Origin of the sequence: Spirillospora sp. NPDC048824 (genome assembly GCF_043198455.1) — a bacterium.
Lineage (GTDB): Bacteria > Actinomycetota > Actinomycetes > Streptosporangiales > Streptosporangiaceae > Spirillospora.
On the sequence record NZ_JBICUS010000003.1, the window covers coordinates 110658 to 167614 of the forward strand.

At 71.3% G+C, this 56957-nt stretch carries 55 protein-coding genes (1 of these 55 only partly in view); 27 read left to right on the top strand and 28 right to left on the bottom strand.

Going from position 1 to position 56957, the window contains the following annotated elements:
* Window positions 1–517: 517 nt before the first annotated feature.
* From ACGFIS_RS06945 to ACGFIS_RS06965, 5 genes are all read left to right on the top strand, one after another.
* Window positions 518–2362 (top strand): hypothetical protein, encoded by a 1845-nt coding sequence (locus ACGFIS_RS06945; RefSeq protein WP_392969915.1) that lies wholly within the window; start codon window positions 518–520, stop codon window positions 2360–2362.
* Window positions 2349–2804, top strand: a complete 456-nt coding sequence (locus ACGFIS_RS06950; protein WP_392969918.1) for a hypothetical protein — start codon at window positions 2349–2351, stop codon at window positions 2802–2804. The genes ACGFIS_RS06945 and ACGFIS_RS06950 overlap by 14 nt, the downstream gene beginning before the upstream one ends.
* The gene (locus tag ACGFIS_RS06955) at window positions 2801–3310 is read left to right on the top strand and encodes a hypothetical protein (protein WP_392969921.1); all 510 of its coding nucleotides are present in this window, start codon (window positions 2801–2803) and stop codon (window positions 3308–3310) included. Before ACGFIS_RS06950 ends, ACGFIS_RS06955 begins: the two co-directional genes overlap by 4 nt.
* A 449-nt stretch (window positions 3311–3759) precedes the next feature.
* Window positions 3760–4641 carry a helix-turn-helix domain-containing protein gene (locus ACGFIS_RS06960; protein WP_392969924.1) on the top strand — a complete coding sequence of 294 codons (882 nt, stop codon included), beginning with the start codon at window positions 3760–3762 and terminating at the stop codon, window positions 4639–4641.
* Window positions 4638–4832 carry a DUF397 domain-containing protein gene (locus tag ACGFIS_RS06965; protein WP_392969927.1) on the top strand — a complete coding sequence of 65 codons (195 nt, stop codon included), beginning with the start codon at window positions 4638–4640 and terminating at the stop codon, window positions 4830–4832. The genes ACGFIS_RS06960 and ACGFIS_RS06965 overlap by 4 nt, the downstream gene beginning before the upstream one ends.
* Window positions 4833–4942: 110 nt before the next feature.
* On the opposite strand, the gene gndA is transcribed toward ACGFIS_RS06965, so the two are convergent.
* Entirely contained in the window at window positions 4943–6367 is a 1425-nt protein-coding gene (gene gndA, locus ACGFIS_RS06970; protein WP_392908934.1) for an NADP-dependent phosphogluconate dehydrogenase, read from the bottom strand.
* A gap of 152 nt (window positions 6368–6519) precedes the next feature.
* Here gndA and ACGFIS_RS06975 point away from each other — a divergent pair, with 152 nt between their 5' ends.
* Window positions 6520–7269: an HAD family hydrolase gene (locus ACGFIS_RS06975; protein ID WP_392908937.1), complete on the top strand. Its 750-nt coding sequence runs from the start codon at window positions 6520–6522 to the stop codon at window positions 7267–7269.
* Window positions 7266–9665 (top strand): glycoside hydrolase family 65 protein, encoded by a 2400-nt coding sequence (locus ACGFIS_RS06980; RefSeq protein ID WP_392908939.1) that lies wholly within the window; start codon window positions 7266–7268, stop codon window positions 9663–9665. Before ACGFIS_RS06975 ends, ACGFIS_RS06980 begins: the two co-directional genes overlap by 4 nt.
* A gap of 3 nt (window positions 9666–9668) precedes the next feature.
* Here ACGFIS_RS06980 and soxR read toward each other — a convergent pair whose 3' ends face one another.
* The 7 genes from soxR to ACGFIS_RS07015 all read right to left on the bottom strand — a co-directional run bounded on the left by soxR (window position 9669) and on the right by ACGFIS_RS07015 (window position 16802).
* The gene (gene soxR, locus ACGFIS_RS06985; protein WP_392908941.1) at window positions 9669–10241 is read right to left on the bottom strand and encodes a redox-sensitive transcriptional activator SoxR; all 573 of its coding nucleotides are present in this window, start codon (window positions 10239–10241) and stop codon (window positions 9669–9671) included.
* Between the two features lie 133 nt (window positions 10242–10374).
* Window positions 10375–12192: a phosphoenolpyruvate carboxykinase (GTP) gene (locus tag ACGFIS_RS06990; protein ID WP_392908944.1), complete on the bottom strand. Its 1818-nt coding sequence runs from the start codon at window positions 12190–12192 to the stop codon at window positions 10375–10377.
* 178 nt (window positions 12193–12370) lie between these two features.
* Complete coding sequence (locus ACGFIS_RS06995; protein WP_392908946.1) at window positions 12371–13483, bottom strand: ABC transporter ATP-binding protein; 1113 nt, start codon at window positions 13481–13483, stop codon at window positions 12371–12373.
* Window positions 13480–14283, bottom strand: coding sequence for an ABC transporter permease (locus ACGFIS_RS07000; RefSeq protein WP_392908948.1), 804 nt, complete (start codon window positions 14281–14283; stop codon window positions 13480–13482). The genes ACGFIS_RS06995 and ACGFIS_RS07000 overlap by 4 nt, the downstream gene beginning before the upstream one ends.
* Before the next feature lie 68 nt (window positions 14284–14351).
* A complete protein-coding gene (gene modA / locus ACGFIS_RS07005) occupies window positions 14352–15122 on the bottom strand; it encodes a molybdate ABC transporter substrate-binding protein (protein ID WP_392969930.1) in 771 nt (256 codons plus the stop codon).
* Window positions 15123–15140: 18 nt separating this feature from the next.
* Window positions 15141–15548, bottom strand: a complete 408-nt coding sequence (locus ACGFIS_RS07010; RefSeq protein ID WP_392908950.1) for a molybdopterin-binding protein — start codon at window positions 15546–15548, stop codon at window positions 15141–15143.
* A 102-nt stretch (window positions 15549–15650) separates the two neighbouring features.
* A complete protein-coding gene (locus tag ACGFIS_RS07015; RefSeq protein WP_392969933.1) occupies window positions 15651–16802 on the bottom strand; it encodes a nucleoside 2-deoxyribosyltransferase domain-containing protein in 1152 nt (383 codons plus the stop codon).
* A 90-nt stretch (window positions 16803–16892) separates the two neighbouring features.
* Between ACGFIS_RS07015 and ACGFIS_RS07020 the strand changes: the two genes are divergently transcribed.
* Complete coding sequence (locus ACGFIS_RS07020; RefSeq protein WP_392908954.1) at window positions 16893–17516, top strand: hypothetical protein; 624 nt, start codon at window positions 16893–16895, stop codon at window positions 17514–17516.
* Window positions 17517–17595: 79 nt separating this feature from the next.
* Here ACGFIS_RS07020 and ACGFIS_RS07025 read toward each other — a convergent pair whose 3' ends face one another.
* The 14 genes from ACGFIS_RS07025 to ACGFIS_RS07090 form a co-directional block, all read right to left on the bottom strand.
* Window positions 17596–17799: a hypothetical protein gene (locus ACGFIS_RS07025; RefSeq protein ID WP_392908956.1), complete on the bottom strand. Its 204-nt coding sequence runs from the start codon at window positions 17797–17799 to the stop codon at window positions 17596–17598.
* Window positions 17800–17980: 181 nt separating this feature from the next.
* Window positions 17981–19366, bottom strand: a complete 1386-nt coding sequence (der, locus tag ACGFIS_RS07030) for a ribosome biogenesis GTPase Der (RefSeq protein WP_392908958.1) — start codon at window positions 19364–19366, stop codon at window positions 17981–17983.
* A gap of 35 nt (window positions 19367–19401) precedes the next feature.
* Entirely contained in the window at window positions 19402–20064 is a 663-nt protein-coding gene (gene cmk, locus ACGFIS_RS07035) for a (d)CMP kinase (RefSeq protein WP_392908960.1), read from the bottom strand.
* 178 nt (window positions 20065–20242) lie between these two features.
* Window positions 20243–21334: a prephenate dehydrogenase gene (locus ACGFIS_RS07040; RefSeq protein WP_392908962.1), complete on the bottom strand. Its 1092-nt coding sequence runs from the start codon at window positions 21332–21334 to the stop codon at window positions 20243–20245.
* A 10-nt stretch (window positions 21335–21344) separates the two neighbouring features.
* Window positions 21345–21707, bottom strand: coding sequence for a chorismate mutase (gene aroH, locus ACGFIS_RS07045; RefSeq protein WP_392908964.1), 363 nt, complete (start codon window positions 21705–21707; stop codon window positions 21345–21347).
* 27 nt (window positions 21708–21734) lie between these two features.
* Window positions 21735–22466, bottom strand: coding sequence for a pseudouridine synthase (locus ACGFIS_RS07050; RefSeq protein WP_392908966.1), 732 nt, complete (start codon window positions 22464–22466; stop codon window positions 21735–21737).
* 97 nt (window positions 22467–22563) lie between these two features.
* Entirely contained in the window at window positions 22564–23139 is a 576-nt protein-coding gene (gene scpB, locus ACGFIS_RS07055; protein WP_392908968.1) for an SMC-Scp complex subunit ScpB, read from the bottom strand.
* Window positions 23132–24025, bottom strand: a complete 894-nt coding sequence (locus ACGFIS_RS07060) for a segregation and condensation protein A (protein WP_392909260.1) — start codon at window positions 24023–24025, stop codon at window positions 23132–23134. The genes scpB and ACGFIS_RS07060 overlap by 8 nt, the downstream gene beginning before the upstream one ends.
* A gap of 114 nt (window positions 24026–24139) precedes the next feature.
* Window positions 24140–24802, bottom strand: coding sequence for a hypothetical protein (locus ACGFIS_RS07065; RefSeq protein WP_392908970.1), 663 nt, complete (start codon window positions 24800–24802; stop codon window positions 24140–24142).
* A 73-nt stretch (window positions 24803–24875) separates the two neighbouring features.
* A complete protein-coding gene (locus ACGFIS_RS07070; RefSeq protein ID WP_392909263.1) occupies window positions 24876–25742 on the bottom strand; it encodes a ParA family protein in 867 nt (288 codons plus the stop codon).
* Between the two features lie 200 nt (window positions 25743–25942).
* Window positions 25943–26911, bottom strand: a complete 969-nt coding sequence (locus ACGFIS_RS07075; RefSeq protein ID WP_392908972.1) for a site-specific tyrosine recombinase XerD — start codon at window positions 26909–26911, stop codon at window positions 25943–25945.
* Window positions 26912–27034: 123 nt separating this feature from the next.
* Window positions 27035–27682, bottom strand: a complete 648-nt coding sequence (locus tag ACGFIS_RS07080) for an NUDIX domain-containing protein (RefSeq protein WP_392908974.1) — start codon at window positions 27680–27682, stop codon at window positions 27035–27037.
* A complete protein-coding gene (locus ACGFIS_RS07085) occupies window positions 27679–29373 on the bottom strand; it encodes a CTP synthase (protein WP_392908976.1) in 1695 nt (564 codons plus the stop codon). The genes ACGFIS_RS07080 and ACGFIS_RS07085 overlap by 4 nt, the downstream gene beginning before the upstream one ends.
* Before the next feature lie 143 nt (window positions 29374–29516).
* Window positions 29517–31280, bottom strand: a complete 1764-nt coding sequence (locus tag ACGFIS_RS07090) for a hypothetical protein (protein WP_392908978.1) — start codon at window positions 31278–31280, stop codon at window positions 29517–29519.
* A gap of 386 nt (window positions 31281–31666) precedes the next feature.
* Between ACGFIS_RS07090 and pip the strand changes: the two genes are divergently transcribed.
* The 14 genes from pip (at window position 31667) to ACGFIS_RS07160 (ending at window position 44028) form a co-directional block, all read left to right on the top strand.
* Window positions 31667–32632, top strand: a complete 966-nt coding sequence (pip, locus tag ACGFIS_RS07095; protein ID WP_392908982.1) for a prolyl aminopeptidase — start codon at window positions 31667–31669, stop codon at window positions 32630–32632.
* Window positions 32633–33249: 617 nt separating this feature from the next.
* On the top strand, window positions 33250–33798 hold the full coding sequence (ectA, locus tag ACGFIS_RS07100) for a diaminobutyrate acetyltransferase (RefSeq protein WP_392908984.1): 549 nt from the start codon (window positions 33250–33252) through the stop codon (window positions 33796–33798).
* Window positions 33799–33849: 51 nt separating this feature from the next.
* The gene (gene ectB / locus ACGFIS_RS07105; protein WP_392908986.1) at window positions 33850–35112 is read left to right on the top strand and encodes a diaminobutyrate--2-oxoglutarate transaminase; all 1263 of its coding nucleotides are present in this window, start codon (window positions 33850–33852) and stop codon (window positions 35110–35112) included.
* Between the two features lie 98 nt (window positions 35113–35210).
* Complete coding sequence (locus ACGFIS_RS07110) at window positions 35211–35606, top strand: ectoine synthase (protein ID WP_392908988.1); 396 nt, start codon at window positions 35211–35213, stop codon at window positions 35604–35606.
* Window positions 35603–36511 (top strand): ectoine hydroxylase, encoded by a 909-nt coding sequence (gene thpD, locus ACGFIS_RS07115; protein ID WP_392908990.1) that lies wholly within the window; start codon window positions 35603–35605, stop codon window positions 36509–36511. The genes ACGFIS_RS07110 and thpD overlap by 4 nt, the downstream gene beginning before the upstream one ends.
* Window positions 36512–36614: 103 nt before the next feature.
* Window positions 36615–37511, top strand: coding sequence for an ectoine/hydroxyectoine ABC transporter substrate-binding protein EhuB (gene ehuB / locus ACGFIS_RS07120; protein WP_392969937.1), 897 nt, complete (start codon window positions 36615–36617; stop codon window positions 37509–37511).
* 6 nt (window positions 37512–37517) lie between these two features.
* A complete protein-coding gene (ehuC, locus tag ACGFIS_RS07125) occupies window positions 37518–38234 on the top strand; it encodes an ectoine/hydroxyectoine ABC transporter permease subunit EhuC (protein WP_392908994.1) in 717 nt (238 codons plus the stop codon).
* The gene (gene ehuD, locus ACGFIS_RS07130; protein WP_392908996.1) at window positions 38234–38887 is read left to right on the top strand and encodes an ectoine/hydroxyectoine ABC transporter permease subunit EhuD; all 654 of its coding nucleotides are present in this window, start codon (window positions 38234–38236) and stop codon (window positions 38885–38887) included. Before ehuC ends, ehuD begins: the two co-directional genes overlap by 1 nt.
* Window positions 38874–39812, top strand: a complete 939-nt coding sequence (ehuA, locus tag ACGFIS_RS07135) for an ectoine/hydroxyectoine ABC transporter ATP-binding protein EhuA (protein WP_392908998.1) — start codon at window positions 38874–38876, stop codon at window positions 39810–39812. Before ehuD ends, ehuA begins: the two co-directional genes overlap by 14 nt.
* 192 nt (window positions 39813–40004) lie before the next feature.
* Window positions 40005–41171, top strand: a complete 1167-nt coding sequence (locus ACGFIS_RS07140) for a thiolase family protein (RefSeq protein ID WP_392909001.1) — start codon at window positions 40005–40007, stop codon at window positions 41169–41171.
* Window positions 41168–41551 (top strand): Zn-ribbon domain-containing OB-fold protein, encoded by a 384-nt coding sequence (locus ACGFIS_RS07145; protein WP_392909003.1) that lies wholly within the window; start codon window positions 41168–41170, stop codon window positions 41549–41551. The genes ACGFIS_RS07140 and ACGFIS_RS07145 overlap by 4 nt, the downstream gene beginning before the upstream one ends.
* Before the next feature lie 35 nt (window positions 41552–41586).
* Entirely contained in the window at window positions 41587–42723 is a 1137-nt protein-coding gene (locus ACGFIS_RS07150; protein ID WP_392909005.1) for an NAD(P)H-dependent flavin oxidoreductase, read from the top strand.
* 170 nt (window positions 42724–42893) lie between these two features.
* A complete protein-coding gene (locus tag ACGFIS_RS07155; RefSeq protein WP_392909007.1) occupies window positions 42894–43142 on the top strand; it encodes an alpha/beta fold hydrolase in 249 nt (82 codons plus the stop codon).
* A 55-nt stretch (window positions 43143–43197) separates the two neighbouring features.
* Window positions 43198–44028, top strand: coding sequence for a class I SAM-dependent methyltransferase (locus ACGFIS_RS07160; RefSeq protein ID WP_392909009.1), 831 nt, complete (start codon window positions 43198–43200; stop codon window positions 44026–44028).
* A gap of 264 nt (window positions 44029–44292) precedes the next feature.
* Here the strand turns inward: ACGFIS_RS07160 and ACGFIS_RS07165 are convergent, their stop codons facing one another.
* The 3 genes from ACGFIS_RS07165 to ACGFIS_RS07175 all read right to left on the bottom strand — a co-directional run bounded on the left by ACGFIS_RS07165 (window position 44293) and on the right by ACGFIS_RS07175 (window position 47016).
* Window positions 44293–45276, bottom strand: coding sequence for a CapA family protein (locus ACGFIS_RS07165; RefSeq protein WP_392909013.1), 984 nt, complete (start codon window positions 45274–45276; stop codon window positions 44293–44295).
* 109 nt (window positions 45277–45385) lie between these two features.
* Window positions 45386–46420: an SGNH/GDSL hydrolase family protein gene (locus ACGFIS_RS07170; protein ID WP_392909015.1), complete on the bottom strand. Its 1035-nt coding sequence runs from the start codon at window positions 46418–46420 to the stop codon at window positions 45386–45388.
* Window positions 46421–46500: 80 nt separating this feature from the next.
* Window positions 46501–47016 (bottom strand): GNAT family N-acetyltransferase, encoded by a 516-nt coding sequence (locus ACGFIS_RS07175; protein ID WP_392909017.1) that lies wholly within the window; start codon window positions 47014–47016, stop codon window positions 46501–46503.
* Between the two features lie 97 nt (window positions 47017–47113).
* On the opposite strand from ACGFIS_RS07175, the gene ACGFIS_RS07180 reads away from it, so the two are divergent.
* Window positions 47114–47296 (top strand): hypothetical protein, encoded by a 183-nt coding sequence (locus ACGFIS_RS07180; protein WP_392909019.1) that lies wholly within the window; start codon window positions 47114–47116, stop codon window positions 47294–47296.
* Window positions 47297–47312: 16 nt separating this feature from the next.
* Here the strand turns inward: ACGFIS_RS07180 and uvrB are convergent, their stop codons facing one another.
* A complete protein-coding gene (gene uvrB, locus ACGFIS_RS07185; RefSeq protein ID WP_392909021.1) occupies window positions 47313–49430 on the bottom strand; it encodes an excinuclease ABC subunit UvrB in 2118 nt (705 codons plus the stop codon).
* 92 nt (window positions 49431–49522) lie between these two features.
* Window positions 49523–50674, bottom strand: a complete 1152-nt coding sequence (locus ACGFIS_RS07190) for a sensor histidine kinase (RefSeq protein ID WP_392909023.1) — start codon at window positions 50672–50674, stop codon at window positions 49523–49525.
* 222 nt (window positions 50675–50896) lie between these two features.
* On the opposite strand from ACGFIS_RS07190, the gene ACGFIS_RS07195 reads away from it, so the two are divergent.
* From ACGFIS_RS07195 to ACGFIS_RS07205, 3 genes are read left to right on the top strand one after another with little or no spacing between them, the layout of a single operon-like run.
* Window positions 50897–51910 carry a hypothetical protein gene (locus tag ACGFIS_RS07195; protein ID WP_392909025.1) on the top strand — a complete coding sequence of 338 codons (1014 nt, stop codon included), beginning with the start codon at window positions 50897–50899 and terminating at the stop codon, window positions 51908–51910.
* 22 nt (window positions 51911–51932) lie between these two features.
* Window positions 51933–52706 carry a hypothetical protein gene (locus ACGFIS_RS07200; RefSeq protein WP_392909027.1) on the top strand — a complete coding sequence of 258 codons (774 nt, stop codon included), beginning with the start codon at window positions 51933–51935 and terminating at the stop codon, window positions 52704–52706.
* A gap of 31 nt (window positions 52707–52737) precedes the next feature.
* Window positions 52738–53622 (top strand): inositol monophosphatase family protein, encoded by an 885-nt coding sequence (locus tag ACGFIS_RS07205; protein ID WP_392909029.1) that lies wholly within the window; start codon window positions 52738–52740, stop codon window positions 53620–53622.
* Window positions 53623–53677: 55 nt separating this feature from the next.
* Here the strand turns inward: ACGFIS_RS07205 and ACGFIS_RS07210 are convergent, their stop codons facing one another.
* On the bottom strand, window positions 53678–54901 hold the full coding sequence (locus ACGFIS_RS07210; protein ID WP_392909031.1) for an SLC13 family permease: 1224 nt from the start codon (window positions 54899–54901) through the stop codon (window positions 53678–53680).
* A 67-nt stretch (window positions 54902–54968) separates the two neighbouring features.
* On the opposite strand from ACGFIS_RS07210, the gene ACGFIS_RS07215 reads away from it, so the two are divergent.
* Window positions 54969–56957: the beginning of a TIR domain-containing protein gene (locus ACGFIS_RS07215; RefSeq protein WP_392909033.1), read on the top strand. The gene runs 3915 nt beyond the window's last position; only the first 1989 of its 5904 coding nucleotides appear in the window; it begins with the start codon at window positions 54969–54971; its stop codon lies beyond the right edge, outside the window.

The window sequence follows — 56957 nt, forward strand, 5'->3', positions numbered from 1 at the left end:
GCGTCCACCCGCCCGGTCAGATACGCCGCCATCCCCAGCAGATCAAGGTCGTCCGGCCGTTGCTGTCCCGCCCACATCCGGTCAACGACATGCGGCTCATCGGCGTCGGCGCCTGAAAGTTGAGCCTGCGAGCCCCGAAGAACCCGACGCCACCGCTCAGTCAGGACGACCGTTGCCGACGGGTCCCGCATGGCATTCGATCAGCCCATCCGACATGAATTCAAACAAACAGGGTGTCGTCACTTCGCTTATTATCGGGCAACTCAACCACCGACCGTCCTGCATTCAATGCCCATGGAAGGCGAAAGCACGCTGTATAGGACACCATGCCGCGTGAAACGCATGTACGGCGCTGAGTGCTCGATATCGGCACGTGCAAAGTTCGGACGTGCACGATTACATGGGGGCCGGTGTGGTCTTGGCGTCAGCCCCGCGCGTCAAGGCACACCCACGGCGAGCCGTCCGCCCCCACTGCCCTGATGGACGGTCCGCCTCCCCCGAGGAAAGGGACGCGGGCGTGGGCGTTGAAGACACCACCAAGACCGACACACGCACGGAGACGTCCGACAAGCCCACCTCGCAGGAGCGCCCCTCCGCCCCGCCGCCCGACAACCCCGGCTCCCCCGGCCAGCCGTCCCGCCTGGAAAGCCTCCGCCGTGCCCGCGAGCAGCAAGAAGCCAGAGCGCAGCAGGCCCAGGAAAAGGACACCGGCAGCTCACCGCGCGAACAACGCGACGACGAAACCACTCCCTCGGAACAGCCCGGCCGCGCCGCCGAGAATGCAGAGGCATCCGGTAGGCCCGGAGCCAAGGACAAGCAGCAGCGCCAGGACGAAGACCAGCGCGAGGACGACCCACGCATCCAAGACCAGGGCACCAGCGGCAGCCGCGAGACCGACACCGGCACACCCGGCGACCGCAACCACGACCGCCCCCAAGCCCAACCCGCCGAACCGCGAGCAGACACCCGCACCGAACCCGCCGAACGGCCAACCTCACCCGAACGACAGTGGACACCGCCACCCGACAACCCCGGCTCCCCCGGCCAACCCTCCCGCCTGGAAAGCCTCGCCCGCGCACGCGAACAACAACAAGCCGCCGCCGCACAGCGGAATGAGAGCAGCGACACCGGAAGCCATCCCACTGAGCAGAGCGACCACGAATCCGCCACGCCGCAACTCGAGAACGACGGTGTGAAAGCGGAGCCAGCAGGCAATGCCGAAGGCGCCGGCGAGAACCAGGACGCGGACACACCGACAGACGACGCCAAGACCGAGGCCGAACCCAAGCCCGACACCTCCGAGGCGCCACCCACTCCCGAGCACAACCTCCGCGACGCCGACAAGCCCACCGACCACGCCCGCCAGCCGACAGGGGAAACCACCGACCAGCCCACCGGCCCGCAAGAACCCCGCCCAGGCACCACAACCGGCGAGCTGGATTCCCAGGACCGCACCACCGACCCGCCGCGAACCGCCGAACAGGGCATACAGATCACGGACGGGCCAACCGACAACGCTGATCAACCCCGGCCCGAATCAGCCGAGCAACCCACCCCTCTCGCCGACGGCACCGACCAGCCGCACCCCACCGACACCATCGAAGCTGATGACCCGGCCACCGCCGAGCGGCCCGACGCCAGCGCTCTCGCTGAACCGGATCGGGAGGCCGCTGGCCAGCCCGCCGAGCGACCACAGGCTGTCGCTGACGATGATGACGACAGCGCTCCCGGAGGGGCGGCGGCTCCCGACCTCGGCCGGGAACGTGACGATGCCGAACCTGCCGGTGAGGATGAGGAACCCGAGCCTTCCCCGGTGGATGAAGATGACGCGAACGAAATCCCGGACGGTTCCGGCGACGACAACGACGACCATGATAGGAATGCCGAGGAGCAACCCGAATCCCCGGCATCACAGGAGGACAATCCGGTCACCTATCGGATCCGCACGCCGGACGGCGAACAATTCGGCCCTCCCGGCACCGACCGATGGGTGTACCACCGCGGCAGACTCGATCCGGTGGACGAAAACCAGGATCTTTTCGAGCCTGATCCCGAAAACGGCGATCGAATGAGACGTATTCTTCGAGCTTCTCGGGATAACCCCGACGACGCGGAGAAGAATCTCGATGAGACGACTTCGAACATGATTAAGGCCCTTGAAAAGCCACCGCCGGGCCAAGTATCGAGCTCTCAAGAGACTCGCCCACAGATGGATCAAGTTCAAGGTGGACAACAACAGGACGTAAAGGCGGCAAGTGCAGTGGTCGGCGCGGCAGTCGCCGCCATGGTGATAATGAAGGCTGTAGATGCAAGCAGAGAAAAGCTGAGGAACTCGAGGAGTCGGGACGATGACAGCGATTGATAAGCAGGTGGCGGCACTGCACGCTCTTCTCGCTAGGCGCTATGAAGAGAATCAGCGACTGTTGGGACAACTGAGTGCCAAAGAGGTCAATGTCGGCTATGCGGCGGTGATATCCGCAGCCTTTTTCGAACTGGCACAGCGACGCTTTATCAGAAATGGTAAGCCCGCAAGTGACGCCGAGGTGATCGAGTTCGTTGCCGAAGCCCGCGGCAGGACACAGGAAGCCGTTGAAATCATTGACCCACAGGTCGCGGAGATCGCGACCAACTTTGTACTCGGCAAACTTCCGCTCGACGCGTACGACGGCGTGGATGATAACGTCGCATTCAGAACAAAGAGCCTTCTGGTAGCCATAATGGCAGCGGACGAGGACTTCGGTGATTCTGAGCTGAACTCCTTTATGGCAAGGGTGCGAGATCTGACGGAGGAGTCACTTCGGTGATCGACTGGGCGGCCGTGAAGATCGAGGATGATCATGTTACGGCCCTGCGCCTGCTTCTACAGGACGGCCCGCACGCCTGGGAGCGGATGCAGAAGCAGGAGATGTCTACAGACCAGGGCGCGGCCGCCTACATGCAGATGTTCCATGCCGCATTCGCAGTTGCGGTACGACGAAAGTTCACGCCAACGTATACGATCCACGAGATCGTGCGATATACAGCCAAGCTGCGGATCGAACTCAAAGAGCATGGCGACGATGACTTCGATCCCCGCATAGCCGAGAACGCCATCCGTGGCGCCCTTGGGGATCCGACTCTTCGGAGTGATGACAGGGGCGAGGCCATCGAGGATGTCCAGGATCTGGAACACCTGATATCTGCTCAGATAACCGTATTATTCGACGTACTGCTCACTGAAGAGGAATCCAACGAAGGTGTGACAGAGGAGTACGTCCGAGAGGCCCTTGATCTTGCGCAGCAATGGGTGCGAGTGCGACAGGCCGTTTAGGCTAAGCGCATTCGGCGAAGCGAGATTGCCTTGCTGCCGGTCATATGTAGGCATCCTCTCGGGTGATTCAAGCGAGTGACCCGTGGACCAACGATGGGACTGGGGGGCTGGCAGCACTCGTCGTGTGCCGAAGATCGTAGAGTCCCTACCTCTCGCGCCCTGCGGATGACCACAAGCGTCTTGTTGGTGCAGCGGTAGCCGGGGACGACTGCGGGCGCCTCTTGCGAGTCCGACACATCCGGATATAGCGGTTTGCTTCTTGATATCCCAGCGAGGGTTGGGCGGGCGAGTCTGGCGCGTGCGAAGTGTGGACGTGCGGATATTGCCTGGGGCGGCTGTCGTGTCGAATGTTTGACCGAGCGTGACCTTATGATTGCTCACGAGTGGTCGAACACAGAGGGTCAGCGATCCGAACGGATCGTGATTGAAGCGATATCGGGAGGACGGCCATGCCCAGCCCCTACGTCCGCCGCCGGCGACTGGCGGCCGAGATTCGCAAACTCCGTGAGAGCCGTGGCCTCACCACCGATGGCCTCGCCCAGCTCATGTACTACTCCCGTACGAAGGTATCCCGACTGGAGAACGCTCAGGGCCGGCCGGACCTGGCGGAGATCATGAACATGCTGGAGATCCTCGAAGTCACCGGCAGCCAGTACGACAAACTCCTCAAGCTCGCCCGCGAGGCCGCGCACAAGGGCTGGTGGGACAAGTACGGCGTCTCCATGGGTCCCCGCCAGAAGCTCGCAGCCGACCTCGAATACAATGCCGACACTGTCCGCAGCTACGACCAGAGCGCGATGCCGGGCGCCCTACAGTGCCGCTCGTTCATCGATGCCCTCGTCAAGCTCGACGAATGCCAACAGACGCTCGACTATCAACCGGAGCGGATGTCCGAAGCACGCGAGAGGCGGCAGCGAGAGCTGCTCCGTCCAAACGGACCGTCCTACGAGACCGTCCTGGACGAGTCCGTGATCCACAGGTTGGGCGTGCCGCCGAAAGTCATGGCGGCCCAGCTCAGGCACATGATCACGATAGTCTCGGAAAAAGACCGGATTACGGTTCGCGTGCTGATGCACAACGCCCGCATCCCTGGAGGCTTCCTCCCGAAGTCGTCTTTTTACCTCTACACCTTCGCCGAGTCAGGCGATCCACCTATGGCAATCGTTGACACCGTCACCACTGACCTCGTCCTGACACAGCGGGGCGAGGTGGCGCGGTATACCGGGAGATATGACCGCCTCCGGGAGGCTGCGCTGTCCACAGAAGACAGCATTGCCTTCCTGGATCAGGTGGCCAACCGGCTGTCCAACCGGACAGGATCGGGTACATGACCATGGAATTCAACGGATGGCGCAAGTCACGCCACAGTGAACCCAACGGCCACTGCATCGAAGTCGGCCAAGCGGCCGACGGCACGATCGGGGTCCGCGACACCAAGCTTCGTGGCAACGGTCCAACCCTGGAGTTCACCAGGGAGGACTGGAGGATCTTCCTCCAAGAGATCCGTGCCGACGCCCCCTGACCCCTCCCAAATCCCTCGCAGCCTTGAGACGAACTCTTCTCGTCCAAGGCCGTTGGCGTGTCCGGGGTGCTTCATTCGCGGGGCCGAGGATGAGGCAGCGGGCGGCCGGGTCAGCCGGGTACCTCTGTGCGGTCGGCGCCCCAGAGGGTGTGGAAGGAGCCTTCGCGGTCCACGCGGCGGTAGGTGTGGGCGCCGAAGTAGTCGCGCTGGCTCTGGGTGAGCGCGGCCGGGAGGCGGTCGGCGCGCAGGGAGTCGTAGTAGGCCAGGGCGGTGGAGAAGCCGGGCGCGGGGATGCCGAGGCGCGCGGAGGCGGCGACGACGTCGCGCCAGGCGGACTGGGCGTCGCCGACGGCCTCGGTGAAGTGGTCGTCGGTGAGCAGGGTCGGAGTGTTCGGGTCCGCCTCGTAGGCGGCGCGGATGCGGTCCAGGAAGCGGGCGCGGATGATGCAGCCGCCGCGCCAGATGGTGGCCATCGCGCCGAGGTCGACGTTCCAGCCGTACTCGGCGCTGCCCGCCTGGATCTCGTGGAAGCCCTGCGCGTACGCGACGATCTTCGAGGCGTACAGGGCCTTCTCGACGGCGTCGGCGAAGCCGGGGCCGGCGTCGCCGGTGCGGGACGGGCCCGGCAGGTTCCGGGCGGCCTCGCGGAGGGCGGCGTGGCCGGAGACGGAGCGGGCGAAGACGGCCTCGGCGATGCCGCCGACGGGGACGCCGAGGTCGAGGGCGGTCTGGACCGTCCAGCGGCCGGTGCCCTTCTGCTCGGCCTGGTCGAGGACGACGTCGACGAACGGTTTCCCGGTGGACGCGTCGGTGTGCGCGAGGACCTCGGCGGTGATCTCGATGAGGTAGGACTCCAGGCGGCCGCCGTTCCAGGTGCGGAAGACCTCGGCGATCTCGGCGGGGGCGAGGCCCGCGGCGTGCCGGAGCAGGTCGTAGGACTCGGCGATCAGCTGCATGTCGGCGTACTCGATGCCGTTGTGCACCATCTTCACGAAGTGGCCGGCGCCGTCGGGGCCGACGTGGGTGCAGCAGGGCGTCCCGTCCACCTTGGCGGAGATGTCCTCCAGCAGCGGGCCGAGGGCCGCGTAGGACTCGGCGGAGCCGCCCGGCATGATGCTCGGGCCGTGCAGCGCGCCCTCCTCGCCGCCGGAGATGCCGGTGCCGACGAAGTGGACGCCGCGGTCGCGGAGCGCGGCCTCACGGCGGCGGGTGTCGGTGAAGTTCGCATTGCCGCCGTCGACGATCATGTCGCCGGGCTCCAGCAGCGGGGCGAACTCGTCGATGACGGCGTCGGTCGGGCCGCCCGCCTTCACCATGATCACGAGGCGGCGGGGGCGTTCGAGGGAGGCGACGAACTGCTCGGCGGTCTCGGCCGGCAGGAACGTGCCCTCGTCGCCGAACTCCTCGACCAGGGCCTTGGTGCGCGCGTGGGTGCGGTTGTGCACGGCGACGGGATGCCCGTGCCGGGCGAGGTTGCGGGCGAGGTTCCGGCCCATCACCGCCAGCCCCGTGACGCCTATGCGCGCCTTTTGCATTGGCTCTCTCCTCCTCGTGTGCGACCCTGACCAAGGGGTTGTACGTGGATCATGATCCTCTCGTTCGAGCGCGCGTCCCGCGTGGCGGTGTCCGGCCGGGAACGGGGCGCGTTCAGGATCTCTTCGATGGTGTCATTCTCCAGGGGGTATGGATGCTGGGACTGCCGGACGAGTCGGCGGCGTGTCTCTTCGATCTCGACGGGGTGCTGACCCGGACGGCGGCCGTCCACGCCGCCGCCTGGAAGGAGATGTTCGACGGCTACCTGCGCGAACACGCGGAGCGGACCGGTGAGCCGTTCACCGAGTTCGACGCCGTGAAGGACTACGGCCGGTACGTCGACGGCAAGAAGCGCGAGGACGGGACGCGCTCGTTCCTGGAGTCGCGCGGCATCGAACTACCGGAGGGTGTCCCCGGCGATCCGCCGGAGACCGAGACCATCCGGGGGCTCGGCAGCCGCAAGAACGCGCTGGTGCTCAGGTTCATCGAGGAGAAGGGCGTCGAGACGTTCGACGGCTCGATCGACTACGTCCGCGCGGCGCGGGCGGCGGGCCTGAAGACGGCGGTGGTGTCGTCCAGCGCGAACACCGTGCAGGTCCTGCGGACGGTCGGCATCACCGGCCTGTTCGACGCGCGGGTCGACGGGGTGACGGCGGCGGAGCGGAACCTGCCCGGCAAGCCCGCCCCCGACATGTTCCTGGAGGGGGCGCGGGAGCTCGGCGTCCCCGCCGCGCGGGCGGTGGTGTTCGAGGACGCGCTCGCCGGCGTCCAGGCGGGGCGTGCGGGCGGGTTCGCATACGTGGTGGGCGTCAACCGGGTGGACGGTGCGCACGCCGAGGCGCTGGCCGGGCACGGCGCCGACATCGTCGTCTCCGACCTGTCGGAACTGCTGGAGGTGCCGTGACGGAGCGGGATGGCCAGGCCGCGGTCGACCGGCCTGTGTTCATGGTGGAGCCGTGGTGCCTGCGGGAGCCGGAGCTGCGGCTGGACCGGCTGGCGCAGACCGAGTCGGTGTTCACGTTGTCCAACGGGCACGTCGGCATGCGCGGCAACCTGGACGAGGGGGAGCCGCACGGGCTGCCCGGCACGTACCTGAACTCCTTCTACGAGCAGCGTCCGCTTCCGCACGCCGAGACCGCCTACGGCTACCCCGAGATGGGCCAGACGGTCATCAACGTCACCAACGGCAAGGTGATCCGGCTGCTGGTGGACGATGAGCCGTTCGATGTGCGCTACGGCCGCGTCCACCATCACGAGCGGGTGCTGGACATGCGGGCGGGCACGCTAACCCGGCATGTGGAGTGGACGTCCCCGGCGGACAAGACGGTCAGGGTGACCTCGGTCCGGATGGTGTCGCTGACGCAGCGGGCCATCGCGGCGATCTGCTACGACGTCGAGCCGGTCGACGAGTCGGTCCGGGTGGTCGCGCAGTCGGAGCTGGTGGCCAACGAGGCGCTGCCCGGCGGCGGCAAGGACCCGCGGGCGTCCGCGATCCTGGAGAGCCCGCTGGTCGGCGAGGAGCACGTCGCCAACGGCACGAAGGTCCTGCTGCTGCACCGGACGCGGCAGAGCGGGCTGCGGATGGCGGCGGGCATGTCGCACGACATCCAGGGCCCGGAGTCGATGACGATCGACACCGAGAGCTCGAAGGACGTGGGGCGGCTGACGGTCGCGACGCGGCTGGAGCCCGGGCAGCGGCTGCGCATCGTCAAGTTCATCGCGTACGGGTGGTCGAGCCGGCGGTCCCGCCCGGCGCTGCACGACCAGGTGGTCGGGGCGCTGGCGGGTGCCCGGCGGACCGGCTGGGACGGCCTGCTGACCGAGCAGCGCGACTACCTGGACGAGTTCTGGGAGGGCGCGGACGTCGAGGTCGACGGCGACGCCGAGATCCAGCAGGCCGTGCGTTTCGGGATGTTCCATGTCCTCCAGGCGGGCGCGCGCGCGGAACGCCGCATGATCCCGGCCAAGGGCCTGACGGGGCCCGGCTACGACGGCCACACGTTCTGGGACACCGAGACGTTCGTCATGCCGGTGCTGACGTACACCTCACCGGGCGCCGCGGCGGACGCGCTCGCCTGGCGGCACATGACGCTGCCGCTGGCGTGCGAGCGTGCCGCCCAGCTCGGCCTGGACGGCGCGGCGTTCCCCTGGCGGACGATCCGCGGCCACGAATGCTCGGGGTACTGGCCCGCCGGGACGGCCGCGTTCCACATCAACGCCGACATCTCCGACGCCGTCGTCCGGTACGTGGACGCCACGGAGGACGTGCAGTTCGAGCGGGAGATCGGGCTGGACATCCTGGTGCAGACCGCGAGGCTGTGGCGCAGCCTCGGCCACCACGACGTCGGCGGCGTGTTCCGCATCGACGGGATCACCGGCCCCGACGAGTACAGCGCGGTCGTGGACAACAACGTCTACACCAACCTCATGGCGCGCCGTAATCTGGAGGAGGCCGCGGAGATGGCGATGCGCCACCCGGACGTGGCCGACCGGCTCGGGGTGGACGCCGAGGAGGCCGCGTCGTGGCGGGACGCGGCGGCGGCGATGCTGATCCCCTACGACGAGCGGCTGGGCGTCCACCCGCAGAGTGAGAGCTTCACCAACCACGCCCGCTGGGACTTCGCGGCCACCAAGCCCGACCACTATCCCCTGCTGCTGAACTATCCGTACTTCGACCTGTACCGCAAGCAGGTCGTCAAGCAGGCGGATCTGGTGCTCGCGATGCACCTGTGCGGGGACGCGTTCACCGAGGAGCAGAAGGCCCGCAACTTCACCTACTACGAGGGGCTGACCGTCCGGGACTCCTCGCTGTCGGCGCAGACGCAGGCGGTGGTGGCGGCCGAGGTCGGCCAGCTGGAGCTGGCGCACGACTATCTCGGCGAGACCGCGCTGATGGACCTGCACGACCTGAACCGCAACACCCGCGACGGCCTGCACATCGCCTCGATGGCGGGGGCGTGGAGCGGGCTCGTCGCCGGGTTCGGCGGGATGCGGGCGGGCGGCGGGCGGCTGCGGTTCGCGCCGCGGCTGCCGGGCGGCATCAGCCGGCTGGCGTTCCGGATGCGGTACCGGGGCAGCCGGATCAAGGTCACCGTGGCCTCGGAGGCGGCCTGCTACGAGCTGCTGGACGGCCCGGCCATCAAGCTGTGGCATCACGGGGAGCCGTTCTCCCTCGGCGCCGAGCCGGTCGAGCTGCCGATCGAGCAGATACCGGCGCGTCCGGCGCCGACGCAGCCGGCGGGACGGGAGCCGGCCCCGCGCCGCATCGACCCGCACGGCCGCGATCCCCGCGGCCGCTAGCAGCTAGCCCGCCGGCGCGGCCCCGGCCCGCCCCTGCGGCCGCTGGTCCGCGGGGGCGCAGGGGGCGGCGCAGTCCGCGTCCGGCCCGGCCGCCGGGCCGGACGGGGTGTCGCCGGCGCCGTGTCCGACGAGGAGCCTGCGCGGCCCCGGCCCTTCGTCGCCGAGCCGGTCGTAGGGGTTGGCGAGGGCGCACTTGCTGATCGACAGGCAGCCGCAGCCGATGCAGTCGGTGAGGTCGTCGCGGAGCCGTTCGAGCTGGCGGATGCGGTCGTCGAGGTCGCTGCGCCACGTCTCCGACAGCCTCGCCCAGTCCGCGACGGTGGGGGTGCGCTCCTCGGGGAGCGTGGCGAGGGCGTCGCGGATGTCGCTGAGCGGGATGCCGACCCGCTGCGAGACCTTGATGAACGAGACCCGGCGGAGCGTGTCGCGGCTGAAGCGCCGCTGGTTGCCCGCCGTCCGGCGGCTGCTGATCAGACCCTTGGACTCGTAGAAGTGCAGCGCCGAGACGGCCACGCCGCTCCGCTCGGCGACCTGCCCGACGGTCAGTTCGTGTACCCGGTGCTCAAGCCGCGTCATACCCGGATCCTATGCGACCTCAACCGCGGTCGAGGTTCCCCGGGGGGGGCGCCCGCCCGCCGCGTTCCCCCGGGAAGGCGGCGCGCCCGCCCGCCGAGCGGATCGGCGGACGGGCGCGCGGGAGACGGGCAGGTCAGTGGTCCAGGCGGCGGACCAGGCCGTGGTACTCGTCCCACAGCGCCTTCGGCATGTGGTCGCCGAACTTCTCGAAGTGCTCGGGGACCAGGGCGGCCTCCTGCTTCCACACCTCGGTGTCGACCGACAGCAGGATGTCGAGGTCGTCGCCGGCGATGTTCAGGCCCTCGGTGTCGAGCGCCTGCCTGGTCGGCAGGTGCCCGATCGGGGACTTGACCGCGTCGGCCTGCCCGTTCAGGCGCTCGACGATCCACTTCAGGACGCGGCTGTTCTCGCCGAAGCCGGGCCAGATGAACTTTCCGGCGGCGTTCTTGCGGAACCAGTTGACGTAGTAGATCCGGGGGAGCTTCTCGGCGTCGGTGGCCTTGCCGATCTCCAGCCAGTGGCCGAAGTAGTCGCCCATGTTGTAGCCGCAGAACGGCAGCATGGCGAACGGGTCGCGGCGCAGCTCGCCGACGGCGCCCTCGGCGGCGGCGGTCTTCTCGGACGCGACGTTGGCGCCGAGGAACACGCCCTGCTGCCAGTCGAACGACTCGGTGACCAGCGGGACGGCGGACGCGCGCCGGCCGCCGAACAGGATCGCCGAGATCGGGACGCCCTTCGGGTCCTCCCACTCGTCGGCGATGATGGGGCACTGCCCGGCCGGGGTGGTGAAGCGGGCGTTCGGGTGGGCGGCCGGGGTGTCGGAGTCCGGCGTCCAGTCGTTGCCCCTCCAGTCCGTGAGGTGTGCGGGCGGCTCGTCGGTGAGGCCCTCCCACCACACGTCGCCGTCGTCGGTGAGCGCGACGTTGGTGAAGATGCTGTTGCCCCACAGCGTCTTCACGGCGTTGGCGTTGGTGCTCTCGCCGGTGCCGGGCGCGACGCCGAAGAACCCGGCCTCCGGGTTGATCGCGTAGAGGCGGCCGTCGTCGCCGAACCGCATCCAGGCGATGTCGTCGCCGATCGTCTCGACCTTCCAGCCCGGGATGGTCGGCTCCAGCATGGCGAGGTTGGTCTTGCCGCACGCCGACGGGAACGCCGCGGTGACGTAGCGGGTCTCACCGGACGGCGGCGTCAGCTTCAGGATGAGCATGTGCTCGGCCATCCAGCCCTCGTCGCGCGCCATCGTGGACGCGATCCGCAGCGCGTAGCACTTCTTGCCCAGCAGCGCGTTGCCGCCGTACCCGGACCCGTAGGACCAGATCTCCCGGGTCTCGGGGAAGTGGGTGATGTACTTGGTGGAGTTGCACGGCCACTTCGCGTCCTCCTGGCCGGGCTCAAGCGGGGCGCCGACGGAGTGGACGGCCTTGACGAACGACCCGCGCTCCTCGATGAGCCGCAGCGCGCCCTCGCCCATCCGCGTCATGATCCGCATGGACACGGCGACGTAGGCGGAGTCGGTGATCTCCACGCCGAGCTGGGAGATGTTGCCGCCGAGCGGCCCCATGCAGAACGGCACCACGTACATGGTGCGGCCCTTCATGCAGCCGTCGAACAGACCGTCCAGGGTCTGCTTCATCTCGGCGGGCGCGACCCAGTTGTTGGTGGGGCCGGCGTCCTCCTCCTTCTCCGAGCAGATGAACGTCCGGTCCTCGACGCGCGCCACGTCCGTCGGGTCGGAGGCCGCGTGGAAGCTGTTCGGCCGTTTGGCCGGGTCGAGACGCGTGAGGGTGCCCTGCTCGACGAGGAGGCCGGTCAGGCGCTCCCACTCGGCATCCGAGCCATCGCACCACTCGACGCGGTCCGGCTTGGTCAGCTCGGCGATCCCGCGTACCCACTCGATCAGTTCGGTGTGGCCGGTTGGGGCCTGGTCGAGGCCGGAGACCTGGTTGGACACGGGCAACTCCTTCAGCTGTTCACAGGATGTTTGCATGATGAACAAGACCCGCCGTTTTTGCCATTTGGTCTGGACCAATCCGGTCCGCTATTGGCCCTTCCCTGCCCCTTTTGTGGCTGATATCACTTACGTACGGCCGTTGAGGGCGGTGCGCCACCATGCCCGGGTCCAGATACGGTCAAGCTGGGTAAACGTGTGTCTCGGTGGCCTTCACAGCCGCCCATATCAGGCTGCCCTCGGCCAAATGCAGCTCCGCGACGGCCGCCGGGGTCACCTCCGCGACGGCGTCGAAAGGCGGTCCGGACAGCCGGACCCGGACGCGGTCTCCCTGCCGTTCGATCGCGGCGACGCGGGTGCGCCAGAGGTTGCGGGGGCTGCCGTCGGGACGGGTCCGGTACAGCGCCACCGCGGATGGCGCGAAGGCCAGAAAGACCTCACCTTCGAGCGAGTCCACAGTGTCGAGCGTCCCCGCGCCCTCGCCGGTCGGACCGTCACCGATCAGCACGGACCCGGCAGCCGCGCGGCCCCGGTACAGGTTCAGCCCGACCAGGCGCGCGACGTAGTCGGTACGGGGCCGGCGGGCGACGTCGGCGGGCGTCCCCTCCTGGACGAGACGTCCGCCCTCGATCACGACGAGGCGGTCGGCCAGGACCATCGCGTCCAGGGGGTCGTGGGTGACGAGCACCGCCGCGCCGGAGAACCCGGCGAGATGGCCGCGGAGCGCGGCCCGGATGTCCAGCCGCGTGTGGGCGTCGAGGGCGGCGAGCGGCTCGTCCAGCAGGAGCAGGCCCGGCTCGACGGCCAGCGCGCGTGCGAGCGCGACGCGCTGCGCCTGCCCGCCCGACAGCGCCCGGGGACGGGCGGACGCGAACTCCGCGAGCCCGACCCGGTCCAGCCAGTCCGCGGCGCGGCGGCGGGCGGCGCGGCGGCCGGCGCCCTGGCAGCGGGGCCCGAACGCGACGTTCTCCAGCGCGGTGAGGTGAGGGAACAGCAGGTAGTCCTGGAACACCATGCCGATGCCGCGGCGGTCGGGCGGCAGCGGGCGCAGATCGGCCCCGTCCAGCCGGACATGGCCGCCGGCCATCGGGACGAGCCCGGCGAGAGCGCGCAGCGCGGTGCTCTTGCCCGCCCCGTTCGGGCCGAGCAGTGCCACGACCTCGCCGGGTTCGGCGGTGAGCGCGAGATCGAGGTCGAAAGCGGCGCGCCGCACGACGAGCCGCGCGTCCAGCCCCCGGTCCCCTGCCCCGTGCGGGGGGACGGCCTCCCATGCCTCCCTGTTCGCTCCGCTCATGTGGAGGCGTCCATCCAGCGGCCCCGGAGGGCGGCGAGGACGATGACCGACACGGCCAGCAGGACGATGCTCAGCACGATCGCGGCCTGCGGGTCGGTCTCCAGCGCCAGATAGACGGCCAGCGGCATCGTCTGCGTCCGGCCGGGGAAGTTGCCCGCGAACGTGATCGTCGCGCCGAACTCGCCGAGCGCCCGCGCCCAGCACAGCACGGCCCCCGCCGCGACGCCGGGCGCCACGAGCGGCAGCGTCACCCGCCGGAAGACCGTCCAGCGGCCCGCGCCGAGGGTGGCGGCGGCCTCCTCGTAGCGCAGGTCGGCGCCGCGCAGCGCGCCCTCCACGCTGATCACCAGGAACGGCATCGCCACGAACGTCTCGGCCAGCACGACCCCGGCGGTGGTGAACGGGAACGTGATCCCGAACGCCGAGTCCAGCCAGCCCCCGATCAGCCCGCGCCGCCCGAGCACCAGCAGCAGCGCGACGCCGCCGACCACCGGCGGCAGCACCAGCGGAACGGTCACCAGGGCCCGCACGAGCCGCACGCCCGGGAACCGGACCCGCGCCAGCGTCCAGGCCAGCGGGACGCCGAGCAGCACGCACAGGCCGGTGGCGAGGGTGGCGGTGACCAGCGACAGGCGCAGCGCGTCCAGCACCTGCGGCTGCATGAAGCGGGTGCCGAGCGTGGACCATGGGGCGCGGACGAGCAACCCGAACAGGGGCAGCACCAGGAAGGCGAGCCCCGCGAGCGCGGGCAGCAGCAGGATCCCCGGCGGCCGCCCCGCCGGCGGGGCACCCTCCCGCACCCCGGACGGCCCTGCCCGCCGGGGGAGGAAGGCCCTTCGCGCCCCCCGGGGCGCCTTCGGCTTCGGAGTCACGGCGCCTCGAATCCGGCGCGGCTCAGCGCCGCCCTGCCCCGCTCCCCCAGCACCAGCCGGATGAACTCCCCGGCGAGCGCACTGTGCGGAGCACCTGCGACCTCGACGATCGGGTAGTCGTTCACGGCCTGCGCGGCTTCGGGGAACTCGATCCCCCTGACCTTCCGCCCCGCCGCCCTGACGTCGGTGCGGTAGACGAGCCCGGCGTCGGCCTCACCCAGGACGACCTTGGTGAGGACGGCCTTGACGTCCCGCTCCCGCGACACCGGCTCCACGTCGACGCCGGCGGCGCCGAGCGCCTTCTGCGCGGCCGCCCCGCAGGGCACCTGCACGGCGCACAGGACGACCTTGAGCCCGGGCGCGGACAGGTCGCCGGCCGTCGCCACCCCGCCGGGGTCGTCCGGCGGGACGGCGATGACCAGGCGGTTCCGGCTGAACACCCGCGGCGGGCCGGCCGCGCCGCCCGCGCCGGTCACGGTGGTCATCGTGGCGGGGCTCGCGGACGCGAACACGTCCGCCGGGGCACCCTGCGTGATCTGCTGCGCGAGCGTCGAGCTGCCGCCGAAGTTGAACCTGACCCGCACGCCGGGGTGCGAGCCCTCGAACGCCTCGCCGAGCGCGGTGAACGCCCCGGTCAGCGAGGCCGCCGCGAACACCGTCAGCGCCTCACCGCTCACCGTCCCGGACGACGAGCCGCCGTCCCCGATGTCGCCGCACCCGGTCATGACCGTGAGCAGCAAGAACCCCGCCGCCGTTCGCTTGAACACGGACCCTCCCCCGGGGCGTCAGCCCGGCTCGGACACTTCGACGACGACGTTGGTGGACTTCACGACGGCCTCGGCGACCACGCCCACCCGCAGCCCGAGTTCGTCGGCCGCCTCTCGGCTCATCAGCGACACCAGCCGGAACGGCCCGGCCTGGATCTCCACCTGCGCCATCACCCCGTCACGGACGACGTCGGTCACGATCCCCCGCATCCGGTTGCGCGCGGACGAGAACCGCTCCGCCTGGTCGGACGGCCCTCCCCCGCGCGCCTGGTCGCGCACGAAGGCCGCGAGCTCGGCGCCGGGCACCAGCCGGTGCCCGTGCCCGTCCCGGGACGCCGGGAGCCGCCCGCCGTCCACCCAGCGGCGGACGGTGTCCGCGCTGACCCCCAGCAGTGCCGCCGCCTCACCGATCCTGAACGTCGTCACGAGGCACAGCCTACCCCTTGCAGATGCGAGTCAAAAAAATCGAGCAGCACATGAAATGCGATCCGGATCAGCCGATCGCCATAGCGAATGCCGACCGGCGGGTCATCCTTCGGGCACCATCTCCTGCAGCACCTCCGTGATCATCCCGAGGGTGGCCCAGTCGACCAGGCGCTCCCGCCTGATCCGCCCGAACGCGGTCACCTCGACGTAGGTGCGCTCCCCGTCCGCCGCCACCCCGTGCGGCCCGGACCCGTGCAGCCGCGCCGACTCGTCCCCGGTGATCTCGGCCGAGAACAGGTGCGCCCGGTGCGCGGACATCGTGGCGTTCACCTGCCGCGTCCCGTGCTCGCGCAGCCGCGCCGGGTCCAGCGGCAGCCCGGTCTCCTCGGCGACCTCCGCAAGGGCGTTCTCGAAGGCCGTGCCCATCCCCGAACCGCCGGGCAGCTCATGGACGAACCCCTCCGCGCACGGGCTCCGGAACTCCCGGACGAGCACGACCTCGGCGTCGTCGAGCGTCTCCCCCGGCCGGTACAGGACGGCGGCCGAGACGTCCGGCCGCCCGATGACGATCTCGTTGTCCTTGATCCGGTCTTCGGCCGCCACGCGCACCCGGACGTGCAGGCCCCACCAAGCGCCGAACCGGAACACCACCCGGGCGCCGAGCAGCGTGTTCCCCGCGTCCGCCTGCCCTCTGTACCAGTCCTGGAACGGCTTCTCGCGCCACAGCAGCAAGGGGATCTCCCGCTCCCCGCCCGTACGGGACGCGCCCGCGCCGATCCGTTCGAGCGCCGCCGCCACCGTCCCCGCGAGATCGTTCGCGGTCGGCACGCCGAACGCGGCGGCGTAGTGCAGCAGGTACCGGTTCTTCGGCGCATCGGGGGGTGCGCCGAACACCACGCGGCCGCTGTCGTGCCACATCCCCCACTCCACGTTCGTGGTGAACGCGGGCATGGTGACCGGCTCACGCGGGACCCAGAAGATCACCTCGTCGGCCAGGTGCAGGCAGCGCTCCTCCCAGTCGATCTGCGCGTCGTAGTCGGTGTAGCGGTCGTGCCGGTGCTCGGGGACGAACACGACGAGCCGCCCGTCCCCGCGCCACCGGCGGCGCAGTTCGCCCACCGCCGCGGGCCGCCATGACGCGACCGCCGCGGAGCGCGGTGTGGGGCCCGCGAGGAAGACGGCGGCCTCCCAGTGATCCGGCGGGTCCTCCCGCGCGTACACGATGGTGATCCCCGCGCTGATCTCCGCGCCCATGGGTCGGCCTTTCCCGTTCGTGTGGAGTGATTTGGTCCGGGTATTGGGTGATTTAGACCAGAATCACACGCCCGGTCAGGAGGAATGATCATGACTGGGACCATGCGCGCACCACGGACCCGGGGCCTGCTCAGCGGGACGCTGCTGGTGCTGCTGGGCCTGTGGGGCGGCCTGCTGCCCTTCGTGGGCCCGTACTTCGGCTTCGGCTTCGCGCCGGACGACACCTGGGTCTACGACACCGACCGGCTCCAGCTCAGCGTCGCGCCCGCCGCGGCCGTCGTGCTCGGCGGCCTGATCGTGCTCGCCGCCGCCAACCGCGCGTTCGCGATGTCCGGCGCCTGGCTCGCCGCGCTCGGCGGCGCCTGGTTCGCCGTCGGGCACAGCGTCGCCGCGCTGTGGGACGTCCCCGGCGTCGGTGCCCCGCTCGGAACGGGCGAGGGGTGGCGGACCGCCGAGCAGCTCGCCGGATTCACCGCGCTCGGCGTCGTCATCACGTTCCTCGCCGCCCTCGCGCTCGGCCGCTTCGCCGTGGTCGGCGCCCGGGAGGCGGCACGCGGGACGGCGAGGACACCCGAGGCCGAGAATCCCGGGTCGAACACCACCCAGCCGCTCGTGTACGGGCGGTACGCACGGGAGAACCCGCCCGGGCAGGCGCCGCGGCCACCGCGGCCCGGCGACCAGCAGGTCGCGGGCGAGCCCCGCCACGACCGCTGACCGCCCGCGCCGTTTCGCCGGCGTGCGGCGTTTCGCCCCGAAGAGGCCCTCGAAGGACGGCGCGCCGCGGGCCGGCGGGTCAGCGTTCGGGGTTGCGCATGTTGCGGACGGACTTGGTGGTCTCGTAGCTGCCCCGCTCGTCGTCCAGCCGCACGTCGTCGCGGTCGGTGAACATGGCGACGAAGGCGACCAGGAGGCCGACACCGCCGATCCAGGGCTCCCGCCACGCGAAGCTGAGCGCCACGCAGGCGACAGCACAGGAGATGAGCAGCAAGAGCTTCAACGTCGCACCCCTCGACCCGCGCCCTGATGTCCGGAGGACCCGGTCACTCCGGACTCGAACGTGCACTTCCCGCGCGATCGACGAGTAATGGAAGACTTACTCGCCGCCCGCAGACAGCATCCTGACATGCCGCGGCCCGCCCGGGAAAGATCCCCGGCGGGCCGCATGCCGAATATTTCCGCTATTTCTTGCCCTTGCCGCGCTTCTCCCGGATCTTCATGGCGATGTCCAGGGGCGTCCCGGCGAAGCCGAACTCCTCGCGCAGCCGCCGCTCGATGAACCGCCGGTACCCCTCCTCCAGGAACCCGGACGTGAACAGCACGAACCGCGGCGGTCGCACCCCCGCCTGCGTCGCGAACAGCACGCGCGGCTGCTTGCCGCCCCGCACCGGATGCGGGTGCGAGTTCACCAGATCGGCGAAGAACTGGTTCAGCTTGGACGTGGGGACGCGGGTGCCCCAGCCCTCCAGGGCCGTCTCGATCCCCGGCACGAGCCTGTCCATGTGCCGGCCGGTCTTGGCGGAGATGTTCGCCCGCGGCGCCCACCGCGCGTTGTGGAGCTGCCGGTCGATCTCCCGCTCCAGGTAGTGGCGGCGCTCCTCGTCCAGCAGATCCCACTTGTTGTAGGCGATCACCAGGGCCCGGCCCGAGTCCACCACCATCGAGATGATCCGCAGGTCCTGCTCGGCGAGCGGCTGGTCGGCGTCCACCAGGACCACCGCGACCTCGGCGCGCTCCAGCGCCGACTGGGTGCGCAGCGTCGCGTAGAAGTCGGCGCCCTGGTTCTCGCGGTGCCGCCGCCTGATCCCCGCCGTGTCGATGAACCGCCACGTCTTCCCGCCGAGCTCGATCAGCTCGTCGACCGGGTCGCGGGTCGTCCCCGCCACCGCGTCCACGACGGCCCGCTGCTCCCCCGCCAGCTGGTTCAGCAGGCTCGACTTGCCGACGTTCGGGCGGCCCAGCAGCGCGACCCGGCGCGGCCCGCCCGGCTCGCCGAACGTCTCCGGCGGCGGCTCCGCCGGCAGCGCCTCCAGCACCGCGTCGAGCAGGTCGCCGCTGCCGCGCCCGTGCAGCGCGCTGACGGGCTGCGGCTCACCGATGCCCAGCGACCACAGCGCGGCCGCGTCCGCCTCGGTGCCCATGTTGTCGACCTTGTTGGCGACCAGCACCACCGGCTTGCCGGACCGGCGCAGGATCTCCACCACGGCCTCGTCCACGTCGGTCGCGCCCACCGTCGCGTCCACCACGAACATCACGACGTCGGCCAGGTCGACCGCCAGCCGCGCCTGCTCGGCGATCGCCGCGGCCAGCCCGGACGAGTCCGGCAGCCACCCGCCGGTGTCGACGACGGTGAACCTGCGGCCGCTCCACGTCGCGTCGTAGGCGACCCGGTCGCGGGTCACGCCCGGCACGTCCTCCACGACCGCCTCACGGCGGCCCAGGATCCGGTTGACCAGGGTGGACTTGCCGACGTTCGGCCGCCCCACCACCGCCACGACCGGCGCCGGGCCCGCGTCCTCGGGGACGTCCTCGACGACGTCCACCGTTTCGATCTCGTAATCGCTCACAATGACATCCCCGCGGGGGCCGTCAGGCCGCCCGCTCACTCATGCTCTTTGGCGAGGCGGACGATCGCCTCGATGACCTCGGCGAGGCTCAGCTCCGTCGAGTCGATCTCGTGCGCGTCCCCCGCCCTGGTCAGCGGCGACGCCTTCCGGGTGGAGTCCAGCCGGTCGCGCCGGGCCTGCTCGGCCTGCGTGACGGTCACCGACGCCCCCGGGTCGGCCGCGAGGTCCTTCGCGCGGCGACGGGCCCGCGTCTCCTCGCTGGCGGTCAGGTACACCTTGACCGGCGCGTCCGGGGCCACGACCGTGCCGATGTCGCGTCCCTCCACCACGATGGCGCCGGCCCCGATGATCTCCCGCTGCAGCTCCACGAGCCGGGTCCGGACCGCCGGGACGGAGCTGACCGCGCTGACCGCGTTCGTCACCTCGCGGGTGCGGATCGGCGCGGACACGTCCGTCCCGTCCACCGTGATCGTCGGCGCGTCCGGGTCGGTGCCGGACTCGATGACCGGCTCCGGCGCGCGGGCCGCGACGGCGGCGCCGTCCTCGACCGGCACGCCGTTGTTCAGCATCCACCACGTCATGGCGCGGTACATCGCACCGGTGTCCAGGTAGCGGAGCCCGAGCGCGCGGGCGACGCCCTTGGACGCGCTGGACTTGCCGGACCCGGAGGGGCCGTCCATGGCGATGACGAGCGGCACGATCGCTCCCTCTCTGTTCCGTTGAGGCGCCCTCCGGCGCGGGCCGCGGGCGGACCGGGCGGCGCCCAACGCCGCGCCGATGCGCGGGTGTCCCCCGGACGAGCCCCGGCGAACCAGGCTACCGGCACCGGCCCACTCCCCGCGCCGCCGCCCGCACGGCCGCGCCCCGGGCCGCGGGCTAGCCGGGCACCGACCAGCCGCGGGCGCGCAACTCCCCGGCCAGCCGTTCGGCCGCCTCCGGCACCACCGACAGCTCCAGCACGCCCAGCGGGCGGCCCGGCGAATGCTCGATCGCCACGTCCTCGATGTTGACGCCCGCGATCCCCGCCGCCTGGAAGATCATCGCGAGTTCGCCCGGCCGGTCGGGGATGACCACCTGGACGGCCGCGTAGGCGGGCTGGTCGCCGCCGTGCTTGCCCGGGATGCGGGACCGGCCCGCGTTCCCGCGCAGCAACAGATCCGCCACATGGGCGGCGGCCTCCTCGCTGCCGTCGCGCAGCAGCGACGCGGCCACCGCGAGGTCGGTCGCGACGGCCTCCAGCACGTCCGCGACCGGCGCGGAGTTCGCCGACAGGATCCCGATCCACAGCCGCGGGTCGCTGGCCGCGATCCGGGTGACGTCCCGGACGCCCTGCCCCGACAGCCCCAGCGCCACGTCGTCCGCACCGGTGAGGCGGGCGGCGACCGCCGCCGACACCACGTGCGGGCCGTGCGAGACCAGGGCGACGGCCCGGTCGTGCTCGGCGGCGTCCACCGCCACCGGCATCGCGCCGCACGACTTCGCGAGATCCGTGACGACCGCGACCGTCTCCGGCGTCGCCTCCGGGGGCGCGCACAGCGCCCACGGGCGGCCGAGGAACAGGTCCGCGCGGGCCGCGGCCGGCCCGGACCGCTCACTGCCCGCCAGAGGGTGGCCCGCCACGAACGTCGTCAGATCGCAACCCAGCTCGGCGGCCTGCGCCAGCGGCAGCGCCTTCACGCTCGCGACGTCGGTGTAGGCGGTGGCGAGGCCGCGTTTCTGCGCGTCCAGCAGCGTCACCGCCACCGCCGCCGGCGGCACCGCGAGCACCGCCAGATCGGCGGGCTCCGCCTGCGCCCCGTCCGGCAGCGCGTCACCGGCGCCCAGCTCGACCGCCAGCGCCAGCGCCGCCGCGTCCCGGTCGGTCAGCCGCACCTCCGCGCCGCGCTCCCGCATCGCCAGGGCGATCGACGTCCCGATCAGCCCCGTCCCGACAACGATGATGCGCCGCGCCACCACGTCCTCACTCACGCCGGTCACCCTACTGCGCGATGTCGAGGCGGAGGGCCGTGGCGCCGCGCAGGTAGACGTGCTGGACGTCCGAGCGGGGGCGGCCGGTCTCGATGTGGGCCATCAGCCGGATCACCCGGGGCAGCGAGCCCGGAACGGCGATCTCCGACGCGCACAGCAGCGGCACGTCGTGGAAGCCGAGCTTGCGGGCGGCGAGCGCCGGGAACTCCGCCGTCAGGTCCGGCGTGGTCGTGAAGATCACGCTGATGACGTCGTCGGTGCTCAGCTCGTTGCGGGACATCACCTCGGCGACGAGCTCCGTCGTCGCCTCCAGGATCTGGTCCCGGTCGTCGGCCTCGACCTGCGTCGCCCCGCGGACCGCGCGTACCGTCACAGCCGTTCCCCTCCTCGTGTCCGCCGGCTACAGCCCGGCGACCTTGTACAGCTCGCCGATCTCCTGCACGGACAGCGCCCGCATCGTGCCCGGCTTCAGCGCCCCGAGCCTGATCGGCCCGAACTCTATTCGGGCCAGCTGCTGGACGGGGAACCCGACCTCCTTCAGCAGCCGCCGGACGATGTGCTTGCGCCCCTCGTGCAGGGTGATCTCCACCAGCACGCGCCTGCCGACCTGGTCGAAGATCCGGAACTTGTCGGCCTTGGCGGGACCGTCGTCCAGCGTCACGCCGGCCCTCAGCCGCCTGCCGAGGTCCCGCGGGATCGGGCCGTGGATCTCGGCCAGGTAGGTCTTGGAGACCCCGTAGCTCGGGTGGGTGAGGCGGTGTGACAGCTCGCCGTCGTTGGTGAGCAGGATCAGGCCCTCGGTGTCGGTGTCCAGCCGTCCGACGTGGAACAGCCGCTCCGGCACCTCGACGTAGTCGGCGAGGGACTTGCGGCCCCGTTCGTCGGACATCGTGCTCACCACGCCGCGCGGCTTGTTGATCGCGTAGTAACGCATCTCGGAGCGGGTCTCGACCCGCATGCCGTCCACATGGATGACGGCGTGCCGCGGGTCGACGCGCTCACCGAACCGGAACACCTTCTTCCCGTCGACGGTGACGCGGCCCTCGCCGATCAGCTCCTCGCAGTGGCGGCGGCTGCCGATCCCGGCCTCGGCCAGGACCTTCTGCAGCCGCACGCCCTCGTTCTCGCTCACTGGGCCCCTCGCCTGGCGGCTCGGGGCCCGTGAGCGAACGCTGCTCTGCTTGCCTGGTTCGCTGCGTTCCTCGCCTGGGGGCTACTCGTCACTTCGCTCACGTGTCCTCAACTATGTCGTCTGGAAGGTCGTCGGGCAGGAAGGGGGCGAGCTCGGGCAGCTCGTCGAGGCCGCGGAGCCCGAGCCGCTCCAGGAAGTACCCGGTGGTGCGGTACAGGTGCGCCTGCGACTCGGGGTCCTGACCGGCGTCCTCGATCAGGCCGCGCAGCGTCAGGGTGCGCATCACCCCGTCGCTGTTGACGCCCCGGATCGCCGATACGCGGGCACGGCTCACCGGCTGCCGGTAGGCGACGACGGCGAGCGTCTCCAGGGCGGCCTGCGTGAGCCGCGCCTGCTGGCCGTCGGTGACGAACCGCTCCACGACCGGGGCGCACACGTCCCGGGTGTAGAACCGCCAGCCGCCGGCCACCTCCCTGAGGTCGAACCCGCGGCCCTGCCCGGTGTATTCCGCGGCCAGTTCCCGCAACGTCTCCGCGATCTCGCCGCGGGGGCGCTCCAGCAGCTGCGCGAGCGTCATCTCGGTGACGGGCTCGTCCACCACCAGCAGGATCGCCTCGATCGAGGCGCGCAGCCCCGGAAGCTCCGGCGCGTCCGCGCCGGGTTCCTCAGTCATCGTCTCCCTCGTCCCTCCGGTCCTTCTCGCCGTTCCGGCCGGCGTCGTCCTTCTTGGCGACGCCCTCGTAGTCGTCGCCGACCTCGATGTCGCCCTCGTCGGTGCCGACCCAGGTCACGTGCAGATCCCCGAGGGGTTCCAGCTGCTCGAACGTGACGTTCTGGTCCCGGTACAGCTCCAGCAGCGCCAGGAACCGCGCGACGACCTCGTAGGTGCCCTCGGCGTCGGACGCCAGGACGCGGAACGTCGTCCGGCGGAGCCGGCGGAGCCGTTCCACGACGATCGCGGCCTGCTCGGTGACGCTGGCCTTCGGCTGGTAGATGTGCTCGACGGAGACCGACGGCGCCTCCTTGGGCGTGAAGGCCCTGGCAGCGAGGCGGGCGAACTCCTCGGGCCCGAGGCCGAGCAGCACCTCCGGCAGCAGGTTCGCGAACCTCGGCTCCATCGGCACGACGCGCGGGAACCGGCGGCTCGCGTCGGCGATCCGCCCCGCGAACACCCGCGCGACCTCCTTGTAGGCGCGGTACTGCAGAAGCCGCGCGAACAGCAGGTCGCGGGCCTCCAGCAGGGCCAGGTCGTCCTCGTCGTCGACCTCGCCGGACGGCAGCAGCCGGGCGGCCTTGAGGTCCAGCAGGGTCGCGGCGACGAGGAGGAAGTGGCTGGCCTGGTCGAGGTCCCAGTCCTTGCCGTGGGAGTGGATGTGCGCGATGAAGTCGTCGGTGACCTTGTGCAGCGACACCTCGGTGATGTCGAGCTTGTGCTTGGAGATCAGCCCGAGCAGCAGGTCGAACGGCCCCTCGAAGTTGTCCAGGTGGACGCGGAACCCCTGTTCCTCCCCGGTCTCTTGACCGCTCCCCCGCTCCGGTTCCGGCGACGTCTCGTCCACGTCGCTCACGGTAGCGGAGGTCACCTCCCGCGCTGTGCTCACCGGCCACATCGTCCCACGCGCGGCGCGTGCTCGCACCACGGCCGGTCACGAGCGGTGACGGCGCGGACGCCCCTACCGCCCGGTCATCCGCGCGACGAGGTCCTCCGCGTCCGCCCTGGTGTACTGCCCGGAGATCATCACCGTGCCGCCGGTGATGGGGCCGCCGGACACCGAGGGCGCCGAGACGACCTTTCCTCCGACGATCATCGCGATCCGCCGGCCCGGGGAGCCCTCCGGCTGCTCGGCGGCCTTGCCGGTCAGCCGCCCGAACGCGGCGCCGTCGGCGGGGGTCAGATCCAGCTGGACGGCCCATCGGGCCTGCCCGCTCTCCGGCTCCGGCGGCACCGCCTCGATGCGCTCGACCCGGTCGACGATCATGCGTTCCGGGCCGAGCCGCAGGCAGGCGCCCTCGGTGTCCGGCACGGTCCCGGACCCGCACGGCGGCGGGGAGGTGTCCGCGACCTGCTGGAACGTCATCGGCTCGCGCAGGTCCGCCGGGCCGCCCCCGCCGCCGCCGGTGACGTCGCGGATGACGAGGAAGACCGCGGTGCCCGCCAGCAGCACGCCGAGCGTCAGGAGGGCGACGACGATCACCACCCGTTTCCCGGCCGTGCGGTCCGGCGGAGGGCCGCCGGGCGGAGGGAACGCCTCGTACGGCTGCCCGAACGGCGGCTCATAGGGCGGGCCGGAAGGAGGCGGGGGCGGTGGAGGAGGGGGGGCGGGGGGCTGGTTCACGGCGTTTCCGGTTCGTCAGTGGCCGCCGCGGGGGCGGCGTACCAGGGTGCTGTTTTCACCGTGCGCGTCGGACCTACCCGACGTGGGCCCACCTTCCGAGCACCTCTCGCGCCAGACCACGGTATGCGTTCGCCCCCATCGAGTTCGGGTCGAAGAAGGTGATCGGCTCTCCGGCGACGGTCGCGTCGGGGAACCGCACGGTGCGGTTGATGACCGTGTGGAACACCTTGTCGCCGAAGGCCTCGACGATGCGTCCGAGGACCTCGCGGGTGTGCAGGGTGCGCGAGTCGTACATGGTGCCGAGGACCCCGTCGATGACGAGTTCCGGGTTGATCCGGCCCTGCACCTTCTCGATGGTCTCCATCAGCAGCGCGACGCCCCGCATCGCGAAGTACTCGCACTCCAGCGGGATCAGCACTCCCTCGCTCGCGGCCAGCGCGTTGATGGTGAGCAGGCCGAGCGACGGCTGGCAGTCGATGAGGATGTAGTCGTAGTGCGGGATCGCCGACTTCAGCGCGCCCTGCAGGATGTACTCGCGGCCGACCTCGTGGACGAGCTGGACCTCCGCGCCGGACAGGTCGATGTTGCTCGGCAGCAGCTCCATCCCGTCGACACCGGTCTCGATGACGATGTCTTCCCACTCGGTGTCGCGTTCGAGCAGCATGTTGTGGATCGTGAGGTCGAGCTGGCGCGGGTCGCCCTTGCCCAGGCCCACCGACAGGGCGCCCTGGGGGTCGAAGTCGACGAGCAGGACACGGCGGCCGTACTCGGCGAGCGCCGCGCCCAGGTTGATGGTCGTGGTGGTCTTGCCGACGCCGCCCTTCTGGTTGCAGACGGCGACGATCCGTGCGGGCCCGTGCTCGGCCAGAGGTTCCGGTTCGGGGAACACCGGCACGGGTCGCTGAGTGGGCCCGAGGGCCCTTCTCGGATCGGTCTCTATGGTGGCGGAGGAAAGGACTCCATCCGCACCGTCAGTGCTGGTCACCAGATCCCTCCCCGGCGGCCCGGAAATGCCATCCAGAACGGGGACTCTAGGGCCGCCGGACCCGCGTCTCAAGCCGACGCGCGCCGAACGTCGCGATTTGTCGACACACCGGTTCGCCCGGTTTGTCCCCCCGGGGCCCGTCTCGCGGGCCCCGGTCAGCTCCGCGCACGCGGATGCGAGGTCGCGTAGACCTCCCGCAGCAGCTGAACGGTCACCAGCGTGTAGACCTGCGTCGTGGTCACCGAGGCGTGCCCGAGCAGCTCCTGGACCACGCGGACGTCGGCTCCGCCGTCCAGCAGATGGGTCGCGAACGAGTGCCGCAGCGTGTGCGGCGACACCTCCGACAGATGGGCCCGGTCCGCGGCGGCGCGCAGCACCATCCACGCGCCCTGCCGCGACAGCCGCCCGCCCCGCGCGTTCAGGAACAGCGCCGGGCCGCCCCGCCCCGCCCCGGCGAGTTCGGGACGCGCCCGCACCAGGTAGGCGTCCACGGCCTCGCGGGCGTAGTCGCCGATGGGCACCACCCGGGCCTTGCCGCCCTTGCCCGCCACACGGGCGAACCCGTCCCGCAGGTCGAGGTCGTCGACGTCCAGGCCGACGGCCTCCGAGATGCGCGCCCCCGACCCGTACAGCAACTCCAGCAGCGCCCGGTCGCGCAGCCCGCGCGCGGCGCCGGGGCCGCCGCCGGACGGGCCGGCGGCCGCGGCGAGAAGCCGCTCGACCTCCTCCAGCGAGATCGCCTTGGGCAGCCGCCGCGGCGGCGTCGGCGGCTTGACGTCGTGTGCGGGGTCGCCCGCGGCCAGGCCCTCACGCAGCGCGAAACGATGCAGTCCCCGGACGGCGGCGAGCGCCCGCGCCGCCGACCCCGCCGACAGCGGCGGATGGTCGTCGTCGCCCTCCCGCAGGCTCGCCAGGTACGCGCGGACGTCGTCCTCGGTGATCTCGCCGGCGGCCGTGCGGCCCCGCCCCTCCTGGACCCGCACATACCGGCGCAGGTCACGCCGGTAGGAGCTCAGGGTGTTGGCGGCCAGGCCCCGCTCGACGGCGAGGTGCCCCAGATAGGTGCGCACGGCCGAACCGAGCGCGGAACCGGCGCCGGCGTCGTCCGGGAAACGGTCGGACATGGCGGGCCGCGCGGTGCTCCGGGGGGTCGGACTCGGGGACAGTGCGGCACCTCTTCCGGCGGTGACTACGGGGACCCCGCCCATCATGCCCCCTCCCGCCGCGGACGGGGGCCCATCCCGGGGTCAGCCCTCCGGCGCGTCGACCGGGCGCAGCCCCGCGAACCCGGACGAGCGCGCGGCGTGCACGGCCAGTACCCCCATGCAGGCGATCATGTTGTGCAGGTCGCCGGCCAGCGCCTTGCGGACCGCGTCCTCCAGCGGCACCCACACGACCGGCATGTCGGCCTCCTCGTGGACCCGCTCGAAATCGATCTGGTCGGCGGGCACCTCGGCGACCCCGCGGGCCAGGAAGATCCGGACGCGCTCGTCGGTCATCCCGGGCGACGGGTACACGTCCAGCAGCGTGTCCCAGCGCTCCGCGCGGTACCCGGACTCCTCCAGCAGCTCCCGCTCGGCGAGCTTGTGCAGGGGCTCGCCGTCCACGTCCCGCAGCCCGGCGGGCGCCTCCCACAGCAGCCGCCCCACGGGATGCCGGTACTGGCGCAGCAGCAGCACCCGGTCGCGGTCGTCGAGGGCGATGACGCCGACGGAGCCGATGTGCTCGATCACGTCGCGGCCGACGACCTCGGTGCCGTCTCCACGCGGCATCTCGACCCGGTCGCTCCGGACGCCGAAAACGCGCCCCCGGTAGACCGCGGACTCCGCCACGACCCGCCACCGCTCGGGACGGTCGCGGACGTCGTCCGGGCCGAACTCCTCCGCGGGGCTCATGAGACGGTCACGTTCCCCGTCTCGCCCTCGCCCGCGCGATTCGCCGCGTAGTCGAGGGAGGCGGCGACCAGGCCGGTGAACAGCGGGTGCGGGCGCGTCGGCCGGGACCGGAACTCCGGATGCGCCTGCGTGCCGACGAAGAACGGGTGCCGGTCGCGCGGCAGCTCGACGTACTCGACCAGGCGGCCGTCGGGTGACAGGCCGGAGAACCACAGCCCCGCCTCCTCCAGCCGGTCCCGGTAGGCGTTGCTGACCTCGTAGCGGTGCCGGTGCCGCTCGGACACCTTGGCCTCCCCGTACAGCTCCCGGACGACCGACCCCTCGGCGAGGTCGGCCGGGTAGAGGCCGAGCCGCATCGTCCCGCCCATGTCGCGCTCGCCGGCGACGACGTCGAGCTGGTCGCTCATCGTGGCGATGACGGGGTCGGCGGTGGTGGCGTCGAACTCGGCGCTGCCGGCGTCGGCGAGCCCGCCGAGCGTCCGCGCCGCCTCGATCACCATGCACTGCAGGCCGAGGCAGATGCCGAGCAGCGGGACGCGGTTCTCGCGGGCGTGCCGGACGGCGCCGATCTTGCCCTCGATGCCGCGGACCCCGAACCCGCCGGGCACGAGGACGCCGTCGACTCCGTCCAGCTCCCGCTCGGCGCCCTCCGGGGTCTCGCAGTCGTCGCTCTTCACCCAGCGGATGTGGACCTTCGCGTCGTTGCCGAAACCGCCGTGCCGCAGCGCCTCGGTGACCGACAGGTAGGCGTCGGGCAGGTCGATGTACTTGCCGACCAGCGCGATCGTCACCTCCCGGGCCGGCTTGTGGACGCGCCGCAGCAGCTCGTCCCAGGCGCCCCAGTCGACGTCGCGGAACGGCAGGTCCAGGCGGCGCACCACATAGGCGTCCAGGCCCTCGGAGTGCAGCACCTTCGGGATGTCGTAGATGCTGGCCGCGTCGACGGCCGACACGACCGCCTCACGGTCCACGTCGCACATCATGCTGATCTTGTGCTTGAGCCCGTCGGTGATCGGCCGGTCGGACCGGCACACGATCGCGTCGGGCTGGATGCCGATGGAGCGCAGCGCCGCCACCGAGTGCTGCGTCGGCTTCGTCTTCAGCTCCCCCGACGGACCGATGTAGGGCAGCAGCGACACGTGCAGGAAGAAGCAGTTCTCCCGGCCGATCTCGTGCCGGATCTGGCGCACCGACTCCAGGAACGGCAGCGACTCGATGTCACCGACCGTCCCGCCCACCTCGGTGATGACGATGTCGACCGCGTTGTCGGCGGCCATCCCGATGATCCGGTCCTTGATCTCGTTCGTGATGTGCGGGATGACCTGGACGGTGTCGCCGAGGTACTCCCCGCGCCGCTCCTTCGCGATCACGTTGGAGTAGACCTGGCCGGTGGTGACGTTCGCCGAACCGTGCAGCTCGGTGTCCAGGAACCGCTCGTAGTGCCCGATGTCCAGGTCGGTCTCGGCGCCGTCGTCGGTGACGAACACCTCGCCGTGCTGGAACGGGTTCATCGTCCCGGGGTCGACGTTGAGGTAGGGGTCGAGCTTCTGCATGGTGACCCGGAGGCCGCGGAGGGTGAGGAGCCTCCCGAGGCTGGACGCCGTCAGTCCCTTGCCGAGGCTCGAGGCGACACCGCCGGTGACGAAAAGGTGCTTGGTAGGCCGTGCTCTACCAGTGGCTGCCGAAGGCAAGAAGACGCTCCCGTGGTCGTTGCGAGGCGGACGCTGCTCACTGTCCACGGGCCTCTAGCTTAACAGCCGGCTCACCGTGTCCGCCCAGGGGACACCCCCCGGACCCCGCGTGCCCGGGTCCGGGGGCCCGCGTCGAGGCGCCGCTAGAGGCGCGGGGTGGCGGCGGTGGGCATGATGGTGCGGAGCTGGCGGGTGAGCTCGTCGATCAGGGAGCGGGCCTGGTCCGCGGCGGTGCGGGCGGCGTCGCGCTCCTGGGACAGCTCGGCGATCTGCGCGCGCTGCTCGGTGACGGCCTGCGCGAGCTGGTCGACCCACTGGTCGCGCTCGGCGAGCTTCTCGGCGACGGCGTCGCGCTCCGCGGCCATCTGCCGCATGCCCGCCACGGCCTTGTCACGCTCGCGCCCGGCCTGGTCGGCCCGGCCGCGGGCCAGGGTGAGCTCGGACTCGGCACGCGCCTGGGCCTGGACGGCGGCCTCGCGGGCCCGTTCGGCCGACTCCCTGCCCTTGGCGCTGCCGTCACGTTCGCGCTCGGCCTTCTTGGCGGCCTCAAGCGACTGCGCAGCCGTGTCGAGGGCCTGCTGGCGCTCGGCCTCGGCGGCCTCGGCCCGTCCGGCGGCCTCCTGGATGCGCCGCTCGGCCTCCTGCGCCCGGCGCTCGGAGTCCAGCGCGCGGCGCTCGTTCTCCTGGGCGCGGCGCTCGGCGACCTCGGCGCGGCGGCGGGACTCATCGGTCTCGTTGCCGGCCGCGACGATGGCGTGCTGCAGGTTCTGCGCGGTCATCTCGGCGTCGGTGACCTTGGCGCGCAGCGCCGACAGCTCGGCGTGCGCGGCCTCCAGGCCCCGCGACAGCTCCGCGGCCTGCTCGGCGACGCGGTCGCGCTCGGCCTCGGCGGAGCGGCGTCCGGCGACGGCGTCCTCGACGGCGCGGAGAGCGTCGTCGCGGGCCTCGCTCATGGCGTCGCGCTGCTGGATCGCCTGGCGGACGGTGGCCTCGGCCTCGGCGACCCGGCGTTCGGCCTGCTCGACCTGGGCCTGCACCTGCTCCATCTGCGCGCGGGTCTGCTCGGCCTGCGCGCGCGCCTGGTCGGCCTGGATGCGCGCCTGCTCGGCCTGGTTGCGCGCCTGGTCGGCCTGGGCGCGTCCCTGCTGGGCCTGGTTCCAGGCGGCGGCCGCGTCCCGCTGCGCGTTCTCCTTCTCGGTCTGCAACGCGGCGATCTGGGTGACGGCCTCGTTCTGGACCTCGGCGACACGGCGGTCGACGTCGGCGTACTGCCGCTCGGCCTCGACCGCGCGGCGGTCGGCCTGCTCGGCCTGCCCGCGGGCGCGCTGCACCTCGCCCCACGCGGCGGCGGCGTCGCGCTGCGCGGCCTCCTTCTCGGCTTGGACGGCCGCGACCTGCGAGGAGACCTCGTTCTGGGCGTCGCCGAGGCGCCGCTCGGCCTCCACGGCGCGCCGCTCGGACTGCTCGGCCTGCCCGCGGGCGCGCTGCACCTCGCCCCACGCGGCGGCGGCGTCGCGCTGCGCGGCCTCCCGCTCGGCCGCGATGGCCGCGACCTGCGAGGCGATCTCGCTCTGCACCTCGTTGACCTTGCGCTCCCCGGCGGCGAGCGCGTCGCCGATGAGGTCGGCCATCTGGCGGAGCCGCTCCACCATGTCCCAGGGCTGGGCCTCGGGCTGCCCCGGCTCGGGCCGCACCATCTCACCGGTGCGGCCGTGCCGGCCCTGACCGGCCTGGGGCGGCTGCTGCGCGGCCGGGACGGGCAGCGCGGGCTTGGACATCTGGATCGGCTGCTGGGCGGCCGGAACCGGCGCCTCGGGCGTCCGGTTGGGGTCGCGCCCCATGGCGGTCCAGGGGGACCCCGCGTCCGGGACTCCGCGGGAACCGCCCGATCCGTTCAGCTCACTCACTGCTCTCCTCGCCTCACGGCTCGGTGCCACGTGAACGCCATGGCGCTGATCATCGTGGTCGCGGCCCTGCCCGCCTGGCGGCCCGTCATCTCGCTCACGTGTCTCCTCGCCTGGCGGCGCCCGGCCGCGTTCGCGGGGGTCTGTGTGCACATTTCGTTCGCTCCGCTACCGGCCCTGAGCCTCGTCGCTTCGCATCACTGAAGGCACTCTAGTCCCGACCAGCGGAACCTTTGCCCAGTTTGGGGTTTACTTTCTTGATCCTCGCAATGTATCCGCGCACGCAGGACGCCTGGTCGCGCCCTGTTCACGGCCTGCACACGACAGTCTGACGGGTGCCGCGGGTCACATCCGGTGGAACGGCGGAACGGGTGGGACAATCGCACCCCATGGAGCTTCGCACCCTTTATCCGCCCGTCGAGCCGCACGAGTCCGGGATCCTCGACGTAGGCGACGGCAACCGCATCTACTGGGAGGTCTGCGGCAATCCGGACGGCAAGCCGGCGGTGATGCTGCACGGCGGGCCGGGCGCCGGGTGCAGCCCGGAGCACCGCCGGCAGTTCGACCCGGACGCGTACCGGATCGTCCTGTTCGACCAGCGCAACTGCGGTCGGAGCCTGCCGCACGCGAGTGACCCGGCGGTGTCGCTGGAGGCGAACACCACCTGGAACCTGGTCGCCGACATGGAGAGGCTGCGCGAGCACCTGGGCATCGAGCGCTGGCTGGTGTTCGGCGGGAGCTGGGGCAGCGCGCTGTCGCTGGCGTACGCGCAGACCCATCCGGAGCGGGTGACGGAGCTGGTGCTGCGCGGCATCTTCACGCTGCGGCCGTTCGAGCTGTACTGGTTCTACCAGGAGGGCGCGTCGCTGCTGTTCCCCGATCTGTGGGAGAAGTACGTCGAGCCGATCCCCGAGGACGAGCGGGAGGACCTCATCTCCGCGTTCAGCGAGCGGCTCGCCTCCCCGGACCGGGACGTGCGCGTCGCCGCGGCCAAGGCGTGGTCGACCTGGGAGGGCTCGACGATCACGCTGCGACCGGACCCGGAGGTGGCCGGCGAGTTCGGCGAGCCCGACTACGCGGTGGCGTTCGCCCGCATCGAGAACCACTACTTCGTCAACGAGGGGTTCCTCGAGGACGAGCAGCTGATCCGCGGCGTGGACGGGATCCGCCACATCCCGGCCGTGATCGTGCAGGGCCGCTACGACGTGTGCACCCCGGTCGCCACGGCCTGGGATCTGCACCGCGCGTGGCCCGAGGCGGAGTTCCACATCGTCGACGACGCCGGCCACGCCTACAGCGAGCCGGGCATCCTGCACCGGCTGATCGAGGCGACGGACCGGTTCGCCGGACGCTGAGCGAAACCCGGTGCAACGCGCCGTTCGCAGAAGGGCTCGATAAATCGGACGCGTCGAAATGTTGTGATCGGCGAGTCCGGAATCCCGGCCGGGGACGGCGTTCGAACCATGCCCCGGCCGGGCGCATTTAAGACCGAAATCCCTCGATATCTTACCTCTGAGCTATCAGAGCCTTACCGTTCGGTCACTGAACCTGCCCCTTGAAGGTCAGTAGGGGCGGCCTCTCAGAGTCCGCGTCAACGCCTTGCCCCACACCCGCCCCAGGATGCCCGCGACCGGACGACCTCGCTCGATGCGACGTGACGTCCACCGCACCCCGGGCGTTGTCATCGAATTTGAGTGACTTACCTCACACAACCGATACACAAAACCCCTCCCGAGGCCACGACAAAACATTAAGGTGGCGTTCAGGAAGCGTCCTGGCGCCGCCGCCCGCCCGAGTGGCAGTACCTCCTGCGTAGCACGGGGAAAAGCGGATGGCCGCATGCGCGGGCCCGCACTTAATTGCACCGAATTCGACAAAGCCTAATATCTTACCCAGTGCCGCAGGTCGCTAAACATCTCGCAGATAACATTCCTCTGCGATCACGATGCGAGATTCGCTAAGTTGCCTGGACATGGCAGCGCAACCCCTGGAATCACCGACCCGACGCCCCGACGCGAACGAGACGAACGCGGACGTGCAACTCCAGGAGCCGAGCCTCGCCGACGGCCCAGAGCTTTGGCGGATGGCCCGGGACTCACGCGTCCTGGACGTCAACTCGCCGTACAGCTACACGCTTTGGTGCCGCGATTTCCCGGACACTTCAGTGGTGGCGCGCGACGCCGGCGCCCCCTGCGGTTTCATCACCGGCTACGTCCGCCCGTCCCGGCCCGACACGTTCTTCGTATGGCAGGTCGCCGTCGACCACGACCACCGCGGCCAGGGCCTGGCCCGCCGCATGCTCGACGACCTCGCCGACCGGCTCGTCCCCCGCGGCCACCGGTTCATGGAGGCCACGGTCACGCCGGACAACACCGCCTCCACCGCGATGTTCGAGTCGTTCGCCCGGGACCGCGGGTGCGAGCTCGCCCGCAGCCCGCTGTTCGGCGCGGAGCACTTCCCCGAGGGGGGACACGAGCCCGAGGTGCTCTTCCGGATCGGCCCGATCACCGACGCGAACTGATCCACCCCACTCCCCCGTCCGCTCCCCCACACAACCTGCCTGGAGGCAGACATGGACGTTTTCGCCCGCCTGGAATCGGAAGTCCGCGGCTACTGCCGAGGCTGGCCCACGGTGTTCACGACCGCGCAGGGCAGCCACATGACCGATGAGGACGGGAAAACATACCTCGATTTCTTCGCCGGCGCCGGAACTCTCAACTACGGGCACAACAACCCGCAGCTGAAACGCCGGCTGATGGACTATCTCGCGAGCGACGCGATCGTGCACAGCCTGGACATGTACACCTCGGCCAAACGGGAGTTCCTGGAACGGTTCAACGAGTACGTGCTCCAGCCGCGGGCGCTCGACTACAAAATCCAGTTCCCCGGCCCGGCGGGCAACAACTCGGTCGAGGCCGCGCTGAAACTCGCCCGCAAGTACACCGGCCGTGAGACGGTCGTCAGCTTCACCAACGCCTTCCACGGCATGACGCTCGGCGCGCTCGCCGTCACGGGGAATTCGATGAAGCGCACCGGGGCCGGCGTACCGCTCGGGCACGGCGTCGCGATGCCCTACGACAACTACCTCGACGGCAGGACGCCCGACTTCCTGCTGTTCGAGACGATGCTGGAGGACAGCGGCAGCGGCCTCGACAAGCCCGCCGCCGTCATCGTGGAGACCGTGCAGGGCGAGGGCGGCATCAACGTCGCCACCGCCGAGTGGCTGCGGGGCCTGCAGGACCTGTGCCGCCGGCAGGACATCCTGCTCATCGTCGACGACGTGCAGATGGGCTGCGGCCGCACCGGGTCCTTCTTCAGCTTCGACGAGGCCGGGATCACCCCGGACATCGTCTGCCTGTCCAAGTCGCTCAGCGGCTACGGGCTGCCGTTCGCGGTCACGCTCATGAAGCGGGAGCTGGACGTGTGGGAGCCGGGCGAGCACAACGGCACCTTCCGCGGGTTCAACCCCGCGTTCGTCACCGCCGTCGCCGCGCTGGAGGACTACTGGACCGGCGACGACATGGAGAAGCAGACCCTCGCCAAGGGCCAGCAGGTCCAGACCGCGCTGGAGTCGATCGCGCAGGCGCACGCCGGCGCCGTCGACTCCGTCCGCGGCCGCGGCCTGGCGTGGGGCCTGGTGATGAACGACGCCGAGATGGCGCCGCGGGTGTGCACCGAGGCGTTCGAGCGGGGGCTGCTGATGGAGACCTCCGGCCCGGAGGGCGAGGTGGTCAAGCTGCTGCCGCCGCTCACCACGACCGAGGCCGAACTGGCCCAGGGCCTGGAGATCATCGCGGACTCGCTGGAGGCCGTCCGCCAGAAGGTCGCCGTCTGAGAACGAGCCGGCCACGACGCACGGCTCGAGCGAACACCGTCCGCTGCCGCCGGGCCCGCCGCGGGCCCGGCCCGGGCACAGCTGGAAAGAGGAGATTCATGATCGTTCGTTCCCTTGACGAGATCATCGGCACCGAGCGCGACGTGCAGGCACCGACGTGGTGCAGCCGCCGGTTCGTGCTCGCCAAGGAGGGCGTCGGCTTCTCGATGCACGAGACGATCCTGTACGCGGGATCCGAGACCAGGATGTGGTACGCGAACCACGTCGAGGCGGTCTACTGCATCGAGGGCCAGGGAGAGCTGACCAACGACGAGACGGGCGAGAAGCACAAGATCGAGCCGGGCGTGATGTACCTGCTGGACCAGCACGAGCACCACACCCTGCGGGCTCACACGGACGTGCGGACCGTCTGCGTGTTCAACCCGCCGGTCACCGGCCGGGAGGTCCATGACGAGAACGGTGTGTACCCGCTGCTGACTGAGGAGGACGCATGAGCATCATCGAGTCCCATCCGACCATCGACGACGCCTATCCCACCCGCAAGGGCGTCGAGGCGGCGCTGCTGTACCGGCAGGACCCTGTCGTGTACGGCGCCCCGGAGGACGGGCCGATCGACGGTGCGACGCTCGACTCGTTCGAGGCCGACGGATTCCTGTCCGTCGACCAGCTCATCTCCCCGGAGGAGGTCGAGGACTACCGCGCCGAGCTGCGCCGGCTGTCCGCGGACCCGCGGATCCTGGCCGACGAGCGCACGGTGACCGAGCGGGGCTCGGACGAGGTCCGCTCGATCTTCGAGATCCACAAGATCAGCGAGGTCTTCGACCGGCTGGTCCGCGACCCCCGCGTCGTCGGCCGGGCACGGCAGCTCCTCGGGTCCGAGGTCTACGTCCACCAGAGCCGGGTCAACTCCAAGCCGGGGTTCAGCGGCAAGGAGTTCTACTGGCACTCGGACTTCGAGACCTGGCACGCCGAGGACGGCATGCCCCGGATGCGCGCGGTGAGCATATCCATCGCGCTGACGGAGAATTTCGTGCACAATGGCGGGCTAATGATTATGCCTGGCTCGCACAAGACCTTCGTGGCCTGTGTCGGGGAGACCCCGGACGACCACTACAAGGAGTCCCTGCGCGGACAGGAGATCGGGACGCCCGATCCCAACAGCTTGTCGATCCTTGCCGAAAAACACGGGATCGAGCTGTTCACAGGGTCGGCGGGCTCTGCGACCATGTTCGACTGCAACTGCATGCACGGCTCGAACGGCAACATCACGCCGTTCCCGCGCTCCAACGTGTTCATCGTCTTCAACAGCGTCGAGAACACCTGCGTCGAGCCGTTCTCGGCACCCGCACCGCGTCCGGAGTTCATCGGTGCCCGCGACTTCACACCCGTGGGCGGCTGAATGAACACAACAATTCGATAACCCCGACCCATCCTGCTCCCGCGCCCGCGGGGGGCCGCTGCGGCTCCCCGCGGGCGCGGGAGCACACCCATCCAGGAGTTCGATGATGACTTCCTCGAGACGTGACTTCCTGCGCACCGCCGTGCTGCTGTCCGCCGCGGTACCGCTGGCCGCGGCGGGCTGCTCCACGACGGATCCGGAGGAGGAGCTCGCCGGCGGCGGGACGCTGGAGAAGGCCAAGAGCGCCGGCTCGATCACCGTCGGCTTCGCCAACGAGGCGCCGTACGGCTACACCGACAAGTCCGGCAAGCTGACCGGTGAGGCGCCCGAGCTGGCGCGCGTCATCTTCAAGAAGCTCGGGATCGACGAGGTCAAGGGCGTCCAGGTGGACTTCGCCGGCCTGATCGCCGGGCTCAACGCCAGGCGGTTCGACACGATCGCCGCCGGCATGTTCATCACTCCGGAGCGCTGCGCCTCCGCGGCGTTCGCCAATCCCGAGTACGTGGCCAAGAGCGCGTTCATGGTCAAGGAGGGCAACCCCGAGGGCCTGAAGACCGCCGAGGACCCGGGCAAGAAGGGCGTCAAGGTCGGCGTGCTCACGGGCGCCGTCGAGGCCGGCTACGCCGAGAGCACCGGGGTCAAGAAGGACGACATCAAGACCTTCGCCGACCAGGCCAGCGCCTACGAGGGCCTCAAGGCCGGCCGCATCGACTGCATCTGGCTGACCCGCATCTCCCTGGCCGACCTGCTGGCCAAGCACGAGGGCGAGGGCTACGAGGTGACCGAGGCGTTCACGCCGGTCATCGACGGCAAGGAGCAGCTCGGCGCCGGCGCGTTCGCGTTCCGCAAGGCCGACGCGGACCTGCTGAAGGCCTGGAACGACGAGCTCGCGAAGCTGAAGCAGTCGAACGGGCTTCTGCCGGTCCTGCAGCCGTTCGGGTTCACCCAGGCGGAGATGCCCGGGCCGGACGACACCGCCGCGAAGTTCTGCAAGGGCTGATCCCGGGTGACGGACGTCCTCGAGAGCTACCCCCAGTGGCTCGATGGCGCGTGGCTCACCTTCCGGCTCACCGTGTTCGGCGGCGCGCTCGCGCTGGTGCTCGCTTTGATCTTCGGTCTCGCGGGCGCCTCGCGGCACGCCGGGGTACGCGTCCTGAACAGGGTGTACGTGGAGTTCTTCCGCGGTAACGCGACCCTGGTGCTGCTGTTCTGGTTCTTCTACGCGCTGCCCCTGATCGGGCTGCGGTTCACCACGATCGTGGCGGCCGTGCTGGCACTCGGCCTGAACATCGGCGCCTACGGCGCCGAGGTGGTCCGCGGCTCGATCAAGGCGGTGCCGAAGGCCCAGTACGAGGCGACGGTGGCGCTGAACTTCACGCCGTTCCAGCGGATGCGGCGGGTCCTGCTGCCGCAGGCCTTCGCGCTGATGCTGCCGCCGTTCGGCAACCTGATCATCGAGCTGATGAAGGGGACGGCCATCGTGTCCCTGGTCGGCCTGGTCGACCTGACCCGCGTCTCGAAGAACATCCAGGGCAGCAGCGGGGAGACCATCGCGGCCTTCTCGGTGGCCCTGATCCTCTACTTCGTGATCGCGCAGGTGCTGCAGCTGTTCGTCCGCTACGCCGAGCGGCGCGTGGACCGGATGCTGGGCCGCAGGCTTCCCAGTGAACCGTCGCTCGGCACGATCGCGGCCGGTGCTCCCGGAGCGGGGGTGGCGGGCTGATGAACTGGAACTGGGAATACGCAAGCGAGATCCTGCCCGATCTGCTGGACGGGCTGCGCTACACCGTCATCGCGACGCTGGTCGGCTACGTGCTCGCCCTGGTCCTGGGCCTGGTGTGGACGCTGCTGCGCCGCACGCCGTACACGGCCGTCAACCAGACGGTCCGGTGGGTCACGGAGTTCATCAGGTCGACGCCGCTGATCCCGCAGCTGTACTTCGTCTTCTTCGTCCTGCCCGCCTGGGGCATCACGATCGGGCCGTTGACGGCGGGCATCATCACGCTCGGCGTCCACTACTCGACCTACACGGCGGAGGTGTACCGGGCCGGAATCGCCGACGTCCCGAAGGGGCAGTGGGAGGCGTGCACGGCCATCAACCTGCCGAAGTCGCGGGTGTGGCTGGACGTGATCCTGCCGCAGGCGGTCCGCCGCGTGATCCCGACGCTCGGCAACTACCTGATCGCGATGTTCAAGGACTCGCCGATGCTGTTCGCGATCAACGTCGCGGAACTGCTCTTCGCCGCCAACAAGGTGGGGTCGGTGAACGGCCAGTTCCTGGAGCCGATGACGATGGTCGGCCTGTTGTTCGTCGTGGTCAGCGTCATATCCTCGATACTGGTCCGCCGCTTGGAGAGGCGCTATGCCACCAACTGACACCACACCCGAAGCCCCGACGCCCCAGGACCCGGAGGGCGGCCCGACGCCGCAGGACGCAGCGGCGGGCGAGAGCGTTCCGACGGACAAGGGCGTCTCCGCGCAGAAGACCGACGCGAAGAAGGGCGAGCCCGCCGCGGAGCTTCCGCACGGCAGCGCACCGGGCATCCGCTTCGAGAAGGTGGTCAAGCGGTTCGGCAGCAACGTCGTGCTCCGCGAACTCGACTTCACCGTGGAGCCCGGCGAGCGGGTGACGCTCATCGGGCCGAGCGGGTCGGGCAAGACCACCATCCTGCGGCTCCTGATGACGCTGGAGACCCTGAACGAGGGCGTCATCTGGATCGGCGACGAGACGCTGTGGCACATGGAGCGGGGCGGCAAGCGCGTCCCGGCCAGCCAGCGGCACCTGCACGAGATGCGCAAGCAGGTCGGCATGGTGTTCCAGCAGTTCAACCTGTTCCCCAACATGAACGTGCTGCGCAACCTCACCGAGGGGCCGGTGCGGGTGCTGGGGGTGTCCAAGGACGAGGCGTTCGAACGCGCCAGGGACCTGCTGGAGCTGGTCGGCCTCGCCGACAAGATCAACGCCCACCCGACGCAGTTGTCGGGCGGGCAGCAGCAGCGGGTGGCGATCGCCCGGGCGCTCGCCATGCAGCCCCGGGTACTGCTGCTGGACGAGGTCACTTCGGCCCTGGACCCCGAACTCGTCGTCGGAGTCCAGGACCTGCTGCGCGACATCGCGAGGCAGAGCGACCTGACCATGCTGTGCGTCACTCACGAGATGGCCTTCGCCAAGGACATCTCCGACCGGGTCCTGATGTTCGACCAGGGCCAGATCGTCGAGGAGGGTCCCCCGGACCAGATCTTCGGCGAGCCGACCGAGCAGCGCACCCGGGACTTCCTGCAGGCGGTCCTCGCTTCTTGACCGAACGGCCTCCGGCCGGCCTCCCGCAGGCAGCCCGTCGCCCGCGTCCCCGTCGCCCCGGGGACGCGGGCGGCTCTCGTTCCGGGACGGTTCCACGGGCGCGCCGCCCTCCGTGATCAACCCGCCCTGGAGAGCACCGAACGTCATTCGGTACCGTGGCGGGATGAATCGTGGAGGGGCGAGGTTGCGTTGATGGGCACATCGATCGTGGGGCTCGGGATGACCGAGCTCGGCAAGGTCTACGGGCGCAGCCCGCGGCGGCTGGCCGCCGACGCGGTGCGGCTCGCCGTGGCCGACGCGGGGCTGACGCTCGGCGACCTGGACGGGCTGCTGGTCAGCCACGGGCTGGGCGGCTCCCCCGGCATCGAGCTGGCGGGCACGCTCGGGCTCCGCGACCTGCGGCTGCTCTCGCTGATGAACGCGTTCGGAGCGACCGCCGGCGCGATGCTGGCGCACGCGGCGATGTCGGTGCTGAGCGGCTCGGCGACCACCGTCGCCTGCGTGTTCGCCGACGCGCCGCTGAAGCCGCAGAAGCCGGCCGGTTCGGCGTACGACCGCGACGCCCGCGAATGGTACGGGTTCGGCGGGATGACGGCGGCGCTCGGGCTGCGCAGCGTCAACTCGTTCTACGCCCTCGCCGCCCAGCGGCACATGACCCGCTACGGCACCACCGGCGAGCAGCTCGGCGCGATCGCCGTCTCGACCCGCGAGTGGGCCTCGCGCAACCCGCTCGCCCAGATGCGCGAGCCGATCACCCTGGCCGACCACCAGGAGTCCCGCTGGGTGTCGGAGCCGCTGCACCTGCTGGACTGCTGCCTGGTCTCCAACGGCGCGATCGCCGTCGTGGTCACGAGCGCCGACCGGGCCCGCGACCTGGCCCGGCCGCCCGTCCACCTGTGGGGCTGGGGACAGGGGCATCCGGGGCACCGCAAGGAGCGCGGCAGCGAGTTCGGCCTGACGACCGGTGCGGTCTCCTCCGGAGCGACGGCGATGAAGATGGCGGGGATCACCCCGTCCGACGTCGACGTGTGCGAGCTGTACGACTGCTACACCTACACGGTCCTGGTGTCGCTGGAGGACTACGGGTTCTGCGCCAAGGGCGAGGGCGGCGCGTTCGCCGCGTCGGGCGCGCTCGGCCCCGGCGGGTCGCTGCCGACCAACACCGGCGGCGGCCAGCTCTCGGCGTACTACATGTGGGGCATGACGCCGCTGTCGGAGGCCGTGATCCAGGCGCGCGGGGACGGCGGCGAGCGGCAGGCCCCGTCCAATGACGTGATCCTGGTCAGCGGGAACGGCGGCATCCTCGACCACCACTCCACGCTCATCGTCAGCCCGCACGAGAAGGGGGCCCGGGCATGAACATCGGTGTTCTGCGGCGGGACGGCCGCACCGACCCGTTCTTCGACGGCACCGCCGCCGGGAGGCTCGTCATCAGGCGCTGCGAGGCGTGCGACCGCTGGTTCGCCCCGGATGAGGCCGGCTGCCCCGGCTGCGGGAACGAGGACCTCGGCTGGGCCGAGGCGAGCGGCGAGGCGACTCTGGTGACCTGGACCGTCACCCATGCGCGGAACGCCGATCAGCCCCCCGCCCACCTCGCGCTGGTCGAGCTGGTGGAGGGCCCCTGGCTGCACGCCCGCCTGGACGGCGTCGACCCCGCGTCCCTGCGCGAGGGCCTCCCCCTCCGGGCGGCGTTCGTGCACCCGGACGAGGGCGAGTCGTACGTCCTGTTCCGCCACTAGACCGAATGCCATTCGGTCCGTTAGCGTCTGGGGTCATGAACACCGAGGTCTGCGCACGGTTCGGCATAGAGTTCCCGCTGTTCGCCTTCAGTCACTGCCGCGACGTCGTCGCCGCCGTGACCAACGCGGGCGGCTTCGGCGTCCTCGGGGCGGTCGCCTACAGCCCCGACCGCCTCGAAGAGGAACTGCGCTGGATCGACGACCACGTGAACGGCCGCCCCTACGGCGTGGACGTCCTGGTCCCCGGCAAGATCGACAAGGCGGCGGAGGGCGGCGGCGGCCTCGACGCCATGCTCGCCGCGATCCCCGACGAGCACTGGAACTTCCTCACCGGCCTCTTCGCCAAGTACGACGTCCCGCTGCCGGACTTCGAGCAGGCCAAGCGGTCCAACGCGCGCGGCGGCGCGCAGGTCACCAAGGAGGGCGCGACCGAGCTGATCGACGTGTCACTCGCCCACCCCATCGGCCTCATCGCCAGCGCCCTCGGCACCCCTCCCCCGCTCATGGTGGAGAAGGCGAAGGCCGCCGGTATCCCCGTCGCCGCCCTCGTCGGCACGTCCGAGCACGCCCGCCGCCAGGTCGCCGCCGGCGTCGACCTGATCGTCGCGCAGGGCGGCGAGGCCGGCGGGCACACCGGCGAGATCTCCACGATGGTCCTCGTCCCCGAGGTGGTCGACACCGTCGCCCCGGTGCCCGTCCTCGCCGCGGGCGGCATCGCCACGGGACGCCAGATGGCCGCCGCCCTCGCCCTCGGCGCGTCCGGCGTCTGGTGCGGCTCGGTCTGGCTCACCACCGAGGAGGCGGAAACCTCCGGTCCGGTGAAGGAGAAGATGCTCGCGGCCACGTCCCGCGACACGATCCGCTCCCGGTCCCGCACCGGCAAGCCCGCCCGCCAGCTCCGCTCCGCCTGGACGGAGGAGTGGGAGGGCCCCGCGAGCCCCGGCCCCCTCGGCATGCCCCTCCAGATGATCGTCGCCGAGGGCGCCATGCGGCAGATCACCAAGATCGCCGAGTCCGGCAACCCGGGCGCCCGGCAGCTCGCCAACTACTTCGTCGGCCAGTGCGTCGGCCTCATGAACACCGTGAAGCCCGCCCGCCAGGTCGTCTACGACATGGTCGAGGACTTCGCCGGCGCCGTGGAGCGCCTCAACGCCATCACCGGCGAAGACTGACTCATCGCAGCGGGGCGGGCCGGGAAACCGCATCCACACGGAGGCAAGTTGGGGAGTGCCGCCGCGGATTCGTCCAGTGTGGGAGCCTTCGATGATGGTCGACTCGGCCGCGCGGGGGCGCGCGGCGCCCCTCTCGACCCGGCGGCGGCTTTCGGAGGTCGCAGCGTGACGTGCTGGCGCGCTACGGGATCACGGCGAAGCCGATGGACGGGGAACTCGCGCGCGTACGGCGACCGGTGCAGATGATCTGGGGTGAGCGGGATCCGTTCGGGCAGGAGAAGAGCGGACGCCGCGCCGCGGCGATCATGCGGGACGCCGAGTTGCACCTCGTCCCGGGCGGTCACGCGCCCTGGCTGTACCAGGCCCGGCAGGTCGGCGCGCTGATGCGGCGCTTCCTGGACGATCGCGGCGGCGCGTGACCGCGGCCGGCGACCGGCAGAACACGAACACCGATGAGCAAGGGAGGAACCCGCCATGGCCGTCGAGACACCGATACAGGAGCAGATCCGCGGCGAGTGGGAGACGATCGCGCCCGGGTTCGACGAATACCTCACCCCGGGGAACATCCGGCACGGCGAAGCGGTGCTCCGCCCGCTGGGCATCCGTCCCGGGACGCGCTTCCTGGACGTGGCGGCCGGAAGCGGCGCACTGAGCATCCCCGCCGCGCGTCTGGGCGCGGAGGTGGTGGCGACCGACATCGCACCGGCGATGATCCAGCGACTCGGCGCCCGCGCCGAGGCGGAAGGCCTGACGAACATCGAGGGCCGGGTCATGGACGGTCAGGCCCTGGAGTTCGCGGACGGCGCCTTCGACGTGTCCGCGTCCCAGCACGGCGTGTCGCTGTTCCCGGACCTGAGCGGCGGGCTCGCCGAGATGGTGCGCGTGACCAGGCCCGGAGGGACGGTGCTCGTCGTCGCGTTCGGGGCACTCCACAAGGCCGAGTTCCTCGGATTCTTCATGGGCGCCGTCCAGGCGGTCGCACCCGCCGCCATGCCACCGATGGAAACGCCACCGCCGTTCCGTCTGGCCGACCCGGATCTGTTCCGGGAACATCTCGTCGCGGCGGGGCTCACCGGCGCCACCGTGGACACGATCACCTGGGACATGCCCGTCGAGTCCGCGGCGCACCTGTGGAACCTGGTCACGGCGAGCAACCCGATCGGGGCACGGCTGGCCTCGGGCCTGACCGCGGAGGCGCGCGACGACGTGCACCGGGTGTTGGACGGACTCCTGCGCGAACGCTCGGGCGGCGAGCCCGGAGCGGTCCTGCACGCGGAGATCAACGTCGGCACCGGCACGAAGTGAGGCCCGCCGCGGGACGATGGCGGGCCCGCGGCGGCGCCTCGGTCCGGCGGTCACGTCCACCCCGTCCGACGGCACGCTCCGGTTGACGCCGAGAGCGCCTCGAACGAAGATCGGCACCGTCCTGGCACCTGCTGCGTCCGGAGGGAGCGATGACCATGGAGAAGCGTCCGCTGAAGGGCCACGTCGCGCTGGTCGCGGATGGGACGCGCGGAGGCGGGCGGGGCGTCGCCGTCCAGCTCGGGGCCGCCGGGAAGCCGGAGCCCGCTACGGCCCGCCCGCCCGCGGCGGCCCGTCGATGACGAGACGGCCCTCGTGGGCGGTCACCCGCGTCCCGAAGGCCGCGCAGGCCCCGGTGAAACGCTCGGCGATCCACTGGCGGTCGGCGTCACCGGCGAGGCTCGTGTGGCCGAATCCGAGCCGCAGCGGCACGGCCTCGATCCGGGACGGGCCCGCGCGGCCGAGCGTGACCAGGAACAGCAACCCGAGGTCGTTGCGGAGCAGCTCGCTGACGACGTAATCGTCGATGAGGTCGCCCATGTCGAAGATGACGGGCCAGGCGACTCCGTGAAAGACGTGCGCCGAACTGCCGGCGATGAGCGTCGCACCGGCGTCCACCAGGGCCCTGGCCGCCCGCCGGACGTAGAGCAGCGGCTCCTGCGTCATGTTCGGGCCCCAGTGCGGCAGGACGAGCACCGCGTCGTTGCCCGCGCGGAGGCGCCGGATCTGCTCCAGAAGGCGCTCCGGCACGCCTCTCTCCAGCTCGACGAGGGCGACGCCCGGCCTGCCGGGCCCGACGGCGAAGTCGGAGGGATGGTCGGTGATCCCCACGACCGCGACGTTGACGCCTTCCGCTTCCAGGACGACGCTCTCCCGCGCCTCCTCGGGGCTCGAACCCGCGCCGGCGGCCCGGATGCCCGCCCTCTCCAGGTGGTCGAGCGTGTCCTCCAGCGCGTCCGGGCCATAGTCGAGCGCGTGGTTGTTGGCGAGCGTCACGCAGTCCACGCCGAGGTCGGTGAGAGCCCCGACCGCATCCGGGGGCGCCCGGAAGTGGAAGGGCTTGCCCGGCGCCTCCCAGCGCCTGCCGCGGGCGGACACGCAGCACTCCAGGTTCAGCAGGGCGAGGTCGGCTTCCGCGAAGACCTCGCGCACGCCGGCGGAGAACAGTCCGTGCGGGCCGGAGGCGGCGATCTCGTCCGCCACTCCCCGGCCCAGCATGGTGTCACCGGCGAGCGCCACTGTGACGGCCATCGGCTCCCCCGATCGACGGCGGTGTCCCACACCCCCTACCCGCCGGGGCGGGGCCGCTCACGGGGAGGCACGGAACTCGTCGCGATCGCGGTGGAACGCGCCGTCCGCGCTAGGAGAGCGGCCGCCCCGGGCCCTTCCTGACCTGCTCGACGAACAGGCCGGCCAGCGCGTGATGCCCGGCGGCGGTCGGGTGATAGCTGCGCGGCTCGGCCTCGAGCGCCGACAGGTTCAGCGCCAGGCCGTTCATGTACGGGTCGCTGCTGCCCACCTCGTGGCCGGCGAACGCGCTGTAGGCGTCGGCGAACTCGACGCTGCCCCGGCCGTTCCGGGCGGCGATCTTCGCGTCCGCCTCCAGTGCGGACTGCCGGATCAGCCGGCCCAGGTCGTAGGCCCGCGCGTTCAGCCACCGCTGGTCGGACACGGTGATGTTGTCCCCGTCCACGCCGCTGACCTCGGAGAACGCCTTCGGGTACCCCATCACGATCACCCGTGCGCGCGGCGCCTTCGCTGTGATCTTGTCGAGCAGCGCGGGGAGGCTCGTGCGCAGTTCGGCCATCCGCCCGGCGACGTCCTCGCCCTGCCGGGTGCAGTCCTTGCTCCACGGCAGCTTGACGACGCACCCGGCGAGCACCTTGGAGAACCCGACGTCGTTGCCGCCGATGCTCAGGGTGACCAGGCTGGTGTCAGGGCCGATGCGGCCGATCTGCGGTGGTTCCCCGCCCCGCCCCTTCAGCACATCGGCCGTCGTCGCGCCGGAGCACGCCCAGAACGCGCTGCCCTTCGCGAACCGGAAGGCCTTCGAGACCTCGTGGTAGTACGCCTTGGACGTCCGGTGGCACCGGTCGAGAGGGTTGTGGTCGGCCACGCTCGCCTCCGCGCCGACGCCCGACGAGTACGAATCCCCCAACGCGACATAAGAGCCCCAAGTGGCGGCTTCGACCGGCGTGAGCGCCCTTTCGGTCGCCACCGGATCGGCGCGCACATCGGGCCCCGGCTCGTGGCACCCGCTGCCGAAGACCTTGCACCGCGCCGCCGGCAGCGCCACCAGCGGGACGACGCCCAGGGCCAGCAGCACCACCAGGACGGCGACGGCGAGGCCCCGTTCGCCGAATCGGTCCCGGACCCACACCACCGGGCTGATCATCGTCCTCCTTCACGTCCATGGGGCAGACGTCCATGAGGCGCTCCAGGTTCCCGCCTTTACGTTGTAGATCAACAACCGGGCTACGGCCGGCCGAGCGGCGCCCACATGACCAGGCGCGGGCCCAGCTCGTGCAGGCCCGCCTCGATCTCGGCGTTCCAGTACGACCTGATCCCCGGCCCCCACCGCTCCTCGGGCAGCGCGGCGAAGCCGTGCGCGGCGTACCAGGGCCCGTTCCACGCGACGTCCCGGAACGTCAGCAGGCTGACCCCGGGCGACCCCGCCTCGGCGGCCCGCGCCATCACCGCGCCGAGCAGCCGGACACCGATCCCCTTGCCCGTCAGGTCGCCGCGCACCGAGATCTGCTCCAGGTGCGCCGCGCCGTCGACCTCCTCGACCGCCGCGAAACCCACCGGCGGATCACCGGCCACGACGATCTCCGCGTCCTTGCCCGTCATCTGGCCCGTCATCTGCTCGATCACGGTCGGCCCCGGAGGGAACACGATCCCGATCTCGGCGAACATCGCATCGCCCGAACTCTCGATCGACGCCAGCCCCGGCAGATCCTCGGGCCGCGCCGGACGAACCTCATACTCCATCCCGCGATGGTAGAACGCCGCCAGGGGCGATCCGTCCGCGCCCTTCCGGCCGGGACCCGCCGCGCAGGCGTCCCCCCGCCCTGGAGTTCCGCGACGTGTGGTTCGGCTACCGGCCGCCGCGGCCGGTGCTGCGGGGAGTCCCGTTCGAGGTGCCGCCGCGCGGCCATGCGGCCCCACCGGCCGCTCCGGCGCGGGCAAGTCGACGATCTTCGCGCACGGCGTGTACCGGCGGCTCGGCTACCGGCCGGTGGAGGATCGCGTCATGCTCGCCTTCACCTGACGCCGCCGCGCGTCCCCTATTTGACGCCCGCCTCCTTCATGTCTCGGAGTTCGCGTTTGAGTTCCTTGATCTCGTCGCGGAGGCGGGCGGCGAGCTCGAACTGGAGGTCGGCGGCGGCCTGGTGCATCTGCGCGGTCATCTGCTCGATGAGGGCCTCCATCTCCTCGCGGGGGCGTTCCCCGACGAGGTCGGCGGCGTGGCGGCCGACCTCCCTGGTGCGGGACGCGAGGCCGGGGACGGGGGCCTTGCCGCGGCTCTGCTGGCGGCCGGCGCCGCCGAGGAGGGTCTCGGTGTCGGCGTCCTCGCGGACGAGGGAGTCGAGGATGTCGGCGATGCGCTTGCGGAGGGCCTGCGGCTCGATGCCGTGCTCGTCGTTGTAGGCCTGCTGCTTGGCCCGGCGGCGGTTGGTCTCGTCGATCGCGCGTTCCATCGACGGGGTGACCGTGTCGGCGTACATGTGGACCTGGCCGGAGACGTTGCGGGCCGCGCGGCCGATCGTCTGGATGAGGGACGTCTCCGAGCGCAGGAAGCCCTCCTTGTCGGCGTCGAGGATCGCGACGAGGGACACCTCGGGCAGGTCGAGGCCCTCACGGAGCAGGTTGATGCCGACCAGCACGTCGAACTCGCCGGCGCGCAGCTCGCGGAGCAGCTCGATGCGGCGCAGCGTGTCGACCTCGCTGTGCAGGTAGCGGACCTGGATGCCGAGTTCGAGGAGGTAGTCGGTGAGGTCCTCGGACATCTTCTTGGTGAGGGTGGTGACGAGGACGCGTTCGTCGCGTTCGGTGCGCTCGCGGATCTCGTGGATGAGGTCGTCGATCTGCCCCTTGGTCGGCTTCACGACGATCTCGGGGTCGATGAGGCCGGTCGGGCGGATGACCTGCTCGACGACGTCGCCCTTGACGCGGTTCATCTCGTAGGAGCCGGGCGTGGCGGACAGGTAGACGGTCTGGCCGATGCGGTCGAGGAACTCCTCCCATTTGAGGGGCCGGTTGTCCATGGCGGACGGCAGCCGGAAGCCGTGCTCGACCAGCATCCGCTTGCGGGACGCGTCGCCCTCGTACATCGCGCCGATCTGCGGGACGGTCTGGTGGGATTCGTCGATGACGAGGAGGAAGTCCTCGGGGAAGTAGTCGAGGAGGGTGTTGGGGGCGGTGCCGGCGCCGCGGCCGTCGATGTGGCGGGAGTAGTTCTCGATGCCGGAGCAGGTGCCGACCTGCCGCATCATCTCGATGTCGTAGGCGGTGCGCATGCGCAGGCGCTGCGCCTCCAGCATCTTGCCCTGCCGTTCCATGACGGCGAGGGCGTCCTCCAGTTCGGCCTCGATGTCGCGGATGGCCCGCTCCATCCGCTCGGGGCCGGCGACGTAGTGGGAGGCGGGGAAGACGTACAGCTCCTCGTCCTCGGTGATCACCTCGCCGGTGAGGGGGTGAAGGGTGGCGAGCTTCTCGATCTCGTCGCCGAACATCTCGATGCGGACGGCGAGTTCCTCGTACTGCGGGATGATCTCGACGGTGTCGCCGCGGACCCGGAACGTGCCGCGGGTGAACGCGAGGTCGTTGCGGGTGTACTGCATGCCGACGAGCTGCCGGAGCAGGTCGTCGCGGTCGATCTCCTGGCCGACGCGGAGGCGGACCATGCGGTCGACGTACTCCTGCGGGGTGCCGAGGCCGTAGATGCAGGAGACGGACGCGACGACGACGGTGTCGCGGCGGGTGAGCAGCGAGTTGGTCGCCGAGTGCCGCAGCCGGTCGACCTCGTCGTTGATCGAGGAGTCCTTCTCGATGTAGGTGTCGGTCTGCGGGATGTACGCCTCGGGCTGGTAGTAGTCGTAGTAGGAGACGAAGTACTCGACGGCGTTGTGCGGCATCATCTCGCGCAGCTCGTTGGCGAACTGGGCGGCGAGGGTCTTGTTCGGCTGCATGACCAGGACGGGCCGCTGCACCTTCTCCACCAGCCACGCGATCGTGGCGGTCTTGCCCGTGCCGGTGGCGCCGAGCAGCACGTTGTCCTTGTCGCCGCCGTCGATGCGGGCGGCGAGGGCGGCGATCGCCGCCGGCTGGTCGCCCGACGGCGTCATCTCCGTGACGACCTCGAACGGCGCCACGCGGCGCCGCAGATCCGTGATCGGCCGCATCGTCGCCTCTTCCCCTCGGTCCGGATCCGTCCGGCGTTCTCCCCTGCCCCACCACTGTATTCAGCGGGTAGGACAATCTATATCCGAGCAGGTCAGGACGCCGGCAGCGGAATCTTGGCGCGGACGGCGTAGCCGCCCCGGCGGGGACCGGCCTCGAAGGTGCCGCCGAGGGCGGTGACGCGCTCGCGGAGCCCGACCAGGCCGTTCCCGCCGCTCGGGAGCCGGTGGTCGGGACGGGCCGTGGGCGGGTCGTTGGCGATCTCCACCTCGATGGCCCCGGGCAGGAGGCCGAGGTCGACGCGGGTGTCGGCGGCGCCGGCGTGCTTGTGGACGTTGGTCAGCGCCTCCTGGACGAGGCGGTAGACCGTCCGCCCGACGGCGGCGGGCATGGGTTTCTCGTCACCGCGCACCGACAGGTCGACGCGGAGGCCGGCGGCACCGGACTGCCCGACGAGTTCGCGGACGTGGGCGAGGGTCACGGCCTCATACGGCAGTGCCTGCTCGCCCTGCCTGAGGACCCCGATGACGTGGCGGAGCTCCTCCAGGGCCTGGCGCCCCATGTCCCCGATCACGGTCGCGGTCTCGGCGGCCCGCACCGGGTCGCGGACGGCGGTCGCCTTGAGCGCCCCCGCGTGCACGACCATGACGCTGATCCTGTTGGCGACCACGTCGTGCATCTCCCGGGCGATGCGGGTCCGTTCCTCTCCCCGCGCGCGCTCTGCGAGGAGGTGCTGTTCCCGTTCGAGGCGCGCCGCGCGTTCCTGGAGCGATACAAGGAGTTGCTTGCGCGCACCCATGTACAGGCCGAGCAGGACGGGGACGGCGATGAACGCGACACCGAAGATGGCCTGCGCGATGAACGCCTCGTTGCCCGCCGTCGGCGAGGGGAGGGCGAGCGAGAAGGCGTAACCGAAGACGGCGATGGTCAGCACCGTCCGGCGGGACGCGGTATAGGCCGCGAGCGAGTACAGGATGACGAGCGCGGAGAACACCCCCGCACCGGCGACCGTGCCGAAGACCACCATGAACAGCGCGAGCCCCACGGGGTGGACGCGGCGCAGGACCGCGGCCAGGCCGAGGATGACGCTGCACACCGACACGACCGGCGGCGGCAGCCAGAACTCCTGCTCGGCGAACCACAGGAACGTTCCGTCGGCTGCGGCCAGAGCCACGGCGAGGGAGACGTCGAGCGCGCGTGACCTCCGTGTCGGCCACGCCGCCGACCACCAGCCCCGCGCGCGCATGCGATGAGCCTATAGCGAGCCGCAGGCCGCCAGGGTCGTCCCGGCGGGACGGTAAGGGCGGCCGTCCCCCGGGGGAACGCGAATCGCCCTTACCACGGGCCTTTCCCGCCCTCCGGGTGCTGTGGTTACCATGACGGCGCCGACCGTGCCGTCCGAAGGGGACGGCCCCGCGCGCCCCCGCAGCGCCATCGGCGCCGACCTGGGACGGGGAAACCGCAGAACATGACCCGCTTCGCCAACTGGCTCGGGAAGAACGCCGACGCCGTGATCGCGCTCGTGCTCGCCGTCACCGTCGCCGTGATCGGCGTCGGGGTGAACCTGCCGAACGAGGCGGAGATCACCAACAGCGCGATCCTGGCCGTCATCGGCCTGCTGGCGACGTCGGTCCTGCGGGACCGCAGCCGCCGCATCCCGGTCGAGGCGGAGGTCCGTGACACGCTGCGCGCGTCCTCGACCACCCTGGACGACCTGAGCGGCAGGCTGAGCCACATCGAGGGGTTCGAGAACGTCCTGTCCGACACCAAGCGCACCCTGGACGAGACCACGGTCGTCCGCGTCATCAGCGGGACGCAGGTGGCGCAGGTCCTCGAAGAGGCGCGCCGCGACACCGACCGGTGGTTCTTCAAAGGCGGGACGGGCACCTACATCCGTGCGCGGACACTGCCCGAGTGCGTGGCGGCGGCGCGCAGAGAGCGCCGGACGCTGCTGTTCCGCCTGGAGATCCTCGACCCCACCGACGTGGAGGTCTGCGAGGCGTACGCGCGTCACCGCCGCTCGGTGTCGGACGGCCCGGACGCGACGGGCGAGCCGTGGACGCTGGACCGCACCCGCAAGGAGGCCTACGCCACGCTCCTCGCGGCGTGCTGGCACAAGCAGCGGTTCGCGATGCTCGACATCGACATCGGCCTGGCGCGGACGATGACGACGCTGCGGTACGACCTGGCGGCGTCCCGGGTCGTGGTGACCCGCGACGACCCGCGCGGCGAGGCGCTGGTCGTGGACAGCAACAAGTTCTACTACAGCTGGGTGAGCGCGGAGCTGCAGACGAGCCTCGACCAGGCGCGCCGCGTGCCCGTCGAGCAGGCGCGGCTGGCGCCGCTGGACGACGAGCCGACCGTCGAGGAGGCCCGCAAGCTCTTCGAGGTGATCGGGATCGATCTCCCGCAGGGCTACACCGACCGTGACGTCATCGAGGTCATCCGCAAGGCGCTGCGGGCCAAGGATCCCTACGAGTGACGCGAGTGATGGGGCCGCCGGAGTGAGGTACGAGGAGATCCGCGAGGACATCCGGGCCGGTACAGCGGCGCGGACGCTGCCGGCGTGGGCCGGGCGCGTCATGGACGACGTCGCGGCGGGCCGCTCGCACGTCCCGGCCGTGCGCCATCCGCTGGGCTTCGTCTGCCTTCCCGTGGAGCGCAGCGGCGACTTCGGCGTGTGCCTGCACATCTGGACGCCGGAGGTGCGCCCGGCCCCGTCGACCACGTCCCCGGTGCACTGCCACAGCTGGGATCTGCTGAGCTTCGTCCTGTACGGGACGGTGCGGAACGTGCGCATGGAGATAGCCGAGGGGCCGGGCGGGACGTCCGGCCGGGACCCCGCCGGCGAGACGCGGCAGATCTTCGAGGTCGTCAGCGCGGACGGCGTGGACGAGCTGAAGGCGACCGGGCGCACCGTCCGCTGCTCTCCCGGCCGTTCCATCGCACACCGGACCGGCGAGTCGTACACGCTGCCGGCGGGCGTGTTCCACACCACGCTCATCGAGGACGGCATGGACGCCGCGACGGTCGCGCTGGGGCGCCGGACGCCCGGCGGCGGCGATCTGTCGCTCGGGCCTCCGGGCGTTCCCTCGCACCGGGTGCACCGTTCACGCTCCGGCCATGCCGACACCGTGCGCGCGCTGCGGCGTTCCGCTCGCAGGATCGCGTCCGCGCATCCGCCTCCCGCTCCCTCCCCCGCGGCGCCCGCCGCCCTGCCCGGCAAGCGTCCCACCTCTGATCCGCACGCGCGGCACCACCGCTCGGCGCGCCGGTAGCCCGGCGCCGGACCCGACTGGAGAAGGCCCGATGAGATCCACGACCCCGTCACCGGCCCTTCCGGTCGATCTCTCCGAGGCCCGCCGCGTGGCGGTGGACGCGGCGGTGGCGGCGGGGGCGCTGCTGTCCGCCGGGATGGGCGGGCCTTTGGACGTCCGGCCGAAGGGCCCGGGCGGGGACGTGGTGACCGCGCTGGACACGGCCGCCGAGGAACTGATCGTCGGGCGGCTCCGGGCGGCGTATCCGGGGCACCGCATCATCGCCGAGGAGTCCGGGGTCCTCGAAGGGGCGCCCGGTGAGGAGATGCTCTGGCTCGTCGATCCGCTGGACGGCACCAACAACGTCGCGATCGGCATGCCGGTGTACGCGGTGGGTCTGGCGCTGTGCGCGCGCGCAGAGCCCGTCCTGGGCGTCGTCCACGACCCGGCGGCGGGACGGACGTGGTCGGCGGTGCGCGGGAGGGGCGCCCTGGGGCCGGACGGGGAGCCGCTGACGCTGGCCGATCGTCCGCGGCCGGGGCGGGACGACAACCCCGTCCTGGCATGGACGCAAGGGCATCAGGTCGCCTCGGACGACCCCGTGGCGTTCGCGCTGCGTTCGGCCATTGAGGGGCAGTGCGCGCGGATGCTGCAGCTGTGGGCGCCGCTGGTGGCGTGGGCGATGCTGGCGCGCGGCGACATCGACGGGATCGTCGGCTACCTGCCCGAGATCGTGGATCTGCCCGCCGGGGCGCTGCTGGCCGCGGAGGCGGGAGCCGAGCTGCGCCGCCTGGACGGGCGGCCGTACGCGCTGGGCGTCGACCGCCCGGCGTCCGAGCTCGGTTTCGTGGCGGCGCGCCCGGAACTGCTCGACCGCCTCCTGGCGACCACGGCGAGGATCACGAACCGGGACGGCCGCGTCCGCCTCACCCGGTGAATCCGGCCCTGTGAGGCACGGCGAGTCTCGGCCGGTGAGCCTCGGCCCGTGATGGTCAGCCGGTCAGCAGGAGCGCCGGGACGGTGGCCGCACAGCCCGCCACGGCCAGGACGGCCCCCGTCAGCACGAACTTGCGCATCGGGACCCTGACGTCCCACCGGCGGCACCACTCGAACCACAGCAGCGTGGCGAGCGACCCCCACGGTGTGATGACGGGCCCCACGTTCGTCCCGATGAGCAGCGACAGAAGCTGGTCCTTGTTCGCCGCGGGCACGGCCGGCTCCCCCGCCACGTAGGCGGGGAGGTTGTTGAGGACGTTCGACAGTCCCGCACCGGCGAACGCGGCCCGGAACGCACCCACGACACCGTCGTCCCCGCCCATGACGGCGCGCATCACGTCGTCCAGCCCGAACCGCTCCAGCGTCGGCACGACCAGGAACAGGCCGGTGACGAACACCATGAGCTGCCACGGGATGAGCGCGGGACGCAGCGCCGCCCGGTCGCGGACGGCGAACGCGGCGGCGGCCACGGCGGCGGCGGCGGTCGCGGCGATGCCGAGCTGGATCCCGGTGTGCACGCCGGCGAGGATCGCGCCGATGAACATCAGGCAGGCGAGCCCGGTCGCCGAGAACAGCACCCGGTCCCGGACGGGCGCGGGTGCGGGCGGGTCGTAGGAGTCGGCGCCGCGCATCCGCCGCCGCCAGTAGAACGCCCACAGCAGCGCCATCGTGACCGCCAGGGCCGCGAGCTGCGGCGCCCACATGCGGGCGGCGAACGCGCGGGTACCCAGCGCGACGCGGTCGGCGGCGAGCAGGTTCGTCAGGTTCGACACCGGCAGCAGAAGGCTGGCGGTGTTGGCCAGCCACACCGTCGTCATGGCCAGCGGGAGGGTCGCGATCCGCGCGCGCGCCGCCAGCGCCAGCATGACGGGCGTCAGCAGCACCGCGGTCGTGTCGAGGTTGAGGAAGATGGTGGTGAGCGAGGCGAACGCCACGCACAGCAGGAACAGGACCGCGTAGTTGCCGCGTCCCGCCCGCGCCATCCGCTGCGCGATCGCGTCGAAGACCCCGGCCGCCTTGGTGAGCTCCGCCAGGACGATGACGCTGAACAGGAACAGCAGCAGCGGCGCAATCCGCTCGACGCTGGAGCGCGCCGTGCCGGCCGGCAGCAGGCCGGTGGCGACGAACACCAGGCCGAGGACGAGCACCCCGACACGGATCCAGTCCAGAACGCCCAGCCGTCCGGCCGCGCGGCGCAGGATCTCGATCCGGGGTGACACGCGCGACATGATCCCATAGGCGGCCCGGGGCACTGCTTTCGTCGCCCCGCCGCGCGATACTGGCGGAATGACGACCCACGGCGGCCACCCCAGGCAGGAGCGTCCGACCGACTTCTTCATCAGCTACTCCCCCGCGGACGAGCGGTGGGCGTCCTGGATCGCCTGGCAGCTGGAGGCGGCCGGGCACCGGACGATGATGCAGGCGTGGGACTTCGTGCCCGGCACCAACTTCATCGACTTCATGGACCGGGGCCTGTCGGAGGCCAGGGCCGTCGTCGCGGTGCTGTCGCGCAACTACCTGCGGTCCCGGTACGGGCGGATGGAGTGGATGGCGGCGCTGCGGGCCGACCCGGACGACCCGGCCCGCAAACTGGTCACGGTCCGCATCGAGGACTGCCCGATCGACGGGCTGCTGTCCACGATCACCTACGTGGACCTCGTGGGCGTCGACGACCCGGACGAGGCGCGCCGGATGCTGATGCGGCGCATCGGCGAGGCCCTCGCCGGCCATGCGCGCCCCCAGAACGGCCCCGGCTTCCCCGGAACGGGCCGGGCCGTTCCCGGTGGCCCCGGCGACCGGGAACCCCTCCAGGGCCGTCTGGAGGACGCCGGCGGCGGCCGGCCGGATCCGGCCGGTGAGCGGCCCGCGCGGCGGGCGCCCGTGGCGGCGCCGGCGTTCCCCGCCGCCGGCGGCGGCGGGGAGGAGCCGCGCGAGCGGCTGAGCGTCCTGCACGTCGCCGGGCCCCGGTTCGGGCGGACGCTCGCCGAGCCCGGCGAGCCCACCACCGCCACCGAGCTGCAGGACCGCATCTGGAGCGACGTGACGCGGCTGGCCGACTCCGGCGTGCCGCGCCCCGACCTGCTCCTCGTCACCGGCAACATCACCCACTCGGGCAGCCGCAAGGAGTTCGCCGAGGCGCTGTCGTTCCTGACGAGCCTGCGCGCCCTGCTCGGGCTGGAGGCGCAGCGCGTCGTGGTCGTCCCCGGCACCCACGACGTCACCCGCGCGGCCTGCCAGGCCTACTTCTCCAGCTGCGAGGCCGACGACATCGAGCCGCAGCCGCCGTACTGGCCCAAATGGCGGCACTACGCAGGTCTGTTCAAGGAGTTCTACCAGGGCATCGACGCGCTCATCTTCGACAGCGCCCAGCCGTGGACGCTGTTCCCCGTCCCCGACCTGCGGGTCGCGGTCGCCGGCCTCAACTCGACGCTGCCGCAGACGCACCGCGAGGAGGACCGGTACGGGCAGGTCGGCCGGGCGCAGGCCGCCTGGTTCAACGAGCGGCTCCGGCACTTCGAGGACGACGGCTGGCTCCGCCTCGCCGCGGTCGAGCACACGCCGATCTCCGGGGAGCCCGGCGCGCTGCGCGACCCCGAGACCGTCGAGATGCTCCTCGGCGGCCACGTCAACCTGTTCTTCCAGGGGACGGAGTCGGAGTTCGGCGCGATCCCCCTGCTGGGCGGCGGCGTCCCGTCCGTCCCGGCGCTCGGGCCCGGCCGCCACCAGATCGTGGTCGTGGAGCGCGACGGCCTGCGGCGGTGGATCCCCGAGGACGCCGAACGGCGCGGCCCCGAACGTCTCGAACGGTCCTGGGCGAACGCCGCGGGCACGTTCCCCCCGCCGCGCGCCGAGACGCCGCCGGCTCCGCCCGTCCCGGAACTCGGGCCGGGGGCGGGCCGCGCCGCCGACCCGGTCCCCGACCCCGCGGCGCGGCTCCTCGACCGCCTGACGGAGGCGTGCGAGACGCGGTTCGAACGCGCGACGATCCGGCGCATCGTCCCGCCGCCGCGTGAGGACGGCCGGTCGGACCCGCCGCACCTGCTGCTCACCCACCTGGAGGACGGGTTCGTCCGGCAGTACCGCATCGGCGCGCATGTGGGCCAGGTGACCGAGGCGGACGTCGACGCGTTCGTCCGGCATGTGCACGCCGACGGCACCGACCACGGGTCCGAACTGGTGTATCTGGGCCCCGCGCCCGCCCGGTCACTGCGCGACGACGCGCTGCGGCGCGGCATCCGCGTGCGGAGCCTCACCGAGTTCCAGGGCCTCGTCGAC

What these genes read in the sequence shown, in the direction of transcription:
- uvrB (WP_392909021.1), bottom strand. Translation starts at nt 49,430, where the DNA reads ATGCGGCCGATCACGGATCTGCGGCGCCGCGTGGCGCCGTTCGAGGTC.
- ACGFIS_RS07080 (WP_392908974.1), bottom strand. Translation starts at nt 27,682, where the DNA reads ATGAGCCCCGCGGAGGAGTTCGGCCCGGACGACGTCCGCGACCGTCCC.
- ACGFIS_RS07165 (WP_392909013.1), bottom strand. Translation starts at nt 45,276, where the DNA reads ATGGCCGTCACAGTGGCGCTCGCCGGTGACACCATGCTGGGCCGGGGA.
- soxR (WP_392908941.1), bottom strand. Translation starts at nt 10,241, where the DNA reads ATGACGCGGCTTGAGCACCGGGTACACGAACTGACCGTCGGGCAGGTC.
- ACGFIS_RS07145 (WP_392909003.1), top strand. Translation starts at nt 41,168, where the DNA reads ATGAACATCGGTGTTCTGCGGCGGGACGGCCGCACCGACCCGTTCTTC.
- ehuD (WP_392908996.1), top strand. Translation starts at nt 38,234, where the DNA reads ATGAACTGGAACTGGGAATACGCAAGCGAGATCCTGCCCGATCTGCTG.
- pip (WP_392908982.1), top strand. Translation starts at nt 31,667, where the DNA reads ATGGAGCTTCGCACCCTTTATCCGCCCGTCGAGCCGCACGAGTCCGGG.
- ehuB (WP_392969937.1), top strand. Translation starts at nt 36,615, where the DNA reads ATGATGACTTCCTCGAGACGTGACTTCCTGCGCACCGCCGTGCTGCTG.
- ACGFIS_RS07075 (WP_392908972.1), bottom strand. Translation starts at nt 26,911, where the DNA reads ATGTCCGACCGTTTCCCGGACGACGCCGGCGCCGGTTCCGCGCTCGGT.
- ACGFIS_RS07150 (WP_392909005.1), top strand. Translation starts at nt 41,587, where the DNA reads ATGAACACCGAGGTCTGCGCACGGTTCGGCATAGAGTTCCCGCTGTTC.
- ectA (WP_392908984.1), top strand. Translation starts at nt 33,250, where the DNA reads ATGGCAGCGCAACCCCTGGAATCACCGACCCGACGCCCCGACGCGAAC.
- ACGFIS_RS06995 (WP_392908946.1), bottom strand. Translation starts at nt 13,483, where the DNA reads ATGAGCGGAGCGAACAGGGAGGCATGGGAGGCCGTCCCCCCGCACGGG.
- ectB (WP_392908986.1), top strand. Translation starts at nt 33,850, where the DNA reads ATGGACGTTTTCGCCCGCCTGGAATCGGAAGTCCGCGGCTACTGCCGA.
- ACGFIS_RS07140 (WP_392909001.1), top strand. Translation starts at nt 40,005, where the DNA reads ATGGGCACATCGATCGTGGGGCTCGGGATGACCGAGCTCGGCAAGGTC.
- thpD (WP_392908990.1), top strand. Translation starts at nt 35,603, where the DNA reads ATGAGCATCATCGAGTCCCATCCGACCATCGACGACGCCTATCCCACC.
- ACGFIS_RS07160 (WP_392909009.1), top strand. Translation starts at nt 43,198, where the DNA reads ATGGCCGTCGAGACACCGATACAGGAGCAGATCCGCGGCGAGTGGGAG.
- ACGFIS_RS06965 (WP_392969927.1), top strand. Translation starts at nt 4,638, where the DNA reads ATGACCATGGAATTCAACGGATGGCGCAAGTCACGCCACAGTGAACCC.
- gndA (WP_392908934.1), bottom strand. Translation starts at nt 6,367, where the DNA reads ATGCAAAAGGCGCGCATAGGCGTCACGGGGCTGGCGGTGATGGGCCGG.
- ACGFIS_RS07205 (WP_392909029.1), top strand. Translation starts at nt 52,738, where the DNA reads ATGAGATCCACGACCCCGTCACCGGCCCTTCCGGTCGATCTCTCCGAG.
- ACGFIS_RS07170 (WP_392909015.1), bottom strand. Translation starts at nt 46,420, where the DNA reads ATGATCAGCCCGGTGGTGTGGGTCCGGGACCGATTCGGCGAACGGGGC.
- ACGFIS_RS07020 (WP_392908954.1), top strand. Translation starts at nt 16,893, where the DNA reads ATGACTGGGACCATGCGCGCACCACGGACCCGGGGCCTGCTCAGCGGG.
- ACGFIS_RS07175 (WP_392909017.1), bottom strand. Translation starts at nt 47,016, where the DNA reads ATGGAGTATGAGGTTCGTCCGGCGCGGCCCGAGGATCTGCCGGGGCTG.
- ACGFIS_RS07110 (WP_392908988.1), top strand. Translation starts at nt 35,211, where the DNA reads ATGATCGTTCGTTCCCTTGACGAGATCATCGGCACCGAGCGCGACGTG.
- ACGFIS_RS06975 (WP_392908937.1), top strand. Translation starts at nt 6,520, where the DNA reads ATGCTGGGACTGCCGGACGAGTCGGCGGCGTGTCTCTTCGATCTCGAC.
- ACGFIS_RS06950 (WP_392969918.1), top strand. Translation starts at nt 2,349, where the DNA reads ATGACAGCGATTGATAAGCAGGTGGCGGCACTGCACGCTCTTCTCGCT.
- ACGFIS_RS07190 (WP_392909023.1), bottom strand. Translation starts at nt 50,674, where the DNA reads ATGCGCGCGCGGGGCTGGTGGTCGGCGGCGTGGCCGACACGGAGGTCA.
- ACGFIS_RS07015 (WP_392969933.1), bottom strand. Translation starts at nt 16,802, where the DNA reads ATGGGCGCGGAGATCAGCGCGGGGATCACCATCGTGTACGCGCGGGAG.
- ACGFIS_RS07195 (WP_392909025.1), top strand. Translation starts at nt 50,897, where the DNA reads ATGACCCGCTTCGCCAACTGGCTCGGGAAGAACGCCGACGCCGTGATC.
- ehuA (WP_392908998.1), top strand. Translation starts at nt 38,874, where the DNA reads ATGCCACCAACTGACACCACACCCGAAGCCCCGACGCCCCAGGACCCG.
- scpB (WP_392908968.1), bottom strand. Translation starts at nt 23,139, where the DNA reads ATGACTGAGGAACCCGGCGCGGACGCGCCGGAGCTTCCGGGGCTGCGC.
- ACGFIS_RS06960 (WP_392969924.1), top strand. Translation starts at nt 3,760, where the DNA reads ATGCCCAGCCCCTACGTCCGCCGCCGGCGACTGGCGGCCGAGATTCGC.